The organism is Planococcus soli (assembly GCF_016881065.1).
In the GTDB taxonomy this organism is placed as follows: Bacteria; Bacillota; Bacilli; order Bacillales_A; family Planococcaceae; genus Planococcus; species Planococcus soli.
In genome coordinates this window covers 1-49,090 of the sequence record NZ_WXYN01000025.1, presented here as the reverse complement: position 1 = coordinate 49,090, position 49,090 = coordinate 1, and the positions used below count along the sequence as shown (strand labels likewise).

Below are 49,090 nucleotides of genomic sequence, written 5' to 3'. Positions count from 1 at the left end.
CATTTGCTCATTGATGGTAAAGCTCTGCATCGATTCCAAAGTTACGACAATTAAGTTTTTGCCTTCTGCTATTCCAAACATTTCTTCAGACGGTTCAACTTGGTTGGCCCGAACATAGTTGTGGACATCGGTCAGTTCGGAACCATCTGCAAATGCCCGCTGTGCTTGGGATCTGGACTGAACGTAAATATCGTATAAATGATAGTTGTATATGCCAAGGTTCTTCACAAGCATCTCCCGGTCGAAACTGCGGGTCAGCAATTGAGGACGTTCTGCTTCAGCCAGTCCAAGGTTCAAGAACAAGACTGCCGCTGAAAGAACGAAGTACGCTCTCCGATGGCTGTTAGTAGATTCTTTATTTTCTTCCCTGAGCTTCAGCCATTTGACCGCTGCCAATAGCAAGATGAAATCACTGAAATAGAGGATATCCATCGGGTATATGGTGGCAGCAGCACTAGAGCCGAGATCTCCAAAATTGTCCGTCTGAAACAAGACCGGCAATGTGATAAAATCGCTGAAAAATCGGTAAAAAGCGACATTGCCGTACAAAATAATGGAAGTAATCAGTGTCATAGCCAGCAAATATCGATTTTTATTCTTTTGCTTCTTGAAGAAAAGCGATAGCCCATATAGGAACAAAAGCAGACTTAGCGGACTGAGAAAAAAGATAACTTCCTGCATGAAATTATCGATAGTTATTGAGAATCCCATTTGATAAGCAATATAAGTTTTTAACCAGGTGGCGATAATGGCGATTGTCAGTATCGTGTGTTTGGACCATTTTTTATCCGACATGTAAAATCTCCTTTTGAAGGAACGCCAAGCATTAATTTTCCAAATAGCGGTACAAAGTGGATTTACTGATGCCGGTCTTTTCCTTGATTTCAGCTAACCTGTATTGTTTACTGTCATACATTTCAATTGCTTTTTTTACATTTTCATCTGGCTTCCGAGGGCGACCTGAGAGGACGCCTTTCTCTTTGGCTACAGACAGGCCAGTTTTGGTCTTCTCGCTAAGAGCGTCACGTTGAAAATCAGCGAGGCAGTGAAGAATTTTAGAAAACGGATATTCTTTGTCTCCACTTGTTTCAATGTTTTCATGTATCGAATGGAGGGATACTCCTTTTGTTTCGAGCTTATTCAAAAGCTCCACTAAATGCCTGGTGGAGTCTGCAAATGTGTAAAGTTTTGAAACGACGATCTGATCACCAGTCGCTGTCTTTTCCAGTAGATTATGAAGGTGCATCCGATTTTTAGGAGAGATATGCTCTTCTAAAAAAACCTCGGTGCACCCTGAATTTTTCAAAAGTACTAATTGGTTTTGGGAACTCGGATCTTCAGCGCTTGGTCTTGCATATCCTATTAACACTTAAAAATCCCCTTACATAATTGATTGTACCCATCATAGCATACAATGAATAAAAAAGTTCCAAAAAGGTGCATTTTGGGATGGCAGTGATACACTAATGCCATTGAAAAAAGCGCGGGTTTAATGAAGTAAAGGACGTACTGGCCCAGTAGACACAAATACCCCTACTTTAAAGAAATTATGAATCGTCAAAACGTTCGTTGACTGTGAAATGAACGATGCAAAAAAATATTTCGAACAATTCGAATGACTTTATCTATGTATTTATCAAAAATATTCGTTAAAATAGGCTTTTTTATTTTATCTACTCTATTTCCCAAATATGATAAACTGAAGCATAAATTATGATTAGGTGTGAAGCAGGTGAAAGCGAAAATGAAAAAAAGACAAAAGGTTCAAGAAAAAAGACCGACTATTTTACTACTGCTGCTTACTGCTATCTTCATGGTTGTAACAACTGGCACGTTTACGGTGATTAGCGGAATAAAACCCGACGAAGCATTTGAAAAAGTGACAAATCAGCTATTTGAACCAGAAATTCCGGAAAAATATATTCCACTTTATCAAGAAGCTGCTGACGAGTATAAAATCCCTTGGACTTTACTCGCTGCTCATCATCGTGTTGAGACAAAGTTCTCGGACATGGATCCACTTTTGTCGCCGGTTGGTGCGGAAGGGCATCTTCAATTTATGCCCTGTACATTTGTGGGGTGGGAACATCCAACCTGTACAGGACTTGGTCAAGGCGAAATCCGTGAAAGTGAAAAAACAGACCCAGCTATAATTGAGAAATATGGAGGCTATGGTGTTGACGGAAATGGAGACGGAGTTGCTGATCCGTATAACTTAACGGATGCGTTATACAGTGCTGCTAATTATTTGTCACGAAATGGAGCTGCAACAGGAGATTTAGAGCATGCTATTTTCGACTACAATCAGAGCGAAGAATACGTTGAGGAAGTATTATTTTTCTACAATAAATATGAAAAGGAGTTGCGCCAATAATCAGGTAGAAACTACCATCAACTGATTAAATTGATAAAAAGGAAAGATTAGGAATAGAAGAATAAAAAACTCAATCCAATACTTTTTTAAAAGTATCTTGGATTGAGCATAGTTACAATGTTCAGTTGAGTCCTTGTATGGTGATTATTTTTTTGCTTCTATTTTCTGTGATTCGTTTAAGTCAACATCAACTGAAGTGACGTAATAACGTTTATTGTCTGTCGCATTGATTTTTACATTCTTACGGTCAAACAGAGAAACACTTTCAATTTTTTTCATTTCACCCGTTGTTACATCCTCTTCATAGACGCGATAGCCGATAATTGCAGCATCGCGAACCGCATGCCACGTAATATTGAAAGAGGAGACTTTTGTATTTAGAGGTGGTTCGGGCAATTCATCTGACACTTGCGAATCGGAAACCAGCTCCGCTGAAATGACCAGGCGTTCTTCGTACGAGCCAATATCTCTGCTGTAATTACCCGTACAAGTAATTAAATTAAGCATCCGTTTGTCTGACTTCCCGAAGATCTCCTCTACTGGAGCCTGATCTGTTTGGTAACTATTAATTTCTTTCACTTCAAAAATCATCTTCCGACCTTCCGTATCTGTTAAAGTCACTAGTTCTCCAATCTTTACTTTGGTCAAGTCATAGAAAACAGCTGGACCATTCAGACTGTCGACATGTCCGGCAAGCACCGCATGGCCTTGCGATCCTGCCTTATATCCAGGTTCAAACCAGCCCACTTGATTTACATCTTCTGGTACTCCCATTTCTCCGTTCTCTAGTATTCCTGTTGGCTCTATAGCGGCGTCCACTCCGATTGATGGAATTTCAATCTGGGTTGGCTCTATGCCTTTTATGCTCTGCTGCCGTTCGCTTTGAAGTTGTTGAAGCTTCTTCTGTTGTTCTGGAAGGATGGGAAACTCTCCAATTTTATCAGTATATTTTCCAAATGTTTTTTCTTCCGTGGATGTTTTTTCTTCTTCTTCAGGCAAAACAATCTGTTCAATTTCCTCTTCAAAAGTTGGTCTATCAGCCAAGGGTTCTATGATAAAAAACAATGTGATACATAATAGTAATGCGATGCTCATCGTGATAGCTTGTTTCAACTGTCATTCCTCCAATTCAATTCGGATTAAGCATGCTTAAAGCATGGGTTATTATAGATTTCTCATCCTGGAAACACCAATTATTTTATTACGCTTTTACAGATATGAGAAATGCTTTAGAACTGCCATTTTCTTTCTGTTTTTATGTAAAGCATTTTATTCTTTAAAATTGAATTGGAAACTTTGTACTTCTACCAAAAAAATCAATATTAATCCCACTAATAAAACGGAGAAAATGCTCAAATAGATCACTTTTATAGTTTCGTCCTATTTCTCATGGACTTTCCCAGTAATCAAAATCCAATCTCCCGTTTGACTTTCCTTTATTGCCTTTTAATGGCTAAGGTGCGATCCAGAATGATACTTCCTTCTCATTTCCATAACAGGAAAAGCTGTCTTAATTGGACATTAGGCAACTTCTTTATCTTATAGTTCGGCACTTTTACGACCAAAACTAAACATAAAAAATTGAATTTTATTGTTCCTATTTTTACAGGTGGTTGCTTTGTAAGAGCCATTAAAATATATTAATAATACAGTCAGTGGGTGGTAGAGGATGTAGCGAAGATTAAAGTTGATTTACTTCTTTAGTGCAAGACAGACCCTCGTCTTATTGGCAATTTTAGGTATAGCATTGTTTTCTCAGAAAATATACGAAAAATTTTGAAATTCAAGGATTAGAGGAGGTTTTTTATGTTTGTGAAAAACCGAAACGAACAACCTGTGTTGTTTACAGAGCCTAAAATATTAAAAGAAGCTCGCAATTGTTTGGTTCATGAAAACATAGAAATTGTTACTAGTGGAGATAGATTTATGAAATACTTCGTGAAGAATTCTGCGTCAGACGAGGTTTTGATTAAAACAATTAAAGAGATGACTTCTGATTTAAATATTCCCACCTATACACTTATCAAAATACTAAATATTCTCGAATACAAAAAAATTATTTATCGACGCAACGGCATCATAGGGTTATGGAGAAACTAAGCAAGAAGCTCTCCTCTTCCTACAATTGTTTCAGTGAGTCTCGTAGAAAATCCGAGCTCTTCTCGCATACAAACGCTACTTCAATTGGTGCAATGGACCAAGCACCCTTTTGCAACAACTCGTTCCTCTCTACTGTAAAAGGAGTGTCATCATGAATGTATTCGAGAAGTTTCAAACCGTTATTATTTTATTGGCTGTAGGTGCTGGCCTTTTATTGGGCCAGTTCATCTTTTTTGAACAATATGCCGAATCCTTTATTCTTCCGTTTTTATTGCTCATGCTTTATGGGTTGTTTCTGACGATTCCTTTGCGGCATCTAAAGGACGCATTCAAAAAACGATCATTTTTGAATATAAGTGCCATTATCAATTTTTTGTGGACACCTACACTGGCTTGGGGACTTGGGGCAATTTTCCTTGCCGACCATCCTGCCATATGGATCGGATTCATTATGTTAATGGTCACTCCTTGTACCGACTGGTATTTGATGTTCACATCCATTGCTAAAGGGAATGTACCGCTGTCGACTTCTGTCTTGCCAATTAATTTAATCCTCCAGGTAGTGCTTTTGCCCGTCTATCTGTTTATTTTTGCCGGTACGATCGAATCCATCCCGTTATCGACCATTGGAGAAAGTATTCTATTGGTTCTGGTCCTGCCATTCGCCCTTGCGCATTTGACTCGCTACACCTTGAGAAAGAAGGAAGCTTTTTTAAATGAAAAGCTGGTGCCTTTTTTCGCTACGACTCAAATTTTCTTTTTATCCTTGGCCATCCTAGCGATGTTTGCATCACAAGGTAAGTACTTAATCAACAATCTTGAAGTTATTTCTATATTGATCCTGCCGGTTCTACTTTTCTTCGTTGTTAACTTTGTGGTCGCACAAACAGTGGGAAAAGTCATGAAATTTTCATACGAAGATACAGTGAGCCTTAGCCTTACCATCATTGCCCGGAATTCCCCCGTTTCTTTGGCCATTGCTGTAGTGGCTTTCCCGGACCAGCCCCTAATTGCATTAGCTTTAGTGATTGGGCCTCTTATTGAATTGCCTGTACTTGCCATTGTCTCTCAACTTCTTCTTTCCTTAAGGAAAACAAGGAAAGAAGAGAATGTGTAGAAACGCTTAACCAGAAGCATGAAATGATTAGAAAAGAATATAAGTTCAAATTAATAAATGAGTGATTAGTATCGGAAGAATAGCGGTAACAACGAATTATATAGTTAATAAGAGAAATTGTAGAAGGAAGGGCAGCTGCGATGCCTGCTACTCTGTCGTTTCTTTTCAATTTTTAAGTCTTTCCTTGTTAGAATTAACTTCAAACTTTAGCGTGACAAATAAAATGAGATTTCGAAGTTTATTTTGGTGCCTCTTTATATGCTGCTTCCTAATTAGACGTTGAGTAAGCACGGCCATAAGGGCGATTAGCCACATATTAAGGCTATGCATATTATAACGTTTCCAGGGAATAGATGACTAAAGGACAGAAAGAACTTAGCGAAGAGGGCAGATGATTCTGCAGTGTATGTAGAATTCATGTAATTTTTCTACAATCGAAATTGAACCAGGAAAGGGGGACGTATCATGGCAAAAGCTCATAAATCCACTAAGAACATCAAGTTGGCTTTCGTGATCAACCTTCTATTTTCAATAGGAGAACTCATTGGCGGCTTTTTAATTAACAGCGTCGCAATCATGTCTGATGCCATTCATGATCTAGGAGATGCCATTGCTTTGGGGATTTCCTGGTTTCTCCAAAACTTTTCAAATAAAGAAGGGGATGAGAAGTTTTCGTTCGGCTATAAACGTTTTTCCCTTTTGGGCGCATTAATCAATGCAGCTGTTTTGATTGCTGGCTCTATTTATATTTTTACTCAGGCTATCCCTTTGCTGTTTAATCCGGAACATTCCAATGCCCAAGGGATGATTTGGTTTGCCGTTGTAGGCGTTCTTTTGAATGGTTATGCAGCTTTCAAGTTACATAAAGGAAAATCAGTAAATGAAGGAGTCTTGTCCTGGCATATGCTCGAAGATGTCTTAGGGTGGGTGGCAGTGCTGATTGTCGGCATTGTTCTGTTGTTCAAGGATATCCACATCCTCGACCCGATTTTATCTCTTGCAATTGCCCTGTTTATTTTGGTAAACGTTGTGCGCAACCTTACTAAAACCATGAAAATTTTGTTGGAAGGCGTACCTGAGGGAATTAATATAGAAGAAATGCAGGCGAAAATCGAAAAAATTCCTGGGGTGTTAGCTGTTCAGGATTTAAACATTTGGTCGATCGACGGAGAAGAGAATGCACTGAATCTATATCTTTCTGTTGAGGGAGATAATCTTGCGGATTCAGCCGCTATAAAAGAAAAAGTAAGAATGGCCACTTCTGACCTGAAGATTGTCCATTCTGCCATTGAACTGGAATGGAAAGACCGCTAATAACCTTCCTTTTAGTGTATGTGATTTCTAAGGGAACTTTCAATAGCTTTTTAGGAGTTGCTTAAGTAAAAGAGAGAAAAGGGGCAAATTTAAAAGCCTCTTTTCTCTCTTTTGGTCTGTATAAGTTTGTAAAAAAGTACTTTTACAAAAACTTTATAGTACATTCTATTTTAAAAAAGTCTGGACCAGATTATCTAGATTTTAACAAACGAAGCCCATTTAGAATTACAACCAATGTACTTCCTTCATGAATAATGACGCTGATGGCTATATCCGTTAATCCTACTAAGCTTACGACAATTAGAAATGCTACAACTGCCATTGAGAAAATAATATTTTGCCAAATAACACGATTCATTTTTAAAGAAATCTGATGAGCTTTTACTAATTTGGATAAATCGCTTTTCATTAAAACTAGATCAGATACATCTACTGCAACATCCGTACCATCTCCCATAGCAATTCCGACATCTGCTTTCACAAGAGCAGGTGCATCATTTACACCATCGCCCACCATAGCGGTTATGCCATAGTTTTCTTTTTGTTGATCTATAATATTTGATTTGTCTTCCGGCATAACATTAGCGATAACTTCATCCAGTCCTAACTGTTCAGCAACCGCCTTCCCGGTCATTTCAGAATCACCAGTAATTAAAGTAGTGCGTATACCTAGTTTTTTAAAATACTCAATAGTTTCTTTCGCATGTTCACTTGGAATATCCATTAGCCCAATCAGACCAATGACTTCATCATCTTCTGCTACATATACGACTGTCTTACCTTCTGACGCCCATTCACTATTTAAATGAATATATTCATCTGAAACACCGTCAAAAGAAGTCGGCTTTCCTATTCGATAATTTTTACCTTTGTAATCTCCTGTCAATCCTCTACCGATTTGATTTTCTACTTCAATAGCTAGTTTATTTTTTTGTTCAAACTTTCTTAGAATAGCATCTGCTAAGGGGTGGTTGGATTCCTTTTCAAGAGCCACTACGACATCAATAATATTTTCTTCGTTTACAGAATTAGTAAAATAATAATTGGTTACTTCAGGTTTTCCTTTCGTTAAGGTTCCCGTTTTATCAAAGGCAATTGCTTGAATCCCGGCTAATTGAGACAAATAGGAACTTCCTTTTGAAAGTACGCCTCTTTTAGCTAGATTTGAAGTGGCTGACAAAGTTACGGATACGGTGGCTGCAGCTAGAGCACACGGTGAAGCTGCGACTAAAAGAACTAATCCTCTATAAGTACTTTGTGACCAAGTCCAATCTAAAATCATGGGAGTGAGTAAAATGAAGAGCGGTATTGCCATTAAAACAACTGTAACGTATTTCGGTTCAAATTTCTGTATAATACTGGCGGCTTTTGTTTGATTATTTTGATTTTGATTCACTAGTTGTAAAATTTTTGAAAAGACAGTATCTTTATTTTCTTTTGAGACTTCCATTGTGAAAGTACCTGTTCCATTAATCGTACTCCCAAAAACCACGTCTCCTTTGGATTTTTCTTTAGGGATACTTTCGCCATTGATAGAAGATTCATCAATGGAAGTATTTCCAGATAAAATGACTCCGTCAATGGGTACTTGATCTCCATTCAATACTTGAAGTCGATCTCCCACTTTTAATTCATTAACATCAACAATCTTTGTATTGCCATCAGAAATGATCATTCTGGCAGTCGTTGGATTCAGTTTAAGTAATTTTGTGATTTCTCGTTTGCTTCTGCCTTCAGCATAATCTTCTAAAAAATGCGCACCAGAAAAAATGAGAATCAGCAACGTTCCTTCCCAAAAATTCCCTATCAATGAAGCACCAAGTGCAGCTAATCCCATTAAAATGTGGGAATTAGGTGTAAATTTATTTTTGGCTTTTGTATTCTTAACTGTTTCTCCAATTCCTTCAAGAAGAATGACATGATAGCCCGCACTAATTGTTGCAATTGAAAATAAAATGTTCTTAGTAATTGTATACTCTCCATTTAAAAATAAAGCAATAAGCGCTAGGGCTAAACCAATGAAGTACAAAATAATGGGCATCTTTCCGTGATCATGGTCGTGGTTATGTGTTTCATGAGATTGTTGTTCTTTAACTGTCTCCATTTCTATCACCTCTTTAAATGTCGTCTCTTTGGTTTTCGTACACTTATTGTTTGTGTCCATAGATTTTGTGGACTTATTCCCTCTAAACTAAAAAAAGTGGCGTGTAATATCTTCTATATAAGTTGAATTAATGTTTAATAATCTAACGCACAACTGATCAATCGTTTCTTTTTTCGGCGCATGACGTCCTGAAGAAACGCACTGACAGCCAGAATAATTTTCTGAACGTTGCCAAAGAATACATGGTTAATGACTGTTTCCTTTTACTATTTCTAGACACCTTCCATTATGTTCAATATGGGACTACACGGAGGCAAAAAGACCATTTGAAGGCGACATCGATTTTCTTCCAAGAATGGCTGAATCAATTTGGCGTGGTGAATCCTAGCATTGTCTAGAATCATGACAATTTTACCCGTTGGCTAAATCGCTAAGATTTTCGAGAAGAAACGTAGAAAAGCATGGGCATTATACTATTCTTCTTCGATGCAGAAAATTGCACCGGTCTCATAATCCACCGTACCAATCAGCTTCACGCCCTTATGCTGGCCATAGGTGGGAATGAGTCGCTGTTTTCCTTTGAGGAACCAGGTACGGCCAATGGCTTGGTAATCATGGATCATCTTCAAATACCAGGTGATCAATCTCACCGTCTATCAATTTTTTTAATGTTGGAAAGGTTCCTCAAACTAACGTGTCTGGCTTTTTGGGATCCGTTTTTTGAAGTGTATAAGTCGGTCGTGTATAGCTTAATCCCATTGAATGCAGGAGATTGGAAGCGTCTTTTTGTAATCGGTTATGACCATGTGCCATTCTTTTTTACTCCTTTCAACGCATAGGATGTCCAGCTATGAATCTTGTAATTAAAGGTTTTTCAATGATGGATCGCGTGTTCAATGGCCTGCTTTAAAAGATTCATGACATGATCATCGTCTTCCGAATAGTAGAGTGTGGTTCCAGCTCTACGATATTTCACTAATCGCAACTGTTTCAGAAAACGCAGTTGATGCGACACCGTGGATTGGCCCAAATTCAACTTTTCTGCCAGGTCATTGACGGAGTATTCACCGGAACACAGCAGATTCAAAATGCGAATTCGAGTAGGGTCACTTAATGCTTTAAATGTTTGGGAGACGACAAAGAGGGTTTCTTCATCTAACTGGTTACTCGTGGCGGAAACTTCTTCTTTTTCAAAATCCATACTCATCTTCTAAAGACCTCCAAAGATATATTTTAACCTTATAATCAATATATGAGCATATGTTCATATATTGATTATAAGGTTTTCTTTTATTAATTGTCAAGTATATTCCCAGAGTATTCTTTTTAGCTTAAAACTGTCGAATTGCACCCGTTTAACCAGCTGAAAGTTAATGGAAAAGCCAAAGCTCTATCGAAACATATCTTTCTACCCAGGCTTTCCGATTAAAATGACATAATAAAATAAAAATTAAACATAATGTCAGATGTGTATTGAAGTAAAAACAGTTTAAACTATGTGATAGGTACAAAATAGGAGGTATTATGAGTTGAAAAAATGGATAATAATGCTTGTTATGATGTTGTTAGTCTCGATATACACGCCCAAAAGTTATGCAAATACAACTCTCACTTTCGTAGATGTAGTTGATCATCGAGCAAAAGCTGAAATCTCGTATCTCGTGACTCGTGGTTTTGTCCACGGGGTAACAGAAACAACTTTTGCGCCTAACAGACAGGTAACTCGGGGAGAAGCAGCAGCTATGCTCGGCAGATCACTGGGGTTAAACGGAGCTAAAAGAAATACCAAATTCTCTGACGTAAAAGTAGGCAACTTTGCTTCAGGGTATGTGGATGAATTAGTTCGGAAGGGAATAATATCAGGTTATCCAGATGGCTCGTTTCAACCGTATAGAGTTCTATCTCGTGGAGAAATGGCTCTTCTAATAAATAGGAGTTTTAACTTGGGTGGAACCAGTGTCTCTACTTCGGTGGACAACTTAATGCGGAAAGGAATTGCACAAGGCTTTCCTGATGGCAGTTTTCGAACGGATAAGACCATCATTCGAGCAGACTTTGCAATTTTTTTGGCAAGAAGCTTAAATGAAAATTTCAGAGTTAAATCGGAGGGTGTTTCATTTAGCAAGACAATGTATGTTAATACAGGTTCTGATACTTTAAATATGCGTTCTGGCCCTAGCACTTCAGATAAAGTAATAAGCAGTTTTAAACATGGAACAGCCGTTAATGTGGCGTCATCAAAAAATGGCTGGTCACATGTTCAGGTGAATGGTGTTGTTGGTTACGTCAGTACAAATTATCTTGTAGCTTCAAAACCAGCTGTTCCAGCACCGGTTTCTACTTCCCTAGGAACGAGTGATTTGAAAGTTATTATAGATCCCGGTCATGGGGGGACGGATCCAGGATCTGTGGCTAATGGTTTTCAAGAAAAGATGATTACTCTAAATGTCGGAAAACACATGAAAAGTTATTTTGATCAAACACCGATTGCGACTGCAATGACACGCAGTACCGACGTTTTCATTGAGTTAAGTGACCGTGCTAAGGCAGCAGCAAAAAATGATGGAGATGTTTTTGTTAGCATTCATACCAATAAATTTAATGGCGAAGTAAACGGACAAGAAACCTTTTACTATGCGAAAACAACAGCGACAAATCCGAACGTCCAAGAGTCACGTGCGCTTTCCATTTATCTGCAGGCACGCATGCAAGAAGCATGGAAGTTGACCAATCGTCAAGTTAAAGTAGGGAATTTAGCCGTGCTGCGTGAAAACACAGTTCCTGCCTCCCTAACTGAAATAGGATTTATCGATAATTCGAAGGATCTTCAATTCATAAAATCGGAGTTGGAGCGTCAAAGAATGGGGAAAGCGTTATTTCTCGGTACACTGGACTATTTTTACCATTATGAAAAACGAACTGATGTATTGCCATACTATAAAAAAGCTGGAGCTTCTCTCAGCAAAAAGCTGCATTGAGCTACAACAATTTTTATGCACTGCTTCTGTAACGAAAGAAAAGATTCAATACCTTGAACTTGATTACGTCTAAGAATTTTGCGCTAGCCCTTTTTGTTAGAGGAGAGGATCAGTTTTATTCGAATTTACCTTTTGATTTGTGCGGATTCGAAAGAAATTCTGTCATTAAGTTTTTTTAAAACTGTTTTTAGTTTCAGCAAGTTGTTTAACTAGTTGTTGGTGGTAAAACACTTTTGACCAAAGGTAAATAGCCAGTCCAATAAGCAAAATGGGCATTTGCCATCCCGTTTTATCATTCAAAACAAAATCATAAAGGGCCCAAACAAAGAGAGCCACACTATAAAAGAGGAATCCGTATGTTGAGGATCTCTCTTTTTTTTGTTTTCTTTTGTTCTCTTTTATCGTTGCTTTCATCTTTTTCTTCACTCACTTCTTATTTTTAGGTGTTGTTACTAACTGAATTTATCCCTTCAGTTATTTCTAACTCTAATGGAGTTAGGCGATTATTCAACTAACTGATATGTCAATTCTATGAAAAAATATGTGCATTGTTATTTAGCAAGATGGGGAATCAATCATAAAGCAACTCGTCTATCTTCACAGTTTCGACGAAACTAAGAGAGAGATACTTGATTTTTGACAACATTGCATAGTAGCGATGCCTGCTGTTTGATAAACTAGACCGGACGTAAGGAAATCGATGAGTTTTACCGAAGGAGGAAGTTGGATTGAAAGCAAAGTGGTTTTTAGCAATTATAACTGGAATTTTATTAGTGAGCTTAGTAAATCCAGCAGCAGCAAATGAAAAGAACTCGTTGCAAGATGAAATTATATACGATCTGTTAGTCGATCGTTACTTCAACAAAGTTATACAGAATGACTACGAAGTGGACTCGCGGGATTTAACCGCATTCAATGGTGGCGATTTTAAAGGGTTGGCCAGCGAAATGCAATACATCAAAGACATGGGCTTTACAATGGTATCGATTGGTCCGGTATTTTCCACTGCTACTTATGATGGGAAAGAAGTAATCGACTACCAACAGTTTGAACGCCATTTTGGTACAAAAGAAGAGTTTCAAGAGGCAATTGATAGCATCCATGAATTGGATATGAAAGTCATGATCGATCTTCCGACTCAACAGGTCAGCAAGGAACACGTATGGAATCGAGAGAATCCGGAGTGGTTCACTGAAAATGAAGATGGAACGATGGCACTGGATACAACAAATCCGGAAACTCAAAAAAAATTAATTGATTGGTTCAGTGAATTTGTCGAAGAATATGAAATAGATGGAATTCGTCTACAAACCGCAGATCAGTTGGATGAAGATTTTATCAATCAGTTTTCAGAAACCATTAAAAGTATTCGAGATGTTTATCTCATAAGTGACTTAGAAATGGAACCTCAATCCGGACTAGATGCGGTTGTAAAGCCTGGTGTGGAAGAGGATCTGCGAAGCAGTTATAAAAATTTCGATCCTCTTTCAACCACTTCTCCAGATTTTGAAGAAACGGCAGCGGGCCAGTTAACTCGAGTGGATTCTCTTTTAAGCGCTCGCTTTACATCTGATATCGTGGCAGCGAGAGGTTTCCCCCCAACACGTTGGAACCTATTGATGTTTCAGTTATTGACCATGCCTGGAACTCCAATTGTTCAATACGGCTCAGAGATTGCTATGAACGGAAGTGCCCCCCCTAAATCTCACTCAATTTTAAATATGGGGGTAGACGAAGAACTGATTGACCATATTATAAGTTTGACTTCGCTTCGAAATCAATCGGAAGCACTTCGGACAGGAGAAACGGAAGTTTTGCATGAAAAAGATGGCTGGCTTGTCTATAAACGGTCCAATGAGGAGGAGTCATGGATTATCGCCATAAATAATTCATCCTCAACGAAGAGTTTGACGATATCAGCTGAAGTGATTGGTGACAACAAAGAAATGCGGGGATTGTTTGAAAATGACGTGGTTCGTCAGAATGATGACGGTGATTACCAAATTACATTGGATCGTGAGTTAGGGGAAGCCTTCAATGTCATCGAACAAAAGGGATTTAATAAAGCCTATATTGCTGCCTTGATTCTTCTTTATACGCTGTTTATAAGTTTTCTTGTGTTGGCTTGGCGTAGAGGACAAAAACGGAACTTAGCTAAAGCAAATAAATCAAAGAATAGTGATGTTGAAGAATTCCCAAAGCCTAACCATGGGTGAAACGAATTTCACATGTCAACGCCCAAATTTTGTTATAAGAGTAATGATAGTAAATAAGCATACAAGTAAGCAATCCGACTTATATTTATGAGTTGGATTTTTCTATCCCTAATATTTTCAAGTAAAAATGTTAAATTGTTATTATTTTAAACCAAAATGAAATGTGACTGTAACAAAGCAAAGCGTATTGGGTGTTACAATAACAGAGCCGGAATTTAAAGGGAACTAAAAATACTTAGACTAAACTGAGTTTTTAAACTCATGAAGTTAACTGATAGCTACTTCCCAAATGACTTTAACGGATATATACGCATATTTTAATTTTTTCTAAATAGAACGATATAGAGAGAAATGAATGGGGAATTGAAAGGGGAAACGAAACATGATATCGAAATGGTTGTTGACTAGTTTGACTTCTGTGTTGGCTTTATCGTTGCTAATACCAACAGCGAGTGCTGATACACTAGGTGAACTAGAACAAAAGAAGCAAGAAGTTGAACAGAGGCAAGGCGAGCTGAACTCTGGAATTAACGAAAAGTCGAATGAAATATCTGAAAATAAGTCCACATTGGAAGAAATCATGGCACAAATTCAGACACTTGATGCTAAAATTCAAGAAACTGGAGCACAAATTGCTGGCGTTGAAGGCACTATTGCACAAACAAAAGAGGAAATTGAAGAATTAAAAGCTTCAATTGTTGAACTTGAGCAAAAAATTGCTGAACGTACGGAATTACTGCAAGAACGGGCACGTGCTATCCAATTAAGTGGAGGCTCTGTGGATTACATAGATGTATTACTGGGCGCAAACAGTTTTGTTGATTTCATCGATCGATTTTCAGCCGTGAACACGTTAATCGAAGCGGACCGTGACATTATGCGTGAACAGGCGACAGACAAAGAATTGTTAGCTGAGCAAAAAGCACAAGTTGAAACAAAACTTGCTGAGCAAGAAGAACGTCGCGCAGAATTAGAAACCCTTAAATCTTCACTTGATGGGCAGAAAGCGGAACAAGCAGGTCTTGGGAGAGAATTACAAGCTGAACAAGAACGTTTAGCAAGTGAAAAATCCAATTTAGAGGGTCAGCGTGCCGAAGCTCTGGACATCAGTGCGGAACTGGAAACACAAATTGTAAATGAACAGAAGCGTCTTGCAGAAGTGGCCAGAAAAGCAGAAGAAGAACGTCAACGCAAGTTGGCAGCAGAACGACAAGCTGCAGCGGAACGGGCGGCGGCTGAACAACAAGCTACGGAAGAAGCAGCTGCCGCGAGACAAGCGGAAGAAGAACGACAAGCTGCGGCGGAGAGCAACACAAAATCAGCAGCTGTGAAAACACCGAGCGTGGAAAAATCTGTAGAAGCGAGTGCACCAGCACCAGCCATTGAAAACGAAGCTCCTGCAGCAGCTTCCGGTTCTCCGTTTATCCGACCGGCAGCAGGCAGAAACACCTCTAATTTTGGATGGCGTGATATTGGAGATGGACCTGAATTTACCGCAGGCATGGACATTGCCAATGTTCCAGGTACACAGGTAATGGCAGCAGCCAGCGGCTACGTTTCGAGTGCTGGTACGATGGGCGGATTAGGAAATGCGGTTGTCATTACGCATTCAGTCAATGGGCAAACGATGACGACCGTATACGGTCATTTGAACTCAATTGACGTTTCTGTTGGTCAAGCAGTATCTCAGGGACAACGAATTGGTGGCATGGGGAATACGGGACGTTCGACCGGACCCCATCTCCATTTCGAAACACATATCGGCATCTGGAACGGTTCAAGTTCCAATGCAGTCGATCCACGAAATTATATTGGATCTTAACGAAACCAGCCGACATCTCTTTAGATGTTGGCTGGTTTTTATGCGACTCCTTTTTTGATTTTCTTTTTTAAAATAAAGGACCAATTTCTGAATTGAAATGAAGTTAGGGGTGAGTATACGAAAGACACTCAATGTTAAAAACTCATCACATCATTAACGTGAATGTTTATTGTAGTTAAATTATAATTTCGATATGATAAAGCGAGAAGAAAGGATGGGAGCAACGACATGAGGTTTTTTTCTCTGACCACCTTGCTAATTGCGGTTTTATTGCTTTCCGCATGCGGTAATTCTGCAATTGAGAATTTTTCCTATACAGATCACCGAGAAGAACAAGTATCGTTGGAAAGTTTAAATGGAACGCCGTGGCTAGCGACGTTTGCTTTTACAAGTTGTGAAACGGTTTGTCCACCAATGATGTTTAATTTGACAGAGATTCAAGAAGAATTGAAGAAAAATGGCATGGAAGAATACAAAATTATTGCATTTAGCGTAGATCCAACAGTAGATACTTCTAAAAAGATGCAGGAATACTTGACCCAATTTTCTGTCCCAGATGAATCAAAATGGCACTTACTTACAGGCTATTCGCAGGAACAGATAGCGGAATTTGCAAGTGATAATTTCAAGTCGTTTGTCAAAAAAGATCCGAGCAGCAATCAAGTTATTCATGGGACTTCTTTTTATCTGGTTGACCGAGAAGGCAGAGTAGTCAACAATTATGATGGATTCAGTAATGTACCAGTGGATGAAATACGGAAAGATCTTGAAAAATTGATTGAAGAATGAAAAATGGTCACATAAACGGAACCCCGAATAGATCCTTTCTTAAAAAAGGCCATTATTCGGGGTTCCGTTTATATATTCGGTTGTCTTTCTGTTTTGTTGCAATTCAATCTTTATCTTCTAATTTTTATTGATTTATCATCTTGATGAGTTGATGATAAAAAGATGGTTGGCTGAATTTTTCGGCTGTCATTCGCAGTACCTTTGTCTTTATCACGGCTGCTTATGAGTTTCTCCTGACGAAGTTAATATTTGCTCTTCATCAATCGAAGGGAGTTCAAGACGACAATTAACGTGGCGCCCATATCTGCGAAGATAGCCATCCAGAGTGTGAGCCAGCCTGGGATGATCAAGAGCAACGCCACTAGCTTCAATCCCAATGCAAAAGCCACATTCTGATAAATGATGGTCAATGTTTTTCGGCTGAGTCCGATGGTGTAAGGCAACTTGTCCAAGTCATCTGCCATTAATGCGATGTCGGCTGTTTCCAGCGCTGTATCAGTGCCAGCACCGCCCATTGCAATTCCTACCGTGGAACTTGCCAGCGCAGGAGCATCATTGACACCATCCCCAACCATGGCTACTTTGCCAAATTGCTCTCGAAGCGCTTTGATTGTATTTAATTTATCTTCGGGCATCAATTCTGACTTAACTTCTGACATATTCAGCTGGTTTCCGATGCCTTCTGCAGTTAACTGGTTATCGCCGGTCAACATAACGGTTTTCTCGATGCCCAAATCATAAAGTTTTTGGATAATTGTCGAACTGCTTGATCTGACTTGATCAGCTACGGCAATATAACCTTTGATTTCGTTGTCTGAGCCTAGCAGCATCACTGTTTTGCCAACAGCTTGAAGAGCTGTAATCTCTTTTTTAATGTCTCCTGACGTTTCCAATAGATCCGTGAATAAGTTCGGGCTGCCAATATAGAAGGTTTGTCCGTCAATATCGGCTTTTGCGCCTTTTCCGGTAATCGATTGAAAGTCAGTCACTTCGATTAAATCGATCGCTGACTTATCTGCGTTGCGCAAGATAGCCGAAGCTAAAGGGTGTTGAGATAATTTTTCGATAGATGCAGCTGTCTGCACAATTTCTTTTGAACTCATAGTGGAGAAGGAAGCAATGTTTGTTACTTCCGGTGTCCCATGGGTTAAGGTTCCCGTTTTATCGAATGCAATGACTTTCAGGCGACCAGTTTCTTCTAAATGAATGCCGCCTTTAATCAAGACACCATTTCTTGCGGCGTTTCCGATGGCTGTGACAATTGCGACTGGTGTAGAAATCACCAGAGCACAAGGGCAACCGACAACCAAAACGGCAAGGGCGCGGTAAATCCATTCATTCCACTCGCCACCGAAAAACAGCGGAGGGAGTACCGCAACCAACAAAGAAATCAACAAGATGGCTGGTGTATAGTACTTGGCGAACTTATCAACGAATTGCTGGGAAGGGGCACGTTCTGCTTGAGCTTCTTCCACCAAATGAATAATTTTTGCAATGGTGGTGTCTTCAGCTTTTTTCGTCACTCGCACTTCCAAAGAGCCTTCTTCATTAAGGGTTCCGGCAAATACTTCATCGCCTAAGGATTTATGCGTTGGAACAGATTCGCCGGTAATCGCTGCCTGGTTTATGGATGAGTCGCCTTTTATGACTTCTCCATCCATCGCCAGTTTCTGCCCCGGTTTGATGATCATAATGTCATCGATTTGAATATCATACACATCGATTTCAAATTCTTTTGTTCCGCGTCTGATAGTTGCTGTATTCGGGGCAATGTCCATTAAGGAGCGAATTGAATTTCTTGCTTTGTCCATCGAGTAGGTTTCCAATGCCTCACTAATCGCAAAGAGAAAGACGACAACCGCACCTTCTCCCCATTCCCCGATAAGAGCAGCCCCAATAACGGCAATGGTCATTAACGTAGTCATATCAAATTCTAATTTGACCAGGTTGCCAAAACCTTCTTTAAACAGACTAAATCCACCAACAAGGATCGCGGTTGCAAAGAGGACAATAGATGCTATATGCTCTTCCCCTAATAGAACAGTGGATGTATATCCGAGAATCACGAAAAATAAGGAAAGCAAGGTCGTTTGATTTTCTCGTTTCTTCCAAAAAGGCTCTTTTGGTTCGAAAACCCGTTGTTTCGCCGGATAAACCTTAATGCCATCAAATGCTCCGGCTTTTTCGAGCTGTTCAATGGATGCTTCGCCGGCAACGGTGATTTTTGAAGCGCCGAAATTCAACTGGACATCTTCAACAGAAGGGATGTCCCGGATGTTTTTTTCAAATTTTGCCGCACAATTGGTGCAGGACAGATTGCGCAGTTGATAAATATTCGTCTCCTGGCTCATTTGTATCGATCCTCCTCGGCATGCTCAAATGCAATGCGTACCAATTGTTTTACGTGATCGTCTGTCAGTGAATAAAAGACCAATTTTCCTCTTTTTTCATATTTTGCTAAGCCCATATTCCGTAAATAACGAAGATGGTGAGAGGCAGTAGCCGTTGTGGTCTCAAGAATATTGGCTACATCACAGACACATAGTTCTTTTTCCAGCGTCAACGCATAAGTGATCTTTAAGCGCGTTGCATCCGAAAGTGCTTTGAAAATCAATTCCACTCCACTAATCCCAACGAGTTTTGGCTGAATTCGCTCAATTACTTCTTCGTCATAGCAGAAAGTTTGGCAGGTTTCTTGTTTTGTTCCAGTTTTAACTTTGATTTTTAATTCTTCCATGCTCTCACCTCATTCAAATGGTTGTTTGATTATGTTTAGTGTAGGAAAAATTCGGAACTTTGTCAATCTTATATTCAAACGATTGTTTAAATGTTGTTGTTCGCCTGTTAAAATGAATGGGGAATAAAAAGAAGAAGTGCTGGAAAAGAACCAGTTTTACAAGAAAAAATTATGAGTAAAGAGGTGAAGCATCGTGAAAAAAACGGCCTTATTCTTCTTATTTTTCTTATTACTATCATCACCAGCCGTCTTTGCGCACACCACATTGGAAAGTGCTAACCCTGCAGAGGGAGATGTAGTCACCGAGGAATTGCAAGAAATGGTATTGGAATTCAATACCGACTTGGAACAAGGAAGTTCTTTTACGGTAGAAGATGGAAGTGGACAGGAAGTTCCAATAAGTGTTGAAATGGGGGAACAGTCCATGACGGGGACGTTAGGGGCGGCAATAGCAAATGGAACCTACACGGTCAACTGGAAAATCATCGGGGCTGATGGCCATCCCATTGAAGGAACTTATGCCTTTACCCTGGAAATCAGTGACGACTCAAGTTCATCGGAGACAACAGAAGAAGCAGTACCCACCACTGAGGACGAATCAGCAGATCAAGGTGGAACGGAAGAGTCTCAAAATGAAAATCTAGCGGCTTCACAAGAAGCGACAAACGCGCCTTATGTGATGGTGATTGTCTTGATGGTACTGGCAGTGATTGCTGTCGGCACGTTGATGTGGGTATCGAATAGAAGGGGCAGTTAAATGATTTGGATTTATGTAACAGAGACTCTGTTGTACCTGTGTTTTTCCCTGCTGATCGGATCATTGGTGATCCAACTGGTTCCATCCCATCTAAAGCCCCACTTGAAAATCAGCAAACGTGTGTTGCAAGTGGCGATTCTGGGAATCGCCTTCTTGTCTGCGGCACCGGTCATTCGGTTAATTTTGTTTCTCTATGAAGATATCGGTCTTTTATTAACAACTCAAAATGTCATAGGAGAATTCGAAGTTGGGCAAGCCTGGACCGTAACTGTTTTTATTTCGGTGTTTTTCTACCTTTTTGTGTCGCTTGTTCCAGTCTTTAAAAGAAAAGTATTTATAGGCATTGCGCTTGTTTTTTCCTTTATTCTGCTTTTGGCGGTGGGGTGGGCAAGCCATGCAGCTTCCCTGACCGACTGGAGTGGCTTTGTTGTTCATACGCTGCATTTTACAGCTGTCACGGTTTGGGTAGGCTTGTTGTTGGTGGTGAGTTGGTTTTCGACCACTACACAAAACTGGCTGTCCTTTTTAAAATGGTATACACCGGTAGCCCTCAGTTGTTTGGCGATTGTCATCGGTTCAGGAATTTTTATCATGACATTGGCGGTGGATGTAACGGAGTACCAAGATGCTTGGATGATGCCCTACGGTCAAGCCATCTTGGTGAAGCATTTACTGGTACTCCCTGTTTTGTTGTTCGCTTGGATTAATGGGGTCTGGATGAGAAGAAAACTCCAGCGTGGAGAAGGGATGAATCCAATTCCTTGGTCAAAGGCAGAAAGCGTCGTCTTGCTGTTGGTTTTCGCAGCAACTGCCGTATTGGGGCAGCAAGAGCCTCCTCATTCCATTGAAGCCTACTTGAAGGGGAGTGGTGCCTCCGATCTTTTCCGTTACTTTTATTCAGGGCAGATTGATCCGGCGATGCACTTGCAAGTTGATTTCACTCTTCTGGGCTCGTTGTTCTTTGGGGTAGCTGTCATTTTTGGTTTTCTTGTTCTCTACTGCTTTAAGCAGAAAGCACCTTCATTCGTTTCCTTATTAATGAGCCTATTTAGTGTGTTGGCATTGTATATAGGATTGATGTTGAATATCTCGTAAAAAAAACCTATACAGAAAAGAGGAAGATTATGAATAACAATCAGAAAAAAGCTAAGCCATCCGGTTTAAAGTTTGCGGTTCTCTTAACATCTTTAGCAGTTGTGATTTTGGCCGCGATTGTGGTTTTAACGAATCAACAGGAAGCGCCGGCAGTGGAAACGGCGCAAATCGATCTCAGCGGACAGCCGATTTTAGGTGAAGAAGAAGCTCCAGTTACAGTCGTCGAATTTGGAGACTTCAAATGTCCTTCTTGTAAAGCGTGGGGAGAAACGGTTTATCCGCAACTCGTTCAGGATTATGTGGACACAGGAGAGGTGAAGTTTTCCTATATCAACGTTCTTTTCCATGGAGAGGAATCGACGTTGGCTTCTCTAGCGGCAGAATCCGTGTATCAGCAAAGCCCGGATGTATATTGGGATTTCCACAAAGCCCTATTTGACGCACAACCAGAAGTAAATCATGACGGAGCTTGGATCACTCCTGAAAAAGTTCTGGAAGTGGCAGCAGCTTATCCATCAATCGATCAAACGAAATTGAAAGAAGATATGGAACAGCAAGCCACAATGGACGCTGTGGAAATTGACACGGCGTTAGTGGAAGAAGCTGGAGTTGCCCAAACACCGACGATTGTTATCAATGGGCAGACATTGGAAGATCCGTTTGACTATGAAGCGATTAAAGAGCTGATTGAGCAAGAATTGACGGGTGAGGAGTAATGGAGAAAGAAAGAACACAATCCAGTCAAAATGCGATTTTGTTATACGGTGCCTGGTTTGTGGCATTGATTGCGACACTTGGCAGTCTGTATTTCAGTGAAATCAAAGGATTCATTCCTTGTGAACTTTGTTGGTATCAGCGGATCGCGATGTATCCACTGGTCTTGATTTTAGGAATCGCCACATTCCGGAACGATGCAAAGGTATTTATATACGTATTGCCTTTATCGCTTTTGGGAGGAAGCATTTCGATTCTCCATTACCTGGAACAGAAAGTACCTGGCTTCGGGGGGATTAAACCCTGTGTCAGTGGCGTTCCTTGCAGTTCTGAGTACATCAACTGGTTTGGGTTTGCGACAATTCCCTTTCTTGCGCTTATTGCCTTCATCTTGATTTCAGTTGCGATGGTGGTCTTAGCGGTTAGAAACAAGAAGAATTGACCTTCGATTTTTCATCGTTACCTATCGATTCCGTAAGAAGCCCGTCTAAATCATAAATAGGCATGAGTGGTTCATGCTGTAATTTTTTATAAGGAGATGACCATGTGGCAGAAGTCAGTTTACTTCTTGCGTTTGGCGCAGGACTTTTATCATTTATCTCGCCTTGTTCACTCCCACTGTATCCAGCTTTTCTCTCATACATTACCGGTGTCTCGGTGAATGACTTGAAAACCGGAAAAGGGGTGATGCGGCGTAATGCGTTGATTCACACGATTCTCTTTTTAATCGGCTTTTCCATCATCTTTTTAGCATTAGGATTATCCACTTCATTTATTGGGTCGTTCTTCTTGGAAAACCAAGCGCTTTTACGGCAATTAGGGGCGATTCTGATGGTATTTTTCGGTTTGGTCCTTACAGGAATTTTGAAGTTTGATTTTTTGCTGTCAGATAAAAAAGTCCATTTTCAAAAAAGGCCCTCTGGATATGCCGGTTCTGTTTTGATCGGCATTGGATTTGCGGCAGGGTGGACTCCTTGTACGGGACCGATTCTGGCAGGGGTCATTGCACTTGGCGTAGCCGATCCGGATAGAGGACTCCTCTATATGCTGTTTTATGTGTTAGGCTTTGCGATCCCCTTCCTTGTGATGTCCCTGTTCATTGAGAAAATGAGCTTTCTAAAGAAAAAGAGTGCGCTTTTCATGTCAATTGGCGGCGCATTGATGATTCTGATGGGTGTTTTATTGTATTTTGATATGATGACAGAAATTATCGCGTTCCTTTCCCAATTCACAGGAGGATTTACAGGATTCTAACTGAGTAGATAGAAATGAGGGTTTTCATATGACGGTTAAAAAGAAAAAGCGGTCTTATGTACGGGCGGCTATCTTACTGGTGATGGCAGGAGCCATCGTTTTTACGATTTACAACAGCTTTGCAGGGGGAAAAAGTGAACTACTGCAAGTGGGAGATGAAGCTCCGGACTTTGCCTTAGTGGATCTTGAAGGTAAAAAACATCAATTATCGGATTACCAAGGCCAAGGCGTGTTTGTCAACTTCTGGGGCACCTGGTGCAAACCGTGTGAGAAAGAATTTCCGCTGATGGAAAACCAATATCAAGTGTACAAGGATCAAGGCGTTCAAATCCTGGCCGTTAATATTGCCCAATCCGATTATGAAGTGAGACAATATGCGGAGCAACGGGATCTGACGTTTCCGATTGTGATTGATAAAACCAAGAGTGTGATGGAAGCTTACAACATTCGTCCCTTGCCGACTACACTGCTGGTCAATCCTGAAGGGAAGATCACGAAAATCATTACCGGGGAGATGTCTGAAGAGGACATTGCCAGCTACATGGAAGAAATCAAACCCGAATAAGGAGATTTTTTAGATGGAAAATGTGCAATGCCAATGTGGCCATACGAATCCTCCAGGCACGAAGCTTTGTGAGTCGTGCGGGCGCTCTTTGACTGAAAAAGATCAAAACAGCAAGCTAGTGGATATGCGCTACGAAGGAACGGCTAGACGTTCGCAAACCTATAACAAATCCATCATCGACAAAATCTGGAACTTCTTTTCAAGCGTGAAAGTGGGCGTCAGTATTATTGTTATTTTGCTGGTGGCTGCAGCCATTGGGACAATTCTGCCGCAGCAAGCTTTTGTTCCAGCGAGTACCGAAGCAACGATTAAAGCTTATTATGCCGATACGTACGGCAGTGTTGGACGCGTCTATCATGCGCTTGGGTTCCATGACTTGTACAGTTCCTATTGGTTTATCACATTAGTGGGAATGTTGGCCATTTCGTTGGTAATTGCGAGCTTAGACCGGTTCGTTCCGCTTTATAAATCGTTGAAAAACCAGCGGGTTCTGCGCCATCCGAGCTTTATGGACAAGCAGCGCATTTATGGCAGTGGCGCTGGCTCAGAAGATACACTGGAAAAAGCAGAAACTAAATTAAAGGAATTGAAATACAAGGTGCGCACGGATAAAAGTGGATTGTTGGCTGAAAAAGGCCGTTTTTCCAGATGGGGCCCCTATGTCAATCACATCGGCTTAATCATCTTCCTTTTCGGCGTCATGCTGCGGATGATGCCCGGATTTTATGTCGATGAAAGCCTATGGCTGCGTGAAGGCGAAACGAGAGCGATTCCTGAAGTGCCGGGCTATTACCTGGAAAACAAAAACTTTAAATTGGAAACGTATACGGGTGAAGGGGAAGACGCGAAGTTCGGGGAAGCAATCGACCGGGTGGGAACGGTCGTGAAGAACTACCAAACAGATATCGTTCTTTATCAAGAGCCGGAAGCTAGTCTGCCCGGTGCAACCGATAACTTGGAAGTCGTCCAAGAATACCCAATCCGCGTCAACCAGCCGTTGAAGTTCGATGGCTATGCCGTGTATCAAATGGATTATAAACTGAATGAATTAAAGGCGATGACGTTCGCGTTGACGAACAAAGAAACGGAAGAATCACTGGGGGAATTGACAATCGACTTGATTAACCCGGATGAACTGTACGAATTGGAGACGGGATCAACAGTGGAGCTGCTTGGTTATTACCCAGATTTCTCTGGTTTTGAAGATGGAGAACCGCAAACTGCGACCCCTTTGCCAAACAATCCCGGCTTCCTGGTGGAACTGACTACCCCGGAAACACCGGAAGGGGAAACAAGCTTTATCACCATCCAGAATACGGTGGAACCACTCGGTGAAAATCAATACAAATTAACCTTTCAGAATGCGGATACGCGTAATGTCTCCGGTTTAACGGTTCGCAAAGACAGCACCTTGCCGATTCTTGGCCTTGGTGGTTTGATTTTCATGATCGGTGTCGCGCAAGGGATGTACTTTAACCACCGTCGTTTTTGGATTCAGCAGAAGGCTGATGGCACGCTTCTGCTTGCTGGCCATACCAATAAAAACTGGTTCGGCTTGAAGAAAGATCTGGATCGAGTGGTTGAATCTGCAAAATTGCCTGCTTACACAGATCAGCAGGATGAAATCGATAAAAAAGAGAAAGCGGAAAAGGAAGGTGAGTCTTCGTCATGACATTAACCGAGATTAGCTCGAATTTACTGTACGCTGCATTCTTTGCTTACCTGATTGCCACTTTCGTTTTTGGTGGAGCTGTTAAAGGTAATAAGAAAGGAACGTTCAACTCGGAACAGCGTTGGGGAAAAGTAGCGATTACCATCACCGTGATCGGCTTTCTTGCACACTTAAGCTATTTTTTTACCCGGTGGATTGTATCGGGACATGCACCTCTCAGCAATATGTTTGAATTTACGACAGCGTTCGGTATGACGCTTGTAGGAGGATTCATCATTCTTTATGTCCTCTATAAAACACCCGTTTTAGGAATGGTTGTATTGCCGGTTGCCTTGTTGATTATTGCGTATGCAAGCATGTTTCCAAATGAAATCAGTCCCTTGATTCCCGCACTTCAAACAAACTGGCTGGCGATTCACGTCAGCACGGTTGTCATTGCGGAAGGGATCTTGGCCATGAGTGCGGCAGCAGGGTTGATTTACTTGCTTAAAGTGGTTGATTTGTCGAAAAAGTCAAAGCAGCGATTTTGGCTGGAAGGAATTCTGTATTTTTTGGTGTTAGTCGTAGGTTTTGTTATTTCAAGTTCTTACTTCACCCTAACAAATTATGAAAACACCTTTCAGTATGTCAACAAAGATGATCAGGAAGCCACGATTATTTATAACATGCCCCCTATTTTCGGTATGAATGAATCGGTTCCATTAACAGAGGATGCCATGACACCACTCGTCGAAACCCCAGCGTTAGTAGATGCTAGTAAACTGACGACTGTCACGTGGTCTTTGTTAGTTGGAACTGTTCTATATGTCCTAATTAGATTGATTACCCGCAGGAGAATATCGCAACTTATTCAACCACTAATGAAAAATGTCAATCTTCAACTGATGGATGAAATTAATTACCGTGCAGTGATTATCGGCTTTCCATTATTTACTCTAGGCGCGCTAGTCTTCGCCATGATTTGGGCCCAAATCACCTGGTCCCGTTTCTGGGGCTGGGACCCGAAAGAGGTCTGGGCGTTGGTTACTTGGTTATTTTATGCGGCCTATCTGCATTTACGTCTCGGCAAAGGCTGGCAAGGTGAAAAATCAGCCTGGTTGGGTGTAATCGGTTTTGCGATTATCATGTTCAATTTAATAGTTGTCAACTTGATTATTGCGGGACTGCATTCATACGCGTAAAAAAGGCGCCTCTAGGGCGCTTTTTTTACTGTTAGCTTTAATTTATGAACGACTCTGGACGCGACTCAACCAAGTTTCGTTGGCTTACGGGCAGCTTGTCAAAACATCTTCATTTTCTGTTCATTCGCTGCTTAATTATGCGATTTTTTCTTTTGTTTCAGAAACTCTAACCAAAACTAGCCACAATACAGAAAACTGAGGTGGAAAATATGTTCAGGAAATTAGTGATTTTATTATTCGTCGTATTTTTCATGGTGCTGATTATTTTTACAGCTATCATGTTTTTGAAAAATGAAGTCGAGGTCTATTCGGATAAAGAAGTGACGTTGGCTATTGAAAAGCCTATGTTCATCAACTTAAGTGAATCGGTAACCACTGAAAAAGGCAGCGATATGACAGTTGTCTATGACATGTCTTTGCTTGGCCTGAATGTCGGAACTTACACACTTGTCGAACGGACACTGGAAAACGGGACATCGCTCATTTTCGAAAAAATTGAAAATACCGGATGGATTCCCTATGCGCTATCCTTGAACGTCAAAAATCTAGCTGAGGCCGACTTCAAGTCCTGGAACCCGGAAGCTGCGGAAAGCCTGGACGAGGAAATTTATGGCCCCGATCCGACAACAAATCCGTATGGAGTCTTCACTAGAGGAAATACAGAAATTTTGCTGGGGAATGTCTTCGTTTCACGTAACCTGCAATTGGGCAATGGGGACTGGGTACAAGAGCTTCGCCACGAAATCCCTGAATTTACTTTAGAGGAAGGTGTTTTAGCTAAAAATTACTGGTTGCCGCCAAAACATCAGAGCCAAACCTGGATGATGATCGGGCAAGAACCATTGTTCGAAACGGAAGAAGCAGAAGATGAGTGGATCACTTTTTCGCTTGAAAACCGTCTAGCCCAGTTAAACTGGCTGACGCCTGAAGGGCCATTGGTCAAACTGCAGTTGACCGATGATCCTCGTACACAACTGGCTTATGGCTATACAACTGAACGGACAGCAAACTTAAGTTTCAACGAATGGAATGAAGACTTGCCTTCTCTGTTTTTTGAATCCATGATGTTGATTTCAGAAAACGATTTACAGCGATAATCGATAAATTCGTTGAAGTTGATATTTTGCTTTAGCAAGTTTTTTAATATGTACTGATGTTACCGCTAAGCCCATAACGACATTTAATTTCCATTCATTGTGATAGCTATCAAGGTTCCAAGCAGCACCGTCGCATAGATATTCCCTTTTATAATTGGAATTCCAAATCGATTTGCAAAAACGATTAGTTTTCTTATTTTCTAGATAAGTAAAAGTTTACATATGAGAGCTTATCGGAAGTCTTTTATGCGAAGCAAAGAATTCGAATGATCAGGGACCCTTTTTTGGCCCCTGATCTTTCGCTTTTTTTTTTATAAAAACGTTAATTAGTAAGTTACAACTAAATTTTCACTTTAACTTTTTAAGTCTATTAAGAGTACACTCAAAATGAACTGATGCAAAAGCATATCTATTTTTATCAGAGAGACTTTGTCCCATTTTCTCTATTTTACTTATTTTTTATAAAAATAACATTTTCATCCAAAAAAATGTTTATTTATCAGACTATTTAAAATAAACTTATAATGTAAGAAAATAGAAAAAATGGAGGATGAAAAAATGAAGAAAAAGAATGTTTTGAAGGTTGTAGGTTCTTCAGGTTTAGCTTTATCTTTACTTTTGAGTTCTAATGCTGGTGTTTATGCTTCTAGTCCAACTGCAGAGGCTCCTACTTTGCAGGAACAACATTTAGAAAAACACAAATTGACAAAAGAAGATGTTAATCATTTAAAAAGTTTTCTAACTGAATATGGTGTAGAGGAACCAGTACAACAAAAATTGATAGCAAAGATTCGATCTGGTAAACTTTGGGACTCGCTCAATGAATCTAGTGAGATTGTAAACTCTAAAACAGTCGAAAAAGATGATGGAATAGAAACTATCGAGACATTTAATGATGGTTCGGTAAAAATAACTACCATAGATCCTGCTAAAGTAGAAGAAGGGGTAGTGAAAACAGATTCTGAAGGGGACGTAATTACACCTTTGGGTGTAACTCCTGGAACAATTAGTACTGGTACAGGATATGCTACTTATAGTAATGCAAAAGTGTACATGAAGACTGGTATTGCTGATGCACATTTCTATGCTAATTTCACCCTTCTATCTGGTAGTAGTAAAGATTATATTTCAAGTGTTCGAGGTGCGTGGGTAGGAACCTTTGGTGGAACTGCCAACAACATAAGCTTAAGTATTATTAGAAAGTATGAGACACTCGATAACCCCGCACAAGCACAGCTAAAATTTCAATATGTAGCAGCAGGAGGTACGGCAAGCTCGATAGTATATTTAACTTTGAGAGTAGCGAACAATTTGTATACAGGATATAATAATTAATCTTGTATTATAAGGAACGGTAACTGAAGGTGGCCTATTTGTGTTCGTATTCCGCACACCAGTAGGTCATTTTATTTGTGATTAAGCATTTGCTTAAAGCATTCAAAGGAATTAAAATTCATAGCACATGTTTTTTTAAAAAAAGGGGTATAAGGTAATAATTGTACTTTATTTTTGAGTTTATTCTTCATCAAAGGAAGGAGAGGAATGAATGGAATATATCGAATCGCTTTATACCAATATAGGGATTGTTTTTGTAATTGTTATTTTAGTTATTCTTGTAATTGCCTTTTTTGTTGCTAATAAAAGAAAACGAAGATAATGATAGTGAATTGAACCCTAAATGGTAGACACTTTAAAAAGTAATCCCATTTTGAACTGATCCAAAATAAGGGATATGCCAAAGGAGCAACAATTTTACTGGAGCAGCTAATTAAGAGCGACAAGTCTAAAACATCATTAGAATATTAGTCAAGCTTCTCGTTTAGCTTTTTCTCTTCAGTTAAAAAGAGAACCATATAGTATAAAGTAGTGGAGGGTAGTCTGTAATTACAGACTATCTTTTCTTATTAGCAATTTATATGTTCGCAAAATATTAATTTAACGAACAAATAGAGTAGCCATATGATAAAATATAGAGTATCAAGACAATTAGCAGCAACTCAACTGAAATCAAGCAATCATTCCTTTAATCCTCTGAAAAGCAGGTGTTGCAAAGTGAACTCATTTACTCGTGTTGACGAATTAAAAAAGCAATTAGATCAACACCGACCTCTTCCGGCTGCAGCTGTGAAGAACCTTCGCGACGTGTATCGTGTGGAATGGACCTATAATTCGAATGCCATCGAAGGCAATACCTTGTCGCTGATTGAAACCAAAGTGATCATGGAAGATGGCTTAACCATTGGTGGTAAGCGGCTTCAGGAGCATTTCGAAGTCATCAACCACGCAGAAGCCATCAGCTTTATCGAGGAACAGGTCACTCAAACTGAGCCGTTGGATGAGCGCACCTTAAAGACGATTCATCACTTGATCTTAAAGAACATCGACGATGAAAACGCCGGCAGGTATCGCTCCATCAATGTGCGAATCTCGGGCAGCCAGCACGAACCGCCGCATTTTCTGCAGGTGGCGAATGAAATGCAAGAGCTTTTCGCCTGGTATGACCAAGAAAAAGACCGTCTGCATCCGGTAGAGTTGGCTGCATTGTTTCATTTTAAGTTCGTATACATCCATCCGTTTACAGATGGCAATGGACGGACTGCGAGATTGCTGATGAACTTGATCCTCATGGGTCATGGCCTCCCTCCCGCTATCGTTAAAGCAGAAGATACGCAGCGCTTAACCTATTACAAAGTGCTGGAAACAGCGAGCGTACAAGGTAATACACAGCCTTTTCTCGAGTTGATTGCCCAGTGTGTAGAAGAAAGTTTAATGACTTATTTAAAAGCGATTCTATAGCAATTAGTTCATTAACTTTATGATTTTCTAGAAAAAGACCTTATTACCCCTATATGTTCGCTTAAATTACATTTTGCGAACATATAGAAATACATAAAAAAGGAGGCCATCATGACATGGCATTAACACCTGAAGAACTACAGGTCCTCCAACGGATTGAAAAACAACTGAAAGACATGCCCTTCTATGTTGTCGAGTATATCCGTTCTAAGAAACGGAACGGGCTTTCGGCAGATACGTTGTTGCAGTACCTCTACCGCTTCCAGCACTTTTTCCAGTGGCTGCTCCGGGAAAGCTTGGTAGAGGCTAAGGATACCGCTTCCATCCCCTATTCCGTATTGGCAGAACTCAAGAAGCAGGACGTGGAGCATTATATTGAATTCTTGAAGGAAGAATCCCTCACACATGAGCAAAATACCGTGAAAAAGCGCGGCAATGCGGTCGTCACGCTATCTGTGAATGCGCTGAAATCACTCTTTAATTACCTGACGAAGGAAACGGAAAATGAAGACGGTGAATCGTACTTCTACCGCAATGTCATGAGCAAGATTGTGTTGCATACAAAAAAAGAGACGGCCAGCCGCCGCGCACAAAAGATCAGCTCCGTCATCTTGAATGAGCATGAAATCAATGATTTCCTCCAGTTTATTGAACACGGATATGAAGCAACTCTGGCAAGTGGCCTTTCACGCCAACGGTTCACTCGGGACAAGGAACGGGATTTGGCTATCCTCTCTCTTTTCCTTGGAAGCGGCATCCGTCTTGGAGAAATGGCGCGCATTCTCGTCAAGAAAGTGAATCTTAAAAAACAATTAATCGACCTCAAGCGAAAAGGCGCGAAAGAAGATACTGTCCGGGTGATGGACCAAGCAATTCAGCACTTAAAAGAATACATAGAGATCCGGGAAGCTCGGTATACCGAATCGAAAGAAGTGCCTTTCCTGTTCGTGACGCTTTATGGAGGGACCACTCGCCCGCTCTCCCGCCGTGCCATTGAGAACCTGGTGACCAAGTATACTGCTGCTTTTGCCCAAGGAGAAGGCATGAGCCCTCACAAACTACGACACAGTTTTGCGGCTGATTTTATACGAAATGGCGGCAATATTGTCCTTCTGCGAGATCAGCTGGGTCACAGCAACATTGAAACCACTTCTCTCTATACCAATCTTTCCAATAAGGATAACGAACAGGTATTAACGCGGATGGAGACCAATCGGTTAAAGCGTGCAGATAAAGAAAAATAAGGGTTATGAAAAAGGACAGATGGCTTAGTAAGCTATCTGTCCTTTTCCACATGCACTATACTACTAAAACAAGTTTTAGTCTGGATCCATTAAAATTCCTTAAGTAGATATTTTGCGAACATATAAATTACTGATAAGAAAAGATAACTCGTAATTGCAAGCTATCCTCTCCTAATCTATACTACATGGTTTTCTTTTTAAATGAAGCGAAAAAGCTAAACGAGCAACTTAACTAATATTCTACCGGTGTTTGAGACTTGTCGCTCTTAGTTAGCTGCTCCAATAAAATTGCTGCTCCTTTTGAACTGAGGGATATGCCGGGTGCATATTTCTTGTTTTCGGAAAGTATTTCACCAGTCACCAGACAGACACCGAGCGGCTGATATTTCTTTAGTACAATTCGTCCTTTTTCTACAAAAATCTCGACCTTTTCTCTCTCATGAAATTGTAGAATTTGTCTTAATTCATGGGGGATAGCAATTCGACCCAATTTGTCCATTTTACGTACAATACCCGTATTTTTCATTAAGATTCTCTCTCTTTCTTAATTTATAGTTCCTACTTAATTCTCTTTTTCTTGTTGGGAAATAGTAAGGATTTTCAAGTTCGATGAGAGACTTCTTATATTTAGAAATGCCTCTCTCTATTCATTCTCTTGTAAGTTGCTTTTGAAACAGTACCTATAATACTTTATTTATTAAGGAATAGTTTATTAGATAATAATAGAAATAATTCCTTGATCAAAGAAAAAAATCTAAATAACGGGGAGGGAAATTAAATGAAACTGCTCTTCCTCTCCTTGTTGGTTTCACAGTTCATATTTCAGCTTCTGATAATCCGACGATATATAAACTGAAGATAAATCTGATTACTTTTCTCCATGCCAATAATAATCGCTTAAGACTTCTGCCAATGCTTCAACTGTCCGGTGAAGTTCTTCTACTGTACTATCGACTCCGCCAATTTCAACAATGACTGAGTTGGGAGACAAATTCTGATTGTAGACACCGTTCCCTTGACTGCTGTCTTTTTCAAGTATTCCTTTAGACAATCCGGGATATTGAATTTCAAGCTGTTGATGTAAATCTTCCGTGAATGCCAGATTCTTTTCGAATTCCTTGTGACCCGTACCAACAACAAATAACAGCTGTGCATAATCCTCTTCACTCAGTTCGATAGTGGTAGAATCTTTGCGTATTGAATCCCGATGTATATCTAGAAAGATTTCCAAGTCACTGTTTTCTTTTTGAGCAGCCCTCACATGTTCTCCCGAAACAGCGTAAGAACTGCCATAGTCTAATCCTCTTGAATCCAATTCTTGAACAATATCAGTAGAATTGACTGTTGTCCCTATGCCTCTTCGCTTCAAAGACTTCCCCAACATTTCCCCAACCAACGTAATATTGGCTTTTGAATGATAAGCTTCTTCTGGTTGATCTGTCTTTTTTAAATAAGGCAAAAATGTTTCTCTGCTGTGAGAGTGATAAATGTAGATGACCTCTCTACCGAAAGTCGAGTGCCCTGTGTTTAGTTTAGTTGAGGAACCTATATTTTCAAATATATCTTCGGCATTCTCTGGTGAAAGATCCCTGTCTTTAAATAGATCTTTCATAGCAGGTTGAAATTCATCTCTTGTTAGTTGCTCCGCATATAATGTGGTTCCCTCTTCCGGATTGAGAGTGCCGTTTGAAGAACCAGTTGTTCCATCTGCCGGCTTAAGGAGTTGAAAGTTAAAGTTTGATGAATTTAAATCCGATTCTGCCTGAGACTTCAGATCTTCTGGTTCAACATTTTCACGGTCTTTCCCTTCTATATTGAAGTATATAAACGTCAAAGCAATGATCAGTAAAAAAGTTGAGATAAAAAGTGTCCAATAGTATAGATCAGTTAATGCAGAAGCTTTCTTCTTGTTTTTTTTAGTATTTGTTTGACTTCTGGGCAACATGACTTAATCTCCCTTAAATTAAAATGGTATAGAAGAAAAAACAATCGGCATAGTAGAAAATGCCGATTGTTTTCAGGATTATCTAATATACTGGGCTGGATTTACAGCATTCGAACGTGCACCGTTCCAAGGCCCTACGTGAACTTCAAAGTGCAGATGGGTTCCTGTAGAACGTCCCGTATTCCCCATGCCTCCGACTTGTTGCCCTTGTGAAACAGACTGACCGACCGAGACGTTGATGGAATTCATATGTGCGTATACTGTCGCGTGAGTCTGTCCATTAATTGAATGAGTAACAATTACGACATTTCCATATCCCCCCATTACACCGGCATAGGATACAATACCTTCTGCAGCTGCCACGATAGGTGTGTCCGTTACATTAGCAATATCGTAGCCTAAATGCGTTTCAGCCCCATCCCCGATATCCCGGCCGCCAAATCCGGATGTATGCCGGCCTGCTGCCGGTCTGATAAACGGAGAGCTTGTTAAAGCAGCAGGTGCGGTATAACTAGATGCCGGCTTTTCTGCCGGTCTTGATGTACTTGAAGCACTCGTATTGTCAGTCTTTTTTGAGGCAATTGTCGCTTTGCGGTCTGTCGCCGCACGTTCTGCCTCAGCTTCCTTTTTAGCGGTTGCTTGGCGCTGTTTTTCGGCTTCAGCCGCTGCTTGACGCTGACGTTCTTCTTCGGCGGCTAATTTCCGTTGGCGTTCTTCTTCCGCTTTCCTTGCCAATTCAGCGAGACGCGTTTGCTCAGCCACGATTTGTTGTTCCAAATCAACACTGATTTCTATTTCTTCTTCAAACCGATCTTCCAGTTCGGATTTTGCACTGGCTAATCGGCTCTGTTCCGCTGTCAGCTCTTTCACTAGCCCATTTTGCTCGCTTTTTTGAGAGGCAAGTGAATTTTGAAGCTCTTGAAGCTCTGTTTGGCGTTCTCTTTGTGCGGTGAGCTTCGTTTCCACTTCGGCTTTCTGTTCAGCTAACAGCTCTTTGTCTTGCGCTTGTTGCAGCATAATTTCTCGATCTGCTTCAATTAATGTATTCACGGCAGAGAACCGGTCGATAAAATCAATAAAGCTATTAGCACCAAGCAAGACATCTATGTAATCCACCGATCCACCACTCATTTGAATGGCACGGGCACGCTCCTTAAGCAACTCTGTTCGCTCGTTAATTTTCTCTTCGAGTTCTTCAATTGATTTTTTCAACTCATCAATTTCACTTTTCGTTTGATCGATTTCTTCTTGAACTGCAGTAATTTTGAATTCAGTTTCTTTGATTTTATTATCCAGTTCCGTGATTTTCGTCATAATTCCGGTTAATTTCGTTTGATTTTCGCTGATTGCATTTGATTTTTCGTTGATTCCAGCATCTAATTCACTCTTTTTCTGTTCTGTTTCCTGCTGCTTTTTTTCAAGTTCGCTTAACGTATCTGCATTCGTTGTTGGCAAGTACATGGTGAGGGCTAACACAGTTGAGACACCGGTCACCATCCATTTCGATTTCAAGTTCACCTTCATATTCCCCTTCCGGATGTTCATTATTTAGTTGTTGCCCATTAGAAATCAAGATTTATTCTAATCGGCAACAATCATCACTCTATATATGGTAACTCATCAGTTTTTTCTTAAAGGTTTTCGTTGCTATTTATTTGTTAACACACTTCAGCTCAAAAGTTGCTTCAATTTTCAATAAATCAATTTAGCTTTCTAAAAAAATTGCAATCTAATTTGCAAGAAATAATAGCGTCTCAAAACTCTTCTTATAATAAGGGAAACTTATGGAGAAACTATCGAGACTGAATTAAATAGGTAAATTTACGTGCTTTGTGTTGGTTAAGAATGGCCGCCTCCACTATGCCTGTTTCTTAAAAGCACCTTTCAATTGTCCTGATAATTGCCATAATCACATATTATAATCTTCTGTTATTTGTTTTAACACAGCTATCTGTACGTTCTCAGAAGTGGTACTTGCAAACATCATACAGTCCATGCTTCCACTTATGAAAAAGAGCATCTTCAGCTACTACATAGCTGAAGATGCTCTTTAATGTCGGACTCTGAAAGAACTTTTGATAAAACTTGATAACTCATCTGTATGGTGTATTTTAATCGATTCTTATACTTCGTTTAAAAGCCAATAAGATCGATTAATTGAAAGTCATTTAAGGTAATCCGATCTCCGCATCCCCTGCAGGTGAAACTCAATTCAAAATCAACGGTTTCAGCAAACGTATTCTTTGTTATCCCGTCCTCTAAGATTTCTTTTCGTTCCTCGTTTGAAGTAGCCTTGCCTAATTTGTCGATAAAATCTTCTTGAAAGTTCTCAATAACCTCGTTCTTCCAGCTCACGCCTACGAGAAATTTCTGATTTACTGTTCGGATACCCACGTCTGCATCTTTGCTCTGAGGGAGAAGTTCTGCAATTGTACTGCAGTTCTCACATATGATTTGAATTTTCATTTCATCCCTCCTGAAGTTAAATAGATTCTTGAATGCAGCTTTGATAAAAATTTAAATTTCCTATACACAAAAATTTTATGCTTTTAAAAGTTTTGCATTGATGGCAACAATGATGGTGCTTAAACTCATGAATACGGCGCCAATCGCAGGACTGACCACAATTCCCCAAGGAGCCAGGACACCCGCAGCCAGTGGAATGGCAAAAATATTGTATCCAGTGGCCCACCATAAATTCTGTACCATTTTCCGATAGGTCTTTTTTGATAAGTCCATCAATGCAACCACATCGTTCGGATTGCTCCGGACAAGTATTACATCAGCCGTCTCCATGGCGACATCAGTTCCGGCCCCGATAGCGATTCCGAGATTGGCAGTGGCGAGTGCTGGTGCATCATTCACACCATCTCCGGTCATCGCCACTTTCCAGCCTTTTTCTTTGATTTTTTTGATTTGATTGGCTTTGTCATCCGGCAATACTTCTGCATAGACTTCGTCGATGCCCACTTGTCTTGCTACCCAGTCTGCCACTTTCTTATTGTCCCCGGTTAGCATGATGGAATGAATGCCTTGTTCCTTCAATGCCACAACGGCTTCTTTGGCCGTTTCACGAACCATATCGGCAAGGGCGACCATTCCAGCAAGTTCATCTTCCACCAAAACAAATACGACTGTTTTTCCTTCTTCCGATAGTTCAGTGAACTGTTGCTGATCATAGCTTAGTTTGTTGCTGTTCACATATCCGGGACTGACAACGTTAACTCTTCGGCCATCTACTTCTCCTTGAATGCCTTTTCCGGTAATCGATTCAAAATTGTTGACTCTCCCAAATGTAATCCCTTTTTCATTTGCGGAATTCACGATGCCCGCTGCAATTGGGTGTTCCGAATTCTGTTCGATAGTGGCAGCAAACCTTAAAACGTCTTCTTCTGTGTAATCACCGTTTGGCACAATATTTGTGACGCCGAACTCTCCTTTTGTTAATGTTCCTGTTTTATCAAAAACGACGGCATTCAAATTTCGGGCATCTTCGAATCCGGTCCGATTCCGGATCAATAAGCCTTTTTTTGCCGATATGGAAGTCGAAACTGCAACCACAAGCGGTGCCGCTAATCCTAATGCGTGAGGGCATGTAATAACCATAACTGTGACCATTCGTTCAACTGCAATATCCAAAGAGTAACCAAGCAGCAGCCATACAGAAAATGTTGCAAGACCTGCCACTATCGCCAGATAAAACAGCCACTTGGCTGCACGGTTCGTCAAGTCCTGTGTTCTGGATTTGGATTCCTGCGCTTCTTTGACCATCTTGATTACTTGCGATAAATAAGACTCTTCCCCGGTTTTCTCCACTTCCACAGTCAGGGAGCCTTCCTTGTTCACCGAACCGCCGATGACACTATCGCCTTCTGTTTTGTCGATGGGCATGGATTCTCCCGTCAGCATGGATTCATCTACTGTGGATTTCCCTTCCACAATGGAACCATCCACCGGAATCTTTTCACCCGGTTTCACCAGCAGCCGATCTTTATTTTTGATTTCGGATAACGGCACATCCTGCACTTGATTATTATCATCCAATTTATGTGCTTCATTCGGCATCAACTGAATTAGCTGTTCAAGTGCCTTGGAAGCACCCATGATCGAACGCATTTCAATCCAATGTCCCAGCAGCATGATGACGACCAGGGTTGCCAGTTCCCAGAACAGCTGATTGCCATCCCAACCGAATACCACCATGGTGCTGTAACCATAAGCAATCGTAATGGCCAGTGCGATTAAAGTCATCATGCCAGGATTTCTTTCTTTCAACTCCCTGATGCCACCGACTAGAAACGGCCATCCCCCATAAAAGAAAACAATGGTCGATAGGCCAAATAACAGGTACATATCATTGCCAAAGCGCCAATTAACTCCCATGAAATGCTGAATCATCGGAGATAATGCCAGAATCGGAAGCGTCAAAATCAATGAAATAAAGAACCGTTTCTTGAAATCTTCCACCATATCGCCATGCCCTTGATGTCCGTGATGGTCGTGGCTTCCTGATTCCCCATGCTGTTTCTCTTTCGTGACCGTAGATTCGTCGTGATGATGTTCTGAATGATGATGTTCCTGTTCAGTTGAATTTGAATGTTCATGAGGGCTGTCTTGACCATGATTTTTTTTCATAAAATCTCTCCTCGTCTAATATGATCAATATCCTTCTAAACCAACCTTACTTTTTCTATATTGATAGCCAAATTAACGGCTTGGCAGGAACGTTTCGAAGTAGTTACAGCAAACGATTTTAAAGCAGTTGAGGCAGTTCTGTAATTTTCAGTTTATACAATCTTTTTCGAGAAACTGTGGAGAAATCACAGAAAAATAACCCAAACTCCAGTTAATTTAATTAGAACCAGGGTTTGGGTTATCTTATTTCAGTAAATTTGTTCGTTGCAAACGCAAGGCATTCAAAACTACGGACACTGAACTGAACGCCATTGCAGCTCCTGCTACCCAAGGAGCAAGAAGCCCGATTGCTGCAATTGGGATACCGATGGTGTTATAAATAAACGCGAAAAACAGATTTTGTTTAATGTTGCGCATCGTTTTGCGACTCATGATAATCGCATCCGCTGCGCTATTCAGATCTCCGCGCATGAGCGTAATATCTGCCGCTTCAATCGCAATATCCGTCCCTGTTCCGACAGCCATGCCGATATCCGCAGTCGCCAGTGCCGGTGCATCATTAATCCCATCACCAACCATGGCCACTTTTTTCCCCTGTGCCTGCAGTTTCTTAATCTCATCGCTCTTTTCTTCCGGCAGGACTTCCGAAATGACGTTTGTAATGCCCACCTGTTTTGCCACCGCCTGCGCAGTGCGGCTATTATCGCCTGTCAGCATAATCACGTCGATTCCTAGCTTCTGCAATCGGCTGACCGCTTCTTTCGATGTCTCTTTAACCGTATCTGCCACTGCCACAACACCGACTGCTCGTTTATTCACTGCGACAAGCATCGCGGTTTTCCCTTCACTTTCCAGCTGTTCCATAAGTGTTTCTACTTCCGTAAACGCAACTTCATGCTGAGTCAACAGTTTCCGTGTACCTGCAAGCAGTTCTTTGCCATCCACGACTGCATGAATGCCGTATCCTGGCAATGCTTCAAATTCAGTGGGGTTCGAAAGCGCATGGCCTGCTTCTTTTGCACCGTTGACTATGGCTTGTGCCAGCGGATGTTCCGAAGCACTTTCTGCTGAACCAATCAACTGAAGCAGTTCAGCTTCGGGGAAACCGCCTGTAACCACAACAGCCGTTAGTGCTGGCTCTCCTTTTGTTACGGTTCCGGTTTTATCCAACACGATGGTGTCAATGGATTGTGTATTTTCCAGGTGTTCTCCACCTTTAAACAGCAAACCCATTTCTGCAGCCCGGCCAGAGCCAGCCATAATCGATGTCGGTGTTGCTAGACCGAGAGCACATGGACAAGCAATGACAAGGATAGAGATGGTTGGGATAAGTGCTGCGCGGAAATCGCCAGGTGACACGACAAAATACCAGATCAGAAATGTCACAGCCGCAATTCCGACAACGATTGGCACAAAGATGCCGGAAATTTTATCTGCTAAACGTTGGATATCCGCTTTAGAACCCTGTGCATCTTCAACGACTTTTACAATTTGAGCGAGTGCAGTATCTTTGCCAACTTTCATAGCCTGCAACTTCAGCGAGCCATTTTTGTTGATGGTTGCTCCGATGACTGTATCCCCACTTATTTTATCGACCGGCATGCTTTCCCCGGTTAGCATCGATTCATCTACTGCTGATTGTCCTTCCAACACCTGCGCATCAACCGGTATTTTTTCACCCGGCTTAACTAATAGAGTGTCGCCAGCTACCACTTGTGCAATTGGCACCTCCACTTCCATGCCATCTCGCAGGAGGCGCGCTGTTTTTGCCTGCAGCCCCAAAAGCTTTTGTATGGCTTGGCTTGTTTTTCCTTTTGCCCGGGCCTCAAATAGCTTGCCAAGTACAATCAAGGTAATGATTACAGCAGAAGCTTCATAATATAGCTCCGCCATTCCCATACTTCCCGCAGTTGCCCATTCTATCGTCAAGAAGAGACTATAGAAAAACGCAGCACTTGTTCCAAGGGCGACAAGCACATCCATGTTCGCACTTTTGTTTCGAAGCGCATTAAACGCACCCTTATAGAATTGTGCTCCGACAATGAATTGTACCGGGGCCGCTAACGCCAACTGAACCCAAGGGTTCATCAGAAACATTGGCAAATATAAAAAAGATAAAAATTCGAAATGACTAATCATTGTCCAGGCCAACGGAAGCGTCAGTACCAGTGACAGTAAAAATTTCCTCGTCTGAGAACGAATCTCCTGTTCTTTATGATCCAGCTTATTTTCGCTGTCTTGTTTTGGGATAAGGTCATACCCGAGCTTCTTGACTGTTTCCATCATGTCCGAAGGCGTGACTTGATTTGCGTCATAACTCACCGTAATTTTCTCTAAAGCAAAATTGACATTCGCGCTTGAAATACCGTCCATTTTACTGACCCTTTTTTCAATCCGGTTGGCACATGCTGCGCAAGTCATCCCTGAAACATCAAAATCCACTTTCTCTTCGACCACATTATAGCCAAGCTTTCCGACTTTCTCTTTGAACTCCTGGATATTCGTTTTATCCGGATCATATACAATTGTGGAGCGTTCCAATGCAAAATTGACGTTTGCTTTTTCAACGCCCTCGATTTTCGAAAGCCCTTTTTCAATCCGGTTCGCACACGCAGCACAAGTCATGCCGCTGATCTGCAATGTTTTTTCTTTGGTCTTCATCTTTATCCCTCCCATACTATGCCGGGGTATATTTTTTTGAAAAAGAAAGGTCACACGCGGGGTATGACCTTATCTTCTAATTACTAGATAGCTAAAAAAGTTAGACAACGGAATAGCCTTGCTCCCCAATTGCCTCTTGAATTTCATTCAATGACGTTTTGGTTTCATCATATGCAACTGCCACTTCGCCCTTGCCAAGGTCCACTTTTACACTCGAGACACCTTGGATTTCACCGACGCTTGTTTCAACTGCATTCACGCAGTGGCCACAAGACATCCCTTGTACTTTCAATGTTTCAGTCATATTTTTCACCTCCACGAGTAATATTAGTCAAACCTTACCATACCCCTTAAGGGTATATCAACTAGTATTTCTACTATTTTATTTTGTCATGGTTTTCATAACATCCATCAGCTCACTAATTGCTTCTTCGCCTTTGTTTTCTTTGATGGCTTTTGTTACACAGTGATGCGTATGATCTTCCAGTAAAGCGAGTGATACTCTATTCATGGCGGATTGGATGGCGCTTACTTGGTGTAGAATGTCCACACAGTAACGATCGTTTTCCACCATTTGATGAACACCGCGAACTTGTCCTTCAATCCGTTTCAACCGATTCAGTAGTTGTTCTTTATTGGGTTGTACTGTTGTCTTTAGCGTTTTTTCCATTGGTTCAATCCTCCTTGAATATACCCTATACCCGTATTATACGTTGTTTAAGAGTTTTCGTCAAAGTAAGGGATTCTTCCAATATATCACTCTAAAGCAGCAGTTCTTTCATTACTTTAATTTACAGTAGAGATTTTTCTTTTACTATTTTCAATTGATAAGTAGAAAAATTTAAGAATTTAGATGGTTAACCGTTTTAATCAACAATGCGTCTACATCGGTGGAACTTGAAGTTGTGCAGTTTCTATGGAGTTTCTAAATTATCGTTTAATTATAAAAGCAACGGGAACTCTAATTAGGAAGCACAAATACAAAAATGGAGGTTTTAGGAATGGCACATGAACAACATCAAGAACTTATTCAGGCCTTGCACGATTGCGCAGCGGAATGTAATCACTGTTTTGACGCTTGTCTGCAGGAAGAAGATGTCAAGATGGTGGCACAGTGTATTCGATTAGACCGGGAATGCGCCGATATCTGCGCATTTTTAGAACATGCAATCACCAGAAACTCGCCTTTTATTTCACAGCTGGCGAAAGTTTGTGCGGAAGTTTGTGAAGCTTGCGGTAACGAATGCGATAAGCATGCAGATCACCACGAACATTGTAAACGCTGTGCGGAAGCTTGTCACAGATGTGCCGAAGCGTGCAGAAATATTGCGTAATATTTTTACAAAGCCCCCGTACAAAAGATTTTTTTGTACGGGGGGCTTTGTTTTGTTACAACTAGTTATGGCATATTGATCCACTTATATCCAATACCCCAGACTGTGATAAAATGTTCGTCAATCGGAAACCCGGCTTGCCTAACTTTTTCCCTTACATTTCGAACATGCGAATCAATGGTTCTCCCTTCTGTTTTTGAATCAAACCCCCAGATTAAATCAATCAATTGCTCCCTCGGAAAGACCTTGTTCGGATTTCCCATTAAGAGCCCCATCATGGCGAATTCTTTCGGGGTTAACTTGATTGGCTCCTTTTTGAACGAAAGTTCGAACCGATCTCCTTCCCAAATCAATCCGTTTACTTCAATGAACTTCACCGGGGTTCTTCTCCGCAATAGAGCTTCCATGCGCGCGAGTAACTCTTCCTCATCAAAAGGTTTGGTAATGTAGTCATCCGCCCCCAATTTTAACCCTTTGATAACATCCTCTTGCTGCTCTCGCGCCGTCAGCATAATAATTGGCACATCTGAAAACTTCCTGATTTCTTGGCAAAGCGACCACCCATCCATTTCGGGCATCATCACATCCAATAAGATGATGTCAACGTCCTCTTCTTTCAAATAGGAGAGAGCCTCGTGCGCTCCAAGCGCTTTTTTGCAATGATAATTATGCGGTTTCAAGTACAACGCAACTAAATCCAGCATCCGTTGTTCATCGTCCACCAACAGTACTTTATAAATGAGAATTCCCCCTCTTCAATTCAATCAGAACCAGCGTCCCTTTTCCTCGTTCACTTTCGATGTGAATATGTCCCCCGTGTGATTCAACGATTTCTTTGGCAATCGCTAACCCAAGACCGCTTCCACCGAGTTGTCTGGACCTTGATTTTTCCACCCGGTACAACCGTTCGAACACAAAAGGCAAATCTTCTTCCGGTATGCCTTCTCCTTCATCACTCACGCTGATACTAATTGTTTCTTCATTTTGCATACCCTGGAGAGTCACCTTGGTCCCTTCTACAGAATGTTTTCTGGCGTTATCCAATACATTCAACAACACTTGCTGGAAACGTTCCGGATCGACAACAGCGATAATGTCCTGGTCGCACCTGACCGACAAAGAAATGTTTTTTTCATCAAAGGCTGGCCGAACCAGACCACTGACATTGTTAAAGAGCATGACCAGTGAAAAGTACTCTTTTTTTATCAAGAACTGGTTGTGATCCATCTTAGCTAATTCAAACAATTGCTGGATCAACCCGGTCAAGTGTGTCGTCTCTTCCCGGATAATACCGATATATTCTTTTTGTTCTTGCGGGGAAGTGGTTGATCGGCTCACAATATCAGCATACCCTTTGATGTAGGTAAGCGGTGTCCGCAGTTCATGCGAGATACTGGCTAAAAACTCATTCCGCGCCGTTTTTAAACGGTCCAGATCATCCGATAAGGTGGTAATCGCATTCGCCAACTCGCCCAATTCGTCCTTCCTTTCCATATTGAGTTTGACATGGTTGTTTCCTTTACTCAGTTGCTCGGTCGCTTCCTTCATTCGGATCAACGGCAGCGTAATCAATCGGGACAACACCAAAATGGTAACGATTGTAAGAAAAATGGCAACCAGCCCTATTACTAAGAACTGCTCTGTTAAATGATCGACGATCTGTTTAATATGGCTCGTTTCCGCAAACATAAAGACATGTCCTTGGTGTTCTCCGTTGATGGTAATCGGACTGTCCGTGGCAATGTACTTTTTCTCCTTCCACTGCTCTTCCACGATTCTTCCATCTGTCGGAATTTCATCAAAGTCCGTATGGTTGAGCACTTCTGCCATTTCAGATTCAATCAAGTCAGAATTCACTAGCCGGTTTCCTTCTACATCCGTAATAATTACAATGAAATCAGATGCTGATTCCATCATGCCGACATGGTTCAATGTGGTTTGTTCGAAACTGTCTTCCAAAACTTCACTATGAGTATTTCCTCTGGCTAATAAATTCTCCATCACTTCATCCACCCGGTCATTTACAAAGGTGAAATACAAAGTCAGGAACAAAATCGATTCAATGATGACGATAAAGACAAAAAACAGCAAACCGATTTTTAATGACAGTTTATTAAACATCGCAACCTCCTTTATGACCAAACCGGTTAATCGATATACAAACCACTGAAAAAACTAGTTGAATCCATAAGATTCAATAGTATATTCCATTCGCCTATATCCCCGCATTTATTGGACATTTCCTTCTTCAAGCAATGGAAGCCAGGTCTTTGTATCATCTTCTGATAAAAACGCTTGGCCTTGCAAGGTATAAAGCGCCAGTTCTTCGATGTTCTTTGGATTTTGGAAGATGAAGGCTATTCCGTCTTCTGTAAGATCCGGTAAATTCAGCATCTCCTGCACTTTAGTTTCAATTGTATACTTAATCAATGACGGGCCACTATCATAGCTTGCATAGAACAGTGAATCTTCATCGAAGAAAACAGCTGTCCCTCTCTCGTTTTGCTGAGTCACTAAGTCAAAGTTTTCTCCTCCATCTTCCGATACATAAATTCCGGTAGAAGTAGCAGCGGCAACTAAGCTGGAATCGGTTGGATGAATAGCCAGCGCAGAAACTTCACCCTCCAATCCAGCAGCATTCACTGCCTCCCAAGTTTTTCCTTCATTCATACTTTTATGGAAACCCGGTTCCAATAAGGAATTTTCCGCTGGATTCAATAGAAAGATGTCATGGCTGTTATATCCAACGGCCATGGCATGATAATCGGTTTCTCCTTCAAATGCGATGCGCTCCAAGGATTTTCCGCCATCCAAACTGCGCTGAATTCCAAGTGGGTTGGGCAAATCAGAGTCAGCACTTGGATGTCCCGACGAATAAAATCCTACGTCTACTGCATTAAACCCCATATAATCATAGAAATTATCCGATGTTTCAAACCAATCCCCTTCCCGGTAAATCTTTAAGCCGCTGTGAGAGGCAAAATACAGTCCATCATCATTTCCGGCATAGCCCATTCCGTGAACATGGCTCAATTCGCCCTCGAATGGAACTTCAAAGGCTTCATCGCCACTATTGCTACATCCTGTGATTAGTAACCCAGCCATTGTCGTAATTAACGCAAATCTTTTTTTCTTCATTTTTTATATCCTCCACTTTCTTGCTCTGTTTATTTTATCCTTTTCCAATCAGTTATCCTTAAGTTTACCTAAAAAGTTTCGACTTTCTGTGCAGATTCTTCTGACTCCTTTAGCTATTTGATTCTTTATACAACTAAATGTCATCATTCCTGCACAAGATTTGCATACTTAATGGGTAAAGTAAAAAGAGACTATAAAAGAAAGAGGGATAAACGATGATAAAAAAGAAATTCATGATGGGAACGATGTCGCTCTTAGCTGCATTTACGTTAGCTGCCTGCAACAGTGATGACGGAGGAATGAATTCCGATGAACAAATGGAAATGGATTCTAGCGAAGACATGAATATGGATTCTAATGAAGATATGGATATGGGAGGGATGAACCACTCCAGTTCTGGTGAAGTTCCTGAGGATTTAGCAGAGGCGGAAAATCCAACTTATGAAGTCGGCAGCCAAGCGATGATTGAAGCGGATCACATGGAGGGAATGAATGGAGCGGAAGCTACCATAGTCGGCGCTTTTGATACCACAGCGTATGCCGTTTCCTTTACGCCTACTACAGGGGGAGAACCGGTGGAAGATCATAAATGGGTAATCCATGAAGAACTTGAAGATGCCGGTGAAGAACCGCTCGAACCTGGTGCCGAGGCTGTCATTGCCGCAGATCATATGGAAGGCATGGATGGGGCGACTGCAGAAATTGATTCTGCCGAAGAAACAACAGTGTATATGGTCGATTTCACTCCAACTACTGGAGGAGAAGAAGTGGTTAATCATAAATGGCTGACAGAAAGTGAACTGTCTGCCGAATAAGCCAACTAAACCCTAGGTCCTTAATTAGATAAGAACCTAGGGTTTTAATTTTTAAAAGTATTATATCTGTTCGAGATTGATGAATATACTAAAACTTTTTTAAAAAAGCGTACGAGCTACTCATTGATTCATTATCTTACACAACGTACTTTAACCTCGACGGTCCCCTTTAAATCATCTTAGTATTTTATTTTCATTACAAAGAAATAAAATTTTTTTCAACCTTCTCAAATACCCTCTTCTGCACACCTTCTCCATAGGTTTTCTTTAAAATAGACGTATTCTAATAGTAATAGTGAGGTTAGACAGCAAATGAAATTACACCAACTGTTATATGGACTTGACTTAAAAAAAAAGTTAGAAAATACTTCGGCAAATTTGATAATTCAGGGACTCGCAGATAATTCGAAAGATGTTAAGGAAGGGGATCTATTTGTTGCTATTAAAGGGTTAGGCAGTGATGGTCATGATTATATAGAAAATGCGATCGCAAAAGGTGCTGCTGTAATCATAGGTGAACACCCTTCTGCCGATCTCTCCATCCCGTATATTCAAGTGACAAACAGCAGAAAAGCGCTTGGAATAATTGCTAATAATTTTTATGGTGACCCCTCAAAGGAGAAAATGATGATTGGAATTACCGGGACAAATGGGAAAACCACGACTAGTTATATTCTAAAGCATATATTGGAAAGCAACGGAAAGACTTGTTCAGTGATAGGCACGATACAAAATATTATAAATGGAGAGCGTATTCCCAGCTTCAATACAACTCCAAGTTCACTCACATTAAACAAACTCATATCTCTCAGTAACGATGAGGTCATTATCATGGAGGTATCATCTCATGGCCTGAGTCAGCATCGTATAGAGGGCGTTGCTTTTGATTATTGCTTATTTACAAACCTTCATCATGAACATCTAGATTATCATAGTTCTATGGAGGACTATTTCCAAGCTAAATTGTTGTTGTTTAAGCAGTTAAAACCAGATGGAAAAGTTATAGCTAACACAGACAATTCTTGGGGAGAAAAGTTGACAGGTGTCTTTCAAAACGAAAGAAAGCTCGTTTATCGGATTGGAAAAGCCAGTAAAAATCAACTGCGAATTATAGATTTTGACTTGCATAACTCAACCGTCTCTTTTGAAGAAAACAATGAGTTTAATGCTGCATTTTCTTCGATTTCCGGGATACACAACATGTACAACACGTTAATGGCATATGGGACAGCAAAGCTAATGGGCCTAGTCAAAGAAAGTATTCTTCAGTCGCTCTACAAATTTGAAGGAGTCGATGGCAGGTTCGAAATTTCGAAACAGACAAACGGTGCGGTCGTTGTATTTGACTATGCTCATACACCAGATGCGATTGTTCACTGCTTAACAACCGCAAAACAATGCGGTGCAAAGAGAATTATTCATATTTTTGGCTTTCGGGGAGACAGAGATTCGAGTAAGAGAGGTGAAATGCTTTCTCTTACAGCTGAATTGAGTGATCGATATATGTTAACTTTGGATGACTTAAATTCGGTGCCGATCAAAGATATGTTAGAGGCTTACACACACTTAAATGACAACTATGGAAATGAGAAAGGAAGTATCATTCTGGATCGCACCTTAGCCATTAAAAAGGCGATACAGGAAAGTCAAATGGGTGATTGGATTTTGATTACTGGGAAAGGCCATGAGAAATATCAGCAAAACTTCCAGTTGCCAACTACATCCGATCGAGAAACAATTGATTTTATTTCTAACTCAAATTAGCTAAATCCAACTTGGTTGAGCAATTTTAAATCAGACTTTTATAAAAAATTTCAAAAAACCATATGAAATATGATGAAATGGAGGAATGCCAGTTGAAACAAATTATCACGATGAGCACCGCATTGTTATTATGTATCACATTGTTTTTTATCATCGAGCCTTTGGCTGATAGATCAACTTTTGAAGAGGAAATTAAACAAATTGATTTGACTGAAGAAGAAAATACAACCACGGAAGAAAAAACATTTGGAATATATACCGATAAAATCGAAGAGTTCCCTATCCTTCCAGAACAACAGAAGAATCTTCAAAGCGAATGGCAGCAAAGCATAAAAGGAATGGAGCCAACCCAGATTGAAATTCCGTCAATCGGAGTGGACGCCGCTATAGAGCCAACAGGAATACTAGAGAACGGAGAAATGGGAGTACCAGAAGATGTAAATCAAGTGGGCTGGTTTGAACCTGGATATAAGGCAGGATCGCAAGGTCATGCGGTGCTTGCCGGACATGTCGACAGTCTGAATGGTCCAGCTGTTTTCTATGACTTGACCAAAGTAAAGATTGGAGAACTAGTAACTTTAACAGATACGGAAGGCCGGAAGATGATTTTTGAAGTGAAAGAAATTAATAGTTACCAAACAGATCAGGCTCCAATAGAGGAAATCTTCGGGAAGTCAGACAAACGGATGCTTAATTTAATTACTTGCACGGGTGATTACAGCCGAGATATTGGATCGTACGAAGAACGCCTGGTCATTTCAGCGGAGCTAATTTCTGAATCGAAGATTTCAGACGAATTACCTGAACCACCTCTAAACGTAAAAGCTTCCTAATTCAATATTACGTGGCATGCGGTTCGCGATGCTGCAATT

General features: G+C 40.8%; 45 protein-coding genes. 24 read left to right on the top strand and 21 right to left on the bottom strand.

Features of this window, described 5'->3' with window-relative positions; translation table 11 throughout:
- Both GJB59_RS13000 and GJB59_RS12995 read right to left on the bottom strand, forming a co-directional pair.
- The coding region (locus tag GJB59_RS13000; RefSeq protein ID WP_369122943.1) for an LTA synthase family protein at nucleotides 1-795 on the bottom strand (795 nt) is incomplete at its 3' end.
- A 31-nt stretch (nucleotides 796-826) separates the two neighbouring features.
- On the bottom strand, nucleotides 827-1,369 hold the full coding sequence (locus GJB59_RS12995) for a recombinase family protein (RefSeq protein WP_142830189.1): 543 nt from the start codon (nucleotides 1,367-1,369) through the stop codon (nucleotides 827-829).
- Nucleotides 1,370-1,744: 375 nt separating this feature from the next.
- On the opposite strand from GJB59_RS12995, the gene GJB59_RS12990 reads away from it, so the two are divergent.
- Complete coding sequence (locus tag GJB59_RS12990; RefSeq protein WP_142830221.1) at nucleotides 1,745-2,374, top strand: lytic transglycosylase domain-containing protein; 630 nt, start codon at nucleotides 1,745-1,747, stop codon at nucleotides 2,372-2,374.
- 144 nt (nucleotides 2,375-2,518) lie between these two features.
- Here GJB59_RS12990 and GJB59_RS12985 read toward each other — a convergent pair whose 3' ends face one another.
- Entirely contained in the window at nucleotides 2,519-3,487 is a 969-nt protein-coding gene (locus GJB59_RS12985; protein WP_142830187.1) for a class F sortase, read from the bottom strand.
- 693 nt (nucleotides 3,488-4,180) lie between these two features.
- On the opposite strand from GJB59_RS12985, the gene GJB59_RS12980 reads away from it, so the two are divergent.
- From GJB59_RS12980 to GJB59_RS12970, 3 genes are all read left to right on the top strand, one after another.
- Nucleotides 4,181-4,474 carry a replication/maintenance protein RepL gene (locus tag GJB59_RS12980; protein WP_142830185.1) on the top strand — a complete coding sequence of 98 codons (294 nt, stop codon included), beginning with the start codon at nucleotides 4,181-4,183 and terminating at the stop codon, nucleotides 4,472-4,474.
- Between the two features lie 151 nt (nucleotides 4,475-4,625).
- Complete coding sequence (locus tag GJB59_RS12975) at nucleotides 4,626-5,591, top strand: arsenic resistance protein (protein WP_142830183.1); 966 nt, start codon at nucleotides 4,626-4,628, stop codon at nucleotides 5,589-5,591.
- Nucleotides 5,592-6,056: 465 nt separating this feature from the next.
- Nucleotides 6,057-6,905, top strand: a complete 849-nt coding sequence (locus GJB59_RS12970) for a cation diffusion facilitator family transporter (RefSeq protein ID WP_142830181.1) — start codon at nucleotides 6,057-6,059, stop codon at nucleotides 6,903-6,905.
- 190 nt (nucleotides 6,906-7,095) lie between these two features.
- Here the strand turns inward: GJB59_RS12970 and GJB59_RS12965 are convergent, their stop codons facing one another.
- From GJB59_RS12965 to GJB59_RS12950, 4 genes are all read right to left on the bottom strand, one after another.
- The gene (locus GJB59_RS12965) at nucleotides 7,096-9,009 is read right to left on the bottom strand and encodes a heavy metal translocating P-type ATPase (protein ID WP_142830179.1); all 1,914 of its coding nucleotides are present in this window, start codon (nucleotides 9,007-9,009) and stop codon (nucleotides 7,096-7,098) included.
- A 272-nt stretch (nucleotides 9,010-9,281) separates the two neighbouring features.
- Nucleotides 9,282-9,413 carry a transposase gene (locus tag GJB59_RS19355; protein ID WP_142830177.1) on the bottom strand — a complete coding sequence of 44 codons (132 nt, stop codon included), beginning with the start codon at nucleotides 9,411-9,413 and terminating at the stop codon, nucleotides 9,282-9,284.
- Between the two features lie 69 nt (nucleotides 9,414-9,482).
- Nucleotides 9,483-9,653, bottom strand: coding sequence for a hypothetical protein (locus tag GJB59_RS12955; RefSeq protein WP_185960121.1), 171 nt, complete (start codon nucleotides 9,651-9,653; stop codon nucleotides 9,483-9,485).
- 230 nt (nucleotides 9,654-9,883) lie between these two features.
- Nucleotides 9,884-10,216, bottom strand: coding sequence for an ArsR/SmtB family transcription factor (locus GJB59_RS12950; RefSeq protein WP_425325257.1), 333 nt, complete (start codon nucleotides 10,214-10,216; stop codon nucleotides 9,884-9,886).
- Nucleotides 10,217-10,538: 322 nt separating this feature from the next.
- On the opposite strand from GJB59_RS12950, the gene GJB59_RS12945 reads away from it, so the two are divergent.
- Nucleotides 10,539-11,987, top strand: coding sequence for an N-acetylmuramoyl-L-alanine amidase (locus tag GJB59_RS12945; protein WP_142830174.1), 1,449 nt, complete (start codon nucleotides 10,539-10,541; stop codon nucleotides 11,985-11,987).
- Nucleotides 11,988-12,152: 165 nt separating this feature from the next.
- Here the strand turns inward: GJB59_RS12945 and GJB59_RS12940 are convergent, their stop codons facing one another.
- Nucleotides 12,153-12,401 (bottom strand): hypothetical protein, encoded by a 249-nt coding sequence (locus GJB59_RS12940; RefSeq protein ID WP_236015673.1) that lies wholly within the window; start codon nucleotides 12,399-12,401, stop codon nucleotides 12,153-12,155.
- Nucleotides 12,402-12,715: 314 nt separating this feature from the next.
- Here GJB59_RS12940 and GJB59_RS12935 point away from each other — a divergent pair, with 314 nt between their 5' ends.
- From GJB59_RS12935 to GJB59_RS12925, 3 genes are all read left to right on the top strand, one after another.
- Complete coding sequence (locus GJB59_RS12935) at nucleotides 12,716-14,203, top strand: alpha-amylase family glycosyl hydrolase (RefSeq protein ID WP_142830172.1); 1,488 nt, start codon at nucleotides 12,716-12,718, stop codon at nucleotides 14,201-14,203.
- A 382-nt stretch (nucleotides 14,204-14,585) separates the two neighbouring features.
- Nucleotides 14,586-16,025: a murein hydrolase activator EnvC family protein gene (locus tag GJB59_RS12930; RefSeq protein ID WP_142830170.1), complete on the top strand. Its 1,440-nt coding sequence runs from the start codon at nucleotides 14,586-14,588 to the stop codon at nucleotides 16,023-16,025.
- A gap of 228 nt (nucleotides 16,026-16,253) precedes the next feature.
- Nucleotides 16,254-16,814: an SCO family protein gene (locus GJB59_RS12925; RefSeq protein WP_142830168.1), complete on the top strand. Its 561-nt coding sequence runs from the start codon at nucleotides 16,254-16,256 to the stop codon at nucleotides 16,812-16,814.
- Nucleotides 16,815-17,056: 242 nt separating this feature from the next.
- On the opposite strand, the gene GJB59_RS12920 is transcribed toward GJB59_RS12925, so the two are convergent.
- A complete protein-coding gene (locus GJB59_RS12920) occupies nucleotides 17,057-19,165 on the bottom strand; it encodes a heavy metal translocating P-type ATPase (RefSeq protein ID WP_142830166.1) in 2,109 nt (702 codons plus the stop codon).
- Nucleotides 19,162-19,551 carry an ArsR/SmtB family transcription factor gene (locus GJB59_RS12915; protein ID WP_142830164.1) on the bottom strand — a complete coding sequence of 130 codons (390 nt, stop codon included), beginning with the start codon at nucleotides 19,549-19,551 and terminating at the stop codon, nucleotides 19,162-19,164. The genes GJB59_RS12920 and GJB59_RS12915 overlap by 4 nt, the downstream gene beginning before the upstream one ends.
- 193 nt (nucleotides 19,552-19,744) lie before the next feature.
- Between GJB59_RS12915 and GJB59_RS12910 the strand changes: the two genes are divergently transcribed.
- From GJB59_RS12910 to xerS, 12 genes are all read left to right on the top strand, one after another.
- Nucleotides 19,745-20,308, top strand: coding sequence for a copper resistance CopC family protein (locus tag GJB59_RS12910; RefSeq protein ID WP_185960120.1), 564 nt, complete (start codon nucleotides 19,745-19,747; stop codon nucleotides 20,306-20,308).
- A complete protein-coding gene (locus GJB59_RS12905) occupies nucleotides 20,309-21,403 on the top strand; it encodes a CopD family protein (protein WP_142830160.1) in 1,095 nt (364 codons plus the stop codon). It abuts the gene before it with no gap.
- Between the two features lie 29 nt (nucleotides 21,404-21,432).
- Entirely contained in the window at nucleotides 21,433-22,119 is a 687-nt protein-coding gene (locus GJB59_RS12900; protein WP_142830158.1) for a DsbA family protein, read from the top strand.
- Complete coding sequence (locus GJB59_RS12895) at nucleotides 22,119-22,559, top strand: disulfide oxidoreductase (RefSeq protein WP_142830156.1); 441 nt, start codon at nucleotides 22,119-22,121, stop codon at nucleotides 22,557-22,559. The genes GJB59_RS12900 and GJB59_RS12895 overlap by 1 nt, the downstream gene beginning before the upstream one ends.
- Nucleotides 22,560-22,663: 104 nt before the next feature.
- Entirely contained in the window at nucleotides 22,664-23,371 is a 708-nt protein-coding gene (locus tag GJB59_RS12890) for a cytochrome c biogenesis CcdA family protein (RefSeq protein ID WP_142830154.1), read from the top strand.
- Nucleotides 23,372-23,399: 28 nt separating this feature from the next.
- Nucleotides 23,400-23,936: a thiol-disulfide oxidoreductase ResA gene (gene resA, locus GJB59_RS12885; protein WP_142830152.1), complete on the top strand. Its 537-nt coding sequence runs from the start codon at nucleotides 23,400-23,402 to the stop codon at nucleotides 23,934-23,936.
- A 13-nt stretch (nucleotides 23,937-23,949) separates the two neighbouring features.
- Nucleotides 23,950-25,608 (top strand): cytochrome c biogenesis ResB family protein, encoded by a 1,659-nt coding sequence (locus GJB59_RS12880; RefSeq protein WP_142830150.1) that lies wholly within the window; start codon nucleotides 23,950-23,952, stop codon nucleotides 25,606-25,608.
- Entirely contained in the window at nucleotides 25,605-26,789 is a 1,185-nt protein-coding gene (gene ccsB, locus GJB59_RS12875) for a c-type cytochrome biogenesis protein CcsB (protein ID WP_142830148.1), read from the top strand. Before GJB59_RS12880 ends, ccsB begins: the two co-directional genes overlap by 4 nt.
- 209 nt (nucleotides 26,790-26,998) lie before the next feature.
- On the top strand, nucleotides 26,999-27,886 hold the full coding sequence (locus GJB59_RS12870) for a hypothetical protein (RefSeq protein WP_142830146.1): 888 nt from the start codon (nucleotides 26,999-27,001) through the stop codon (nucleotides 27,884-27,886).
- Nucleotides 27,887-28,444: 558 nt separating this feature from the next.
- Nucleotides 28,445-29,221 carry a hypothetical protein gene (locus GJB59_RS12865; protein ID WP_142830144.1) on the top strand — a complete coding sequence of 259 codons (777 nt, stop codon included), beginning with the start codon at nucleotides 28,445-28,447 and terminating at the stop codon, nucleotides 29,219-29,221.
- 717 nt (nucleotides 29,222-29,938) lie between these two features.
- Nucleotides 29,939-30,682: a Fic family protein gene (locus GJB59_RS12860; RefSeq protein WP_244946845.1), complete on the top strand. Its 744-nt coding sequence runs from the start codon at nucleotides 29,939-29,941 to the stop codon at nucleotides 30,680-30,682.
- Nucleotides 30,683-30,798: 116 nt separating this feature from the next.
- A complete protein-coding gene (xerS, locus tag GJB59_RS12855) occupies nucleotides 30,799-31,926 on the top strand; it encodes a tyrosine recombinase XerS (protein WP_142830140.1) in 1,128 nt (375 codons plus the stop codon).
- 232 nt (nucleotides 31,927-32,158) lie between these two features.
- Here xerS and GJB59_RS12850 read toward each other — a convergent pair whose 3' ends face one another.
- The 8 genes from GJB59_RS12850 to GJB59_RS12815 all read right to left on the bottom strand — a co-directional run bounded on the left by GJB59_RS12850 (nucleotide 32,159) and on the right by GJB59_RS12815 (nucleotide 41,837).
- The gene (locus tag GJB59_RS12850; protein WP_142830138.1) at nucleotides 32,159-32,452 is read right to left on the bottom strand and encodes an AbrB/MazE/SpoVT family DNA-binding domain-containing protein; all 294 of its coding nucleotides are present in this window, start codon (nucleotides 32,450-32,452) and stop codon (nucleotides 32,159-32,161) included.
- A 342-nt stretch (nucleotides 32,453-32,794) separates the two neighbouring features.
- Complete coding sequence (spoIIP, locus tag GJB59_RS12845) at nucleotides 32,795-33,871, bottom strand: stage II sporulation protein P (protein ID WP_142830136.1); 1,077 nt, start codon at nucleotides 33,869-33,871, stop codon at nucleotides 32,795-32,797.
- Nucleotides 33,872-33,949: 78 nt separating this feature from the next.
- Entirely contained in the window at nucleotides 33,950-35,389 is a 1,440-nt protein-coding gene (locus GJB59_RS12840) for a M23 family metallopeptidase (RefSeq protein WP_142830134.1), read from the bottom strand.
- A 615-nt stretch (nucleotides 35,390-36,004) separates the two neighbouring features.
- The gene (locus GJB59_RS12835; protein WP_142830132.1) at nucleotides 36,005-36,337 is read right to left on the bottom strand and encodes a hypothetical protein; all 333 of its coding nucleotides are present in this window, start codon (nucleotides 36,335-36,337) and stop codon (nucleotides 36,005-36,007) included.
- A 75-nt stretch (nucleotides 36,338-36,412) separates the two neighbouring features.
- The gene (locus GJB59_RS12830) at nucleotides 36,413-38,506 is read right to left on the bottom strand and encodes a heavy metal translocating P-type ATPase (RefSeq protein ID WP_185960119.1); all 2,094 of its coding nucleotides are present in this window, start codon (nucleotides 38,504-38,506) and stop codon (nucleotides 36,413-36,415) included.
- 243 nt (nucleotides 38,507-38,749) lie between these two features.
- Nucleotides 38,750-41,167, bottom strand: coding sequence for a heavy metal translocating P-type ATPase (locus GJB59_RS12825; RefSeq protein WP_142830129.1), 2,418 nt, complete (start codon nucleotides 41,165-41,167; stop codon nucleotides 38,750-38,752).
- A 100-nt stretch (nucleotides 41,168-41,267) separates the two neighbouring features.
- Nucleotides 41,268-41,471, bottom strand: a complete 204-nt coding sequence (copZ, locus tag GJB59_RS12820; protein ID WP_142830127.1) for a copper chaperone CopZ — start codon at nucleotides 41,469-41,471, stop codon at nucleotides 41,268-41,270.
- A 78-nt stretch (nucleotides 41,472-41,549) separates the two neighbouring features.
- Nucleotides 41,550-41,837 carry a metal-sensitive transcriptional regulator gene (locus tag GJB59_RS12815; protein WP_142830125.1) on the bottom strand — a complete coding sequence of 96 codons (288 nt, stop codon included), beginning with the start codon at nucleotides 41,835-41,837 and terminating at the stop codon, nucleotides 41,550-41,552.
- Nucleotides 41,838-42,168: 331 nt separating this feature from the next.
- Between GJB59_RS12815 and GJB59_RS12810 the strand changes: the two genes are divergently transcribed.
- A complete protein-coding gene (locus GJB59_RS12810; protein ID WP_142830123.1) occupies nucleotides 42,169-42,501 on the top strand; it encodes a four-helix bundle copper-binding protein in 333 nt (110 codons plus the stop codon).
- Between the two features lie 65 nt (nucleotides 42,502-42,566).
- On the opposite strand, the gene GJB59_RS12805 is transcribed toward GJB59_RS12810, so the two are convergent.
- From GJB59_RS12805 to GJB59_RS12795, 3 genes are all read right to left on the bottom strand, one after another.
- The gene (locus tag GJB59_RS12805; protein ID WP_185960122.1) at nucleotides 42,567-43,241 is read right to left on the bottom strand and encodes a response regulator transcription factor; all 675 of its coding nucleotides are present in this window, start codon (nucleotides 43,239-43,241) and stop codon (nucleotides 42,567-42,569) included.
- On the bottom strand, nucleotides 43,234-44,622 hold the full coding sequence (locus GJB59_RS12800) for a sensor histidine kinase (protein WP_142830118.1): 1,389 nt from the start codon (nucleotides 44,620-44,622) through the stop codon (nucleotides 43,234-43,236). Before GJB59_RS12800 ends, GJB59_RS12805 begins: the two co-directional genes overlap by 8 nt.
- 108 nt (nucleotides 44,623-44,730) lie before the next feature.
- The gene (locus GJB59_RS12795) at nucleotides 44,731-45,639 is read right to left on the bottom strand and encodes a F510_1955 family glycosylhydrolase (RefSeq protein WP_185960118.1); all 909 of its coding nucleotides are present in this window, start codon (nucleotides 45,637-45,639) and stop codon (nucleotides 44,731-44,733) included.
- A 215-nt stretch (nucleotides 45,640-45,854) separates the two neighbouring features.
- Between GJB59_RS12795 and GJB59_RS12790 the strand changes: the two genes are divergently transcribed.
- The 3 genes from GJB59_RS12790 to GJB59_RS12780 all read left to right on the top strand — a co-directional run bounded on the left by GJB59_RS12790 (nucleotide 45,855) and on the right by GJB59_RS12780 (nucleotide 49,051).
- Nucleotides 45,855-46,454 carry a YdhK family protein gene (locus GJB59_RS12790; RefSeq protein ID WP_142830115.1) on the top strand — a complete coding sequence of 200 codons (600 nt, stop codon included), beginning with the start codon at nucleotides 45,855-45,857 and terminating at the stop codon, nucleotides 46,452-46,454.
- 312 nt (nucleotides 46,455-46,766) lie between these two features.
- The gene (locus tag GJB59_RS12785; RefSeq protein WP_142830113.1) at nucleotides 46,767-48,218 is read left to right on the top strand and encodes a UDP-N-acetylmuramoyl-L-alanyl-D-glutamate--2,6-diaminopimelate ligase; all 1,452 of its coding nucleotides are present in this window, start codon (nucleotides 46,767-46,769) and stop codon (nucleotides 48,216-48,218) included.
- Nucleotides 48,219-48,310: 92 nt separating this feature from the next.
- Nucleotides 48,311-49,051 (top strand): class F sortase, encoded by a 741-nt coding sequence (locus tag GJB59_RS12780; RefSeq protein WP_203583273.1) that lies wholly within the window; start codon nucleotides 48,311-48,313, stop codon nucleotides 49,049-49,051.
- Nucleotides 49,052-49,090 lie beyond the last annotated feature (39 nt).

Excerpts from the sequence above, each read along its gene's own strand:
- GJB59_RS12990 (WP_142830221.1), top strand. The coding sequence starts at position 1,745 with ATGAAAAAAAGACAAAAGGTTCAAGAAAAAAGACCGACTATTTTACTA.
- GJB59_RS12980 (WP_142830185.1), top strand. The coding sequence starts at position 4,181 with ATGTTTGTGAAAAACCGAAACGAACAACCTGTGTTGTTTACAGAGCCT.
- GJB59_RS12975 (WP_142830183.1), top strand. The coding sequence starts at position 4,626 with ATGAATGTATTCGAGAAGTTTCAAACCGTTATTATTTTATTGGCTGTA.
- GJB59_RS12970 (WP_142830181.1), top strand. The coding sequence starts at position 6,057 with ATGGCAAAAGCTCATAAATCCACTAAGAACATCAAGTTGGCTTTCGTG.
- GJB59_RS12965 (WP_142830179.1), bottom strand. The coding sequence starts at position 9,009 with ATGGAGACAGTTAAAGAACAACAATCTCATGAAACACATAACCACGAC.
- GJB59_RS19355 (WP_142830177.1), bottom strand. The coding sequence starts at position 9,413 with ATGATTCTAGACAATGCTAGGATTCACCACGCCAAATTGATTCAGCCA.
- GJB59_RS12950 (WP_425325257.1), bottom strand. The coding sequence starts at position 10,216 with ATGAGTATGGATTTTGAAAAAGAAGAAGTTTCCGCCACGAGTAACCAG.
- GJB59_RS12940 (WP_236015673.1), bottom strand. The coding sequence starts at position 12,401 with ATGAAAGCAACGATAAAAGAGAACAAAAGAAAACAAAAAAAAGAGAGA.
- GJB59_RS12930 (WP_142830170.1), top strand. The coding sequence starts at position 14,586 with ATGATATCGAAATGGTTGTTGACTAGTTTGACTTCTGTGTTGGCTTTA.
- GJB59_RS12925 (WP_142830168.1), top strand. The coding sequence starts at position 16,254 with ATGAGGTTTTTTTCTCTGACCACCTTGCTAATTGCGGTTTTATTGCTT.
- GJB59_RS12920 (WP_142830166.1), bottom strand. The coding sequence starts at position 19,165 with ATGAGCCAGGAGACGAATATTTATCAACTGCGCAATCTGTCCTGCACC.
- GJB59_RS12915 (WP_142830164.1), bottom strand. The coding sequence starts at position 19,551 with ATGGAAGAATTAAAAATCAAAGTTAAAACTGGAACAAAACAAGAAACC.
- GJB59_RS12905 (WP_142830160.1), top strand. The coding sequence starts at position 20,309 with ATGATTTGGATTTATGTAACAGAGACTCTGTTGTACCTGTGTTTTTCC.
- GJB59_RS12900 (WP_142830158.1), top strand. The coding sequence starts at position 21,433 with ATGAATAACAATCAGAAAAAAGCTAAGCCATCCGGTTTAAAGTTTGCG.
- GJB59_RS12895 (WP_142830156.1), top strand. The coding sequence starts at position 22,119 with ATGGAGAAAGAAAGAACACAATCCAGTCAAAATGCGATTTTGTTATAC.
- resA (WP_142830152.1), top strand. The coding sequence starts at position 23,400 with ATGACGGTTAAAAAGAAAAAGCGGTCTTATGTACGGGCGGCTATCTTA.
- GJB59_RS12880 (WP_142830150.1), top strand. The coding sequence starts at position 23,950 with ATGGAAAATGTGCAATGCCAATGTGGCCATACGAATCCTCCAGGCACG.
- ccsB (WP_142830148.1), top strand. The coding sequence starts at position 25,605 with ATGACATTAACCGAGATTAGCTCGAATTTACTGTACGCTGCATTCTTT.
- GJB59_RS12870 (WP_142830146.1), top strand. The coding sequence starts at position 26,999 with ATGTTCAGGAAATTAGTGATTTTATTATTCGTCGTATTTTTCATGGTG.
- GJB59_RS12865 (WP_142830144.1), top strand. The coding sequence starts at position 28,445 with ATGAAGAAAAAGAATGTTTTGAAGGTTGTAGGTTCTTCAGGTTTAGCT.
- xerS (WP_142830140.1), top strand. The coding sequence starts at position 30,799 with ATGGCATTAACACCTGAAGAACTACAGGTCCTCCAACGGATTGAAAAA.
- GJB59_RS12850 (WP_142830138.1), bottom strand. The coding sequence starts at position 32,452 with ATGAAAAATACGGGTATTGTACGTAAAATGGACAAATTGGGTCGAATT.
- spoIIP (WP_142830136.1), bottom strand. The coding sequence starts at position 33,871 with ATGTTGCCCAGAAGTCAAACAAATACTAAAAAAAACAAGAAGAAAGCT.
- GJB59_RS12835 (WP_142830132.1), bottom strand. The coding sequence starts at position 36,337 with ATGAAAATTCAAATCATATGTGAGAACTGCAGTACAATTGCAGAACTT.
- GJB59_RS12830 (WP_185960119.1), bottom strand. The coding sequence starts at position 38,506 with ATGAAAAAAAATCATGGTCAAGACAGCCCTCATGAACATTCAAATTCA.
- GJB59_RS12825 (WP_142830129.1), bottom strand. The coding sequence starts at position 41,167 with ATGAAGACCAAAGAAAAAACATTGCAGATCAGCGGCATGACTTGTGCT.
- copZ (WP_142830127.1), bottom strand. The coding sequence starts at position 41,471 with ATGACTGAAACATTGAAAGTACAAGGGATGTCTTGTGGCCACTGCGTG.
- GJB59_RS12815 (WP_142830125.1), bottom strand. The coding sequence starts at position 41,837 with ATGGAAAAAACGCTAAAGACAACAGTACAACCCAATAAAGAACAACTA.
- GJB59_RS12810 (WP_142830123.1), top strand. The coding sequence starts at position 42,169 with ATGGCACATGAACAACATCAAGAACTTATTCAGGCCTTGCACGATTGC.
- GJB59_RS12800 (WP_142830118.1), bottom strand. The coding sequence starts at position 44,622 with ATGTTTAATAAACTGTCATTAAAAATCGGTTTGCTGTTTTTTGTCTTT.
- GJB59_RS12795 (WP_185960118.1), bottom strand. The coding sequence starts at position 45,639 with ATGAAGAAAAAAAGATTTGCGTTAATTACGACAATGGCTGGGTTACTA.
- GJB59_RS12790 (WP_142830115.1), top strand. The coding sequence starts at position 45,855 with ATGATAAAAAAGAAATTCATGATGGGAACGATGTCGCTCTTAGCTGCA.
- GJB59_RS12785 (WP_142830113.1), top strand. The coding sequence starts at position 46,767 with ATGAAATTACACCAACTGTTATATGGACTTGACTTAAAAAAAAAGTTA.